The organism is Paenibacillus sp. CECT 9249 (genome assembly GCF_918697855.1).
GTDB lineage: Bacteria > Bacillota > Bacilli > Paenibacillales > Paenibacillaceae > MSJ-34.
The window spans coordinates 1-57,671 of the sequence record NZ_CAKKLI010000015.1 but is presented as its reverse complement, the minus strand read 5'-3'; the positions used below and the strand labels follow the sequence as shown (position 1 = coordinate 57,671).

At 51.6% G+C, this 57,671-nt stretch carries 40 protein-coding genes (1 of these 40 running past the window's edge); 9 read left to right on the top strand and 31 right to left on the bottom strand.

Annotation, left to right across the window (positions count from 1 at the left end; genetic code table 11):
• The 14 genes from LQ229_RS13235 to LQ229_RS13170 form a co-directional block, all read right to left on the bottom strand.
• Positions 1-215, bottom strand: the 5' end (the start) of a protein-coding gene (locus tag LQ229_RS13235; RefSeq protein WP_216540155.1) for an SIS domain-containing protein. Its footprint begins 544 nt before the window's first position; 215 of the gene's 759 nt are visible here — the first part of the coding sequence; its start codon is at positions 213-215; its stop codon lies off the left edge, out of view.
• A 16-nt stretch (positions 216-231) separates the two neighbouring features.
• Complete coding sequence (locus LQ229_RS13230) at positions 232-1,446, bottom strand: neutral/alkaline non-lysosomal ceramidase N-terminal domain-containing protein (protein WP_216540156.1); 1,215 nt, start codon at positions 1,444-1,446, stop codon at positions 232-234.
• A 17-nt stretch (positions 1,447-1,463) separates the two neighbouring features.
• Complete coding sequence (locus LQ229_RS13225; protein ID WP_230191973.1) at positions 1,464-2,753, bottom strand: AGE family epimerase/isomerase; 1,290 nt, start codon at positions 2,751-2,753, stop codon at positions 1,464-1,466.
• A gap of 19 nt (positions 2,754-2,772) precedes the next feature.
• Positions 2,773-3,600 (bottom strand): carbohydrate ABC transporter permease, encoded by an 828-nt coding sequence (locus LQ229_RS13220; RefSeq protein ID WP_216540158.1) that lies wholly within the window; start codon positions 3,598-3,600, stop codon positions 2,773-2,775.
• Positions 3,575-4,519, bottom strand: coding sequence for a sugar ABC transporter permease (locus LQ229_RS13215; RefSeq protein ID WP_216540159.1), 945 nt, complete (start codon positions 4,517-4,519; stop codon positions 3,575-3,577). The genes LQ229_RS13220 and LQ229_RS13215 overlap by 26 nt, the downstream gene beginning before the upstream one ends.
• Positions 4,520-4,599: 80 nt before the next feature.
• Positions 4,600-5,946, bottom strand: a complete 1,347-nt coding sequence (locus LQ229_RS13210) for an extracellular solute-binding protein (protein ID WP_230191972.1) — start codon at positions 5,944-5,946, stop codon at positions 4,600-4,602.
• A 70-nt stretch (positions 5,947-6,016) separates the two neighbouring features.
• Positions 6,017-7,015 carry a LacI family DNA-binding transcriptional regulator gene (locus LQ229_RS13205; protein ID WP_216540161.1) on the bottom strand — a complete coding sequence of 333 codons (999 nt, stop codon included), beginning with the start codon at positions 7,013-7,015 and terminating at the stop codon, positions 6,017-6,019.
• Between the two features lie 1,250 nt (positions 7,016-8,265).
• Entirely contained in the window at positions 8,266-8,571 is a 306-nt protein-coding gene (locus tag LQ229_RS13200) for a hypothetical protein (RefSeq protein ID WP_230191971.1), read from the bottom strand.
• Between the two features lie 7 nt (positions 8,572-8,578).
• Complete coding sequence (locus LQ229_RS13195; RefSeq protein WP_216540163.1) at positions 8,579-9,892, bottom strand: MFS transporter; 1,314 nt, start codon at positions 9,890-9,892, stop codon at positions 8,579-8,581.
• Between the two features lie 213 nt (positions 9,893-10,105).
• A complete protein-coding gene (gene rbsK, locus LQ229_RS13190) occupies positions 10,106-11,005 on the bottom strand; it encodes a ribokinase (protein WP_216540164.1) in 900 nt (299 codons plus the stop codon).
• A 628-nt stretch (positions 11,006-11,633) separates the two neighbouring features.
• A complete protein-coding gene (locus tag LQ229_RS13185) occupies positions 11,634-12,866 on the bottom strand; it encodes an aminopeptidase (RefSeq protein ID WP_230191970.1) in 1,233 nt (410 codons plus the stop codon).
• A gap of 138 nt (positions 12,867-13,004) precedes the next feature.
• Positions 13,005-14,618, bottom strand: a complete 1,614-nt coding sequence (locus tag LQ229_RS13180; protein ID WP_230191969.1) for an ATP-binding protein — start codon at positions 14,616-14,618, stop codon at positions 13,005-13,007.
• A gap of 21 nt (positions 14,619-14,639) precedes the next feature.
• Positions 14,640-15,479: a protein-glutamate O-methyltransferase CheR gene (locus LQ229_RS13175; protein ID WP_216540167.1), complete on the bottom strand. Its 840-nt coding sequence runs from the start codon at positions 15,477-15,479 to the stop codon at positions 14,640-14,642.
• 13 nt (positions 15,480-15,492) lie between these two features.
• Positions 15,493-18,216: a response regulator gene (locus LQ229_RS13170; protein ID WP_230191968.1), complete on the bottom strand. Its 2,724-nt coding sequence runs from the start codon at positions 18,214-18,216 to the stop codon at positions 15,493-15,495.
• 215 nt (positions 18,217-18,431) lie between these two features.
• Between LQ229_RS13170 and LQ229_RS13165 the strand changes: the two genes are divergently transcribed.
• Entirely contained in the window at positions 18,432-19,205 is a 774-nt protein-coding gene (locus LQ229_RS13165) for a DUF2087 domain-containing protein (protein ID WP_216540169.1), read from the top strand.
• Between the two features lie 11 nt (positions 19,206-19,216).
• The gene (locus tag LQ229_RS13160) at positions 19,217-19,576 is read left to right on the top strand and encodes a GIY-YIG nuclease family protein (RefSeq protein WP_216540170.1); all 360 of its coding nucleotides are present in this window, start codon (positions 19,217-19,219) and stop codon (positions 19,574-19,576) included.
• Positions 19,577-19,627: 51 nt separating this feature from the next.
• Here the strand turns inward: LQ229_RS13160 and LQ229_RS13155 are convergent, their stop codons facing one another.
• From LQ229_RS13155 to LQ229_RS13145, 3 genes are all read right to left on the bottom strand, one after another.
• Positions 19,628-25,132: a glycerophosphodiester phosphodiesterase family protein gene (locus tag LQ229_RS13155; RefSeq protein WP_230191967.1), complete on the bottom strand. Its 5,505-nt coding sequence runs from the start codon at positions 25,130-25,132 to the stop codon at positions 19,628-19,630.
• 268 nt (positions 25,133-25,400) lie between these two features.
• Positions 25,401-26,396 (bottom strand): Gfo/Idh/MocA family oxidoreductase, encoded by a 996-nt coding sequence (locus LQ229_RS13150; protein ID WP_230191966.1) that lies wholly within the window; start codon positions 26,394-26,396, stop codon positions 25,401-25,403.
• Between the two features lie 697 nt (positions 26,397-27,093).
• Positions 27,094-27,246 carry a hypothetical protein gene (locus tag LQ229_RS13145; RefSeq protein WP_230191965.1) on the bottom strand — a complete coding sequence of 51 codons (153 nt, stop codon included), beginning with the start codon at positions 27,244-27,246 and terminating at the stop codon, positions 27,094-27,096.
• 480 nt (positions 27,247-27,726) lie between these two features.
• Here LQ229_RS13145 and LQ229_RS13140 point away from each other — a divergent pair, with 480 nt between their 5' ends.
• The 4 genes from LQ229_RS13140 to LQ229_RS13125 all read left to right on the top strand — a co-directional run bounded on the left by LQ229_RS13140 (position 27,727) and on the right by LQ229_RS13125 (position 32,998).
• Positions 27,727-30,435 carry an S-layer homology domain-containing protein gene (locus tag LQ229_RS13140; protein WP_230191964.1) on the top strand — a complete coding sequence of 903 codons (2,709 nt, stop codon included), beginning with the start codon at positions 27,727-27,729 and terminating at the stop codon, positions 30,433-30,435.
• Between the two features lie 127 nt (positions 30,436-30,562).
• Positions 30,563-31,279 (top strand): futalosine hydrolase, encoded by a 717-nt coding sequence (locus LQ229_RS13135; protein ID WP_230191963.1) that lies wholly within the window; start codon positions 30,563-30,565, stop codon positions 31,277-31,279.
• Positions 31,276-32,115: a 1,4-dihydroxy-6-naphthoate synthase gene (locus tag LQ229_RS13130; protein WP_230191962.1), complete on the top strand. Its 840-nt coding sequence runs from the start codon at positions 31,276-31,278 to the stop codon at positions 32,113-32,115. The genes LQ229_RS13135 and LQ229_RS13130 overlap by 4 nt, the downstream gene beginning before the upstream one ends.
• Before the next feature lie 190 nt (positions 32,116-32,305).
• Positions 32,306-32,998, top strand: a complete 693-nt coding sequence (locus LQ229_RS13125) for a VOC family protein (RefSeq protein ID WP_230191961.1) — start codon at positions 32,306-32,308, stop codon at positions 32,996-32,998.
• Positions 32,999-33,118: 120 nt separating this feature from the next.
• Here LQ229_RS13125 and LQ229_RS13120 read toward each other — a convergent pair whose 3' ends face one another.
• Complete coding sequence (locus tag LQ229_RS13120; protein WP_230191996.1) at positions 33,119-33,586, bottom strand: DinB family protein; 468 nt, start codon at positions 33,584-33,586, stop codon at positions 33,119-33,121.
• Between the two features lie 173 nt (positions 33,587-33,759).
• On the opposite strand from LQ229_RS13120, the gene LQ229_RS13115 reads away from it, so the two are divergent.
• Positions 33,760-34,320: a DUF1273 domain-containing protein gene (locus LQ229_RS13115; RefSeq protein ID WP_230191960.1), complete on the top strand. Its 561-nt coding sequence runs from the start codon at positions 33,760-33,762 to the stop codon at positions 34,318-34,320.
• A 9-nt stretch (positions 34,321-34,329) separates the two neighbouring features.
• Here LQ229_RS13115 and LQ229_RS13110 read toward each other — a convergent pair whose 3' ends face one another.
• A complete protein-coding gene (locus LQ229_RS13110) occupies positions 34,330-35,865 on the bottom strand; it encodes an ABC-F family ATP-binding cassette domain-containing protein (RefSeq protein WP_230191959.1) in 1,536 nt (511 codons plus the stop codon).
• A gap of 617 nt (positions 35,866-36,482) precedes the next feature.
• Between LQ229_RS13110 and LQ229_RS13105 the strand changes: the two genes are divergently transcribed.
• Together LQ229_RS13105 and LQ229_RS13100 are read left to right on the top strand one after the other, a co-directional pair.
• The gene (locus LQ229_RS13105; RefSeq protein WP_230191958.1) at positions 36,483-37,061 is read left to right on the top strand and encodes a TetR/AcrR family transcriptional regulator; all 579 of its coding nucleotides are present in this window, start codon (positions 36,483-36,485) and stop codon (positions 37,059-37,061) included.
• Positions 37,058-38,140: a serine hydrolase gene (locus tag LQ229_RS13100; RefSeq protein ID WP_230191957.1), complete on the top strand. Its 1,083-nt coding sequence runs from the start codon at positions 37,058-37,060 to the stop codon at positions 38,138-38,140. The genes LQ229_RS13105 and LQ229_RS13100 overlap by 4 nt, the downstream gene beginning before the upstream one ends.
• Positions 38,141-38,210: 70 nt before the next feature.
• Here LQ229_RS13100 and LQ229_RS13095 read toward each other — a convergent pair whose 3' ends face one another.
• The 12 genes from LQ229_RS13095 to LQ229_RS13040 all read right to left on the bottom strand — a co-directional run bounded on the left by LQ229_RS13095 (position 38,211) and on the right by LQ229_RS13040 (position 57,629).
• Entirely contained in the window at positions 38,211-39,371 is a 1,161-nt protein-coding gene (locus tag LQ229_RS13095) for an SEC-C metal-binding domain-containing protein (RefSeq protein WP_230191956.1), read from the bottom strand.
• Positions 39,372-39,640: 269 nt separating this feature from the next.
• Positions 39,641-41,521, bottom strand: coding sequence for a molecular chaperone HtpG (gene htpG, locus LQ229_RS13090; RefSeq protein WP_216540181.1), 1,881 nt, complete (start codon positions 41,519-41,521; stop codon positions 39,641-39,643).
• 206 nt (positions 41,522-41,727) lie between these two features.
• Positions 41,728-42,666 carry a carbohydrate kinase family protein gene (locus LQ229_RS13085; RefSeq protein WP_216540182.1) on the bottom strand — a complete coding sequence of 313 codons (939 nt, stop codon included), beginning with the start codon at positions 42,664-42,666 and terminating at the stop codon, positions 41,728-41,730.
• A gap of 25 nt (positions 42,667-42,691) precedes the next feature.
• On the bottom strand, positions 42,692-43,996 hold the full coding sequence (melA, locus tag LQ229_RS13080) for an alpha-galactosidase (RefSeq protein WP_230191955.1): 1,305 nt from the start codon (positions 43,994-43,996) through the stop codon (positions 42,692-42,694).
• A 229-nt stretch (positions 43,997-44,225) separates the two neighbouring features.
• Positions 44,226-45,272 (bottom strand): LacI family DNA-binding transcriptional regulator, encoded by a 1,047-nt coding sequence (locus LQ229_RS13075; RefSeq protein ID WP_216540184.1) that lies wholly within the window; start codon positions 45,270-45,272, stop codon positions 44,226-44,228.
• Positions 45,273-46,075: 803 nt separating this feature from the next.
• A complete protein-coding gene (locus LQ229_RS13070; RefSeq protein ID WP_230191954.1) occupies positions 46,076-47,002 on the bottom strand; it encodes a macrolide 2'-phosphotransferase in 927 nt (308 codons plus the stop codon).
• A 368-nt stretch (positions 47,003-47,370) separates the two neighbouring features.
• The gene (locus LQ229_RS13065; RefSeq protein WP_230191953.1) at positions 47,371-51,141 is read right to left on the bottom strand and encodes an S-layer homology domain-containing protein; all 3,771 of its coding nucleotides are present in this window, start codon (positions 51,139-51,141) and stop codon (positions 47,371-47,373) included.
• A gap of 143 nt (positions 51,142-51,284) precedes the next feature.
• Positions 51,285-52,118: a carbohydrate ABC transporter permease gene (locus tag LQ229_RS13060; RefSeq protein ID WP_230191952.1), complete on the bottom strand. Its 834-nt coding sequence runs from the start codon at positions 52,116-52,118 to the stop codon at positions 51,285-51,287.
• Entirely contained in the window at positions 52,115-52,996 is an 882-nt protein-coding gene (locus LQ229_RS13055; protein WP_216540188.1) for a sugar ABC transporter permease, read from the bottom strand. Before LQ229_RS13055 ends, LQ229_RS13060 begins: the two co-directional genes overlap by 4 nt.
• Before the next feature lie 89 nt (positions 52,997-53,085).
• Positions 53,086-54,381, bottom strand: coding sequence for an extracellular solute-binding protein (locus tag LQ229_RS13050; RefSeq protein ID WP_230191951.1), 1,296 nt, complete (start codon positions 54,379-54,381; stop codon positions 53,086-53,088).
• Between the two features lie 166 nt (positions 54,382-54,547).
• Complete coding sequence (locus tag LQ229_RS13045; protein WP_216540190.1) at positions 54,548-56,152, bottom strand: response regulator; 1,605 nt, start codon at positions 56,150-56,152, stop codon at positions 54,548-54,550.
• On the bottom strand, positions 56,127-57,629 hold the full coding sequence (locus tag LQ229_RS13040; RefSeq protein ID WP_230191995.1) for a histidine kinase: 1,503 nt from the start codon (positions 57,627-57,629) through the stop codon (positions 56,127-56,129). The genes LQ229_RS13045 and LQ229_RS13040 overlap by 26 nt, the downstream gene beginning before the upstream one ends.
• Positions 57,630-57,671 lie beyond the last annotated feature (42 nt).

The window sequence follows — 57,671 nt, the reverse complement described above, 5'->3', positions numbered from 1 at the left end:
CTAATATGCATCAGCCCTCCCGCGCGGAAGAAAATCTCCTGCGAAGCGAGGTTGGAATGTCCGCCGGGGCCGAACGCATACACAATTTTATCCTGTTTGATCCGGTCCGCCACCATCCGGGCAGCCTTGCCGATCGCTTCCTGCTCTTCGTCGTGGAGCAGCCGGATATGTTCGGTCACTTTCTCCAAATATTGCGTCATAAGTTTTCCGGTCATTGCTTCTTCCTCCCGTCTATCCTTGAATCAATGCGCGAATCCCGTTTTTTACGGTCTCCTCCACCGATGGAGAAAACCTGGAAGGCAAACGAAAGTAACGATGCGACTCGTCCGCCTCATACCCGCCTTCCGCAATTTGCGCGGCCGTGGGAACATACCCGATCATCCCGTTGCTGTACGCGACCGGCAGCACGTCTGTGCATAGCCGTTTCGCGTAAAATCCGTACTCCGTCACAACTTCCCCGTTCATCGCCAACAAAGACAAGCCTTCGGCAATGCGAACCAAATTCATCTGAAACGGGACCGTGTGAGGCTCGGTGCCGGATTCGGTCCCGGCTTCCAGCGGCAGATCGAGTGCCGCGCTTCTGCCGGAAACCGGTCTTGGGCGCAACGCACGCATCGGACGTTCCAGCACGCGGAACGCCGCTTCCGCCAATTCGCTCCCGAACCGGACGACATCGGCCCCGTCTCCGCGGTAAAACCTTCCTTCCCGTACCAAGCGCGGCCTGACATCCCCGCAGCATCCTTGCATGAAAAACGCCGTACAGCCGCTCCCAAGCTTCGCCTCCAACAACTCCATCGCTACGCCCGGAAACTCCGAAGAAATCATGTTGAGGTCGGTCGTTGTCGGATGGCAAGCCAGATGAACGATGATCGCCTTCTCCAGGCCGTCTTCCGTTCGAAACCGTATGACGCTCACCTCGGAATCGGCGGGGCCGTCTTCGTTAGGAGCCATGACGATATGGCCGTTTTCGAGTTTGCGGCGGTTGACGCCGATCCGGCATTCGCCGCTCCCCCGCTCGATCGCGACCGGCTCAAGATTGCGCAGCGCCTCCTCAATGCCGTCAAGCAGCGCAGCTTCCAACCCGTCCACGTACGCCCGGTCCGCTTCCCCGATCTCGCTTGCAAACCGGTCGCTCGTCTGCGGCCCCGAGTGCGTATGCGTCGCATTCAAGATCACCGCCGAACGTTTAATGCCCCAACGTTCCTGGAACGCTTCGTATAAACGCTCCATCCGCTCAGGCCCCCACCAGATGATATCGGCCGAGACGATGAGCGCGAGCGGGGCCGGGCCCGAAACCGGCTGCGATTGCAAAACCATCGCCTTGACGCAGAGCGGATGCGACACTCCTTCCGAAACGCCCTGCCGGTGGCCGAACCCAGCTAATGGAACGGGATATGGCGGAGTAATATTTCTTACGGCGGTGCCTAGCTTCAGCGTAAACGACATGTCCTCATTCCCCTCCCCTAATCCGATGCGTTCGTCGACGTTGCCGACGCTTTCTCATCAAGCAGTTCGATCGTCAGCAGCACGTTGCGCATAATGTGATAAGGATCTTTCACAGGCAAAGCGACCGTTTTCTGTATCGGAACGCCCTGCCGGTCGCGGATTTGGATCCATTCGCCGATCGCCGGATCCGGGTGCGGGAAGGTACGGAACGCATAGTCATGCATCCGGCTGTACAAGTCCAGGAACTGCGAATCTTGCGTCAAGTCGTAAGACAGCAAAAACGTATACAACGCTTCCGAATGCGGCCACCATATTTTCATATCCCATGTATCGCAGATTAACGCCTCATACCTGTCGCCGATCATCCGGCCTTGCGGTTCGCCGCCGCCGCGGTCGACATAGCGGTATAACCCTCCATAGATCGGGTCCCAGCCGATATCGAACGCCTTCTTCGCCACCCGGGCGGCCTTCCCGGCCGTTTCGGAAAGACCGAGCTTCCGAGCTTCCTTCATGACGAACCACATGCATTCGATCGAATGGCCGGGCGCAATCTGCCTTGCCAATAGCGTATCGCCGTCCCTGCCGTCAATAGGGAGCAGCTCGGCGAGCAGGTCGTCGCCGTCTACGAATTTGTCCATAATCTCGTTCATATAATAGAGACTTCTGCTGCGGATGCCAGCGCCATTCGGATGTCCCGCGCGTTCGAGAGCCTCCGCCAATTCTTGCGATACGTTGAGCATAATCATCGCGAACGATTGCGAAACATAACCGTCAGGCACCGGATAAGGCTCGCTCCGAATCTTGCCCGCTTGCAGCCTGCGCTCGATGCTCCCGTATAATTGCAGCGCCCGTTCCAGCACGTCCCGGTCCCCCGCAACCCGGGCAAATTCTGTCAATCCCAATACGACGAAGCAATCCGCATAAAAGCTAAGGTCATACCCTTGCCCGGGAATGAGCTCCTTCTTCTCTCCCGTTTCCGTCAACACATACGCGCAATTTCCGTTCTTCAGGAAAACATGCTCCATCAAGAAACGCACCGTTTTCCCGGCATGCTCCAAATACATCGCCGCCTGTCCGCCTGGCGACCGCTCGTCCAGTACGCCTCGTTCGCATAAATCGGCCAGCCGCGACAAAATCCAAACGAATCTCCCTTGCGACCATGTAAATTTATCCGTGCTCAGCAATTCCGTTCCTTCATTGTTATAACAGGTGTACACCCCGCCGCGGGTCCGGTCGAGCGCCCGCAGCCAGAAGGGCAATAAATTGCGCTGCAACTGATCCCGATAAAACGAAAGCAAGTTATTCATCGTTTCACCCCGCTTGTCCTTATTTGCTTCCCGTCATACTAATGCTTTCAATAATGTGGCGCCTCAATAACACAAACACGATGAGAATCGGCAGGACCGACATGACCGAACCGGCCGACATGACCGTCATATCGATGGAGAACGCCGATTGGAACATCGCCAAACCGAGCTCCATCGTATACAGCTTCGTATCCCCGACAACGAGGAGCGGCCATATAAATGCGTTCCACGCTTCAATAAAAGCGAATATGCCGAGCGCGCTGATCGGCGCTTTGCATAGCGGCGCCACGATGCGGAGGAAGATGCGCCATTCCGACGCCCCTTCCACTCTGGCCGCTTCCAGCATTTCGTCGGGAATTTGCTGGATGATATTTTGCCGCATAAAGAAAATGCCGAAGCTCATCACCAAATACGGCGCGACGAGACCGCGAAAGCTGTTCAGCATATCGAGCTTTTGCATCTGCAAATATAAAGGGATCATATAGATTTCAAAAGGCACGATGGCTGTCGCGAGCAAAATCGTAAACAGCGCCGTCGCCCCGACGAAACGAAATTTTGCGAAAATATATCCTGCCAGGAGCGACGTAAAAACGATCGCCAGAGAGGAAGTGACGGCCATCCGCAAACTGTTCCAGAAATACAGATGGAACGGCGCAGCCTCGAATACGGCCTGGAAATTGGTCAGCTTGAACGATTCCGGGATAAACGAGGGCGGCCACACATTCAGCTCGACCGGCGTTTTGAAGGCGGTGGACACCATCCAGAGAAAAGGGATCACCATGACGATGGCACCGATGGCTAAAACAATCGTACGAATAACGCTATGAATCCGTTTTTGCGCGATCACGCTTTAACCCCCTCTTCGAAGTATTCTTCTCTCTGGCCAATCCCATTTGAATGCCCGTCAAAATCAAGACGATCAGGAACAAGACGACGGCCGAAGCGGACGCATAACCCATATTGAAAAAGCGGAACGCGTTCTCGATCATGTCGTATACGAGCACGCGCACGACATAACCCGGAGAGCCCTGAATATCCGAAGCCAAAATGTAAATTTGGCTGAAAACGTTATACCCGTGAATCAGGGTAATCACCGAGACGAACACGGTAATCGGCTTTAACAAAGGAATCGTAATATATCGAAAAGCTTTGATTCCGGTCGCTCCGTCAATCGAGGCCGCTTCGTAGTATTCTTTGGAGATGCCCGTCAAGCCTACCGTGAAAATGATCATATTGTAGCCGATCGTTTTCCAGACGGTAAGAATAATGACCGAGACGATCGCCAGCGCGGGATCCAGCAGCCACGGCTTCGGGCTCACGCCGAAAAAAGACAGGAAATAATTAAACAACCCGTATTGAGAATCGAGAATCCATTTCCACGTGACGGCCACGGGCACCATCGGCGTAATGTAAGGCAAGAAATAAAAAGCCTCGAACCACGACTTGAAACGGATCGCCTTTGACAACAGGTAGGCGATAACGAGCGCGCTCGGCACGCTGAAGATCAAGATGCCAAAAGCGATGACGGTCGTATTTTTGAGCGATGTCATAAATGCTTCGCTTTGGAACAATGTCACGAAATTTTCCATGCCGACGAAAGGTTTCTCGACAGACACCATATCCCATTGAAATAAACTGATATAGAAGGTTTTCACAATAGGAATGAATCGAAGATACGCGTAAATCGCCATAATCGGAGCCAGCCCAATGAGTACAAACCAGTGGTGCGGTTTGAGCCGGAACTTTCTTCTAGCCAAAGTTGCCATGGTTCATTCCCCTTTCCGCGTTATCCGCCGCAGTAACGTAAGGAACCCTTCCCGCGCTTGGGCCGGGTTCCTTACGCAGCTTACTCCGCCAAATGTCCCGCCTTTTTCAGAATCGCGTTGGTTTCTTTGGCCAAATCCGCCAGGAACGCTTCCATCTTGGCCGGATCATCCACGAACGAAGCGTCGGTAAAACCTTTCTCGGACAAACGGTCCGCGAACTTCGTCAATATTTCGTCGAATTCCGGAATCGTCGGGTACGCGTGCAATTCTTGCTTGGTAAAGAAGGCTTTGAACTGCGGATTTTCCTGGAAGAAGTCTTCCATATCCAAATCTTCGCGCGCAGGGAGCCATCCGGTCATCGCGACCATTTGCTTGTGGTTTTCCGGTTTCATCAAGAAGCGGATGAAATCCCAAGCCGTCTCTTCTTTCTCTTTCGCCGCATTCGTTACATAGAAATCGGACATCCCGATCACGTTCGCTTTCGGCAGCGGCGCGGTGGCATATTCGAGATTCGGCGCTTTCTCTTTAATATCGCCTATGACCCATGATTCGCGGACGAAGAAGGCGGCCAATTCCATCTCGAACGCTTCCGCGTCATGCTTAATCGTCGGATCGTCGGTTTTATACTTATGAACCATGTCGATGTACATTTGCAGCGTTTTGAGGCCGGCTTCGTTATCGTAGTTCGCTCTATATTTGCCGGGTGATACTTCCTTCACGATGCTGCCGCCATGCTGGGCCAACAACGTCCAGAACTTCTCGCCCAAACCGCTGCCGCCCCCCGTAAGGCGCAAGCTCATTCCCGCCCGCTCCAGATTGCCCGATCCGTCCTTCTTGGCCAGCTTTTGCGCGTATTCGAGAAATTGGTCGATACTGGTCGGCGGTTCGGTCAAACCCGCTTCCGCGAACATTTTCGTATTGTAATAAATGACTCCTTTGCCAAGCTGATGCGGAATGCCGTAAACGGTATTGTTCACTTGAGCCCGGTCGCTCACAATATCCGGATAAATGCCGCTCGTCACCATCTGCGCCAAATCGTCCGGAGCCTGCTTCAGCATATTGCCTTGCACATAGCGCAGAGCGATCACCGGATTAAGCGACACGATATCGGCCGCGCTGCCGGACGGAAGGCCTGCGGCTGCTTTCTTCTCGAAATCCCGGAGCGGAAAAGACGCAATGTTGATCGTGACGTTCGGATGCTCTTTCTTATACTCTTCCGCCATTTTTTTATACCACGGGTCCAATTCCGGATAACCGCCCCAAATCGTCAGCTCTACCGGCTTGCTATCCGTGGGGGATTGCTGATTATTCGAGTTCGGAGAATCGGACGAGTCCTTCACGTTGCTCCCGCCCGAGCAACCGGCCAAGGCCAGCGACAACATTACAACTAGTGAAATTACCGTAAGTACGCTCTTTTTACTTTTCACTTTCGTTCCTCCCTAAACGGATTTTGTTAATGAAGCGCTTTCAATTTGTGCTTGGGGCAACGGAGCGCCGTTACATCCGCTTGACGGAAGAACGGACGACCAATTGCTCGGACAGCGTAATCTGTTTGTATTCGGAAACGTTTTCTTCAAAAATGCGTTCGAATAATATTTTCGCCAGCAGTTTCCCGGCCTCGTAGGTCGGGATGGATACGGAAGTAAGCGGGAAGGTCATTAGCTCGATATCGTCGAAGCCGATTAAGGACAAATCGCCGGGAATGCTCAAGCCTGCCGCTTCAAACGCTTTGATGACGCCCATCGCGATCACGTCGTCGAAACAGATCAAGGCGGTGGGGCGATCCTCCATGGCGATCAGCCGGTTCCCAACATCCACTCCGTCCGCCAAATGCTTGGCTTCATGAAATACATGTCTTTCGGACAAGGTCAGGCCCCGCTCGAACAAAGTATCTTTAAATCCTTGAAACCGCTGTTTGGACGCTCTCGACGTGCGTTGGCCCGTCACGAATCCGATTTTTGCATGCCCGTATTCGATCAGGTGGTTCGTCACCTGAACGCTGCCTTGATAATCGTCAAACTCGACGTAATCGCAGGTCAACCCCGGAATTTCCCCTAACGTCGCGAACGGGATTTCCTTTCTTTTCAATTCGTAAATATGATCGAAAGTGACCCCTTCCAGCAACGGGGCGATGATCAGGCCGTCCACCCGCTTGCCGACCATTGCATTCATTTGCGCGACTTCGACCATATGGTTCTCGCCGCTGCTGCACAAGAAGACGGTATATCCATGTTCGTTGGCTACATCCTGCACCCCTTTCGTAATTCGGTTGTAAAAAGGATTGGTAATGTCTTTAATGACAAGGCCGATTGTCTTTGTAAATTTGGAAGTTAGACCCCTTGCAATTTCATTGGGAACGTATCCGTGCTTTTCCGCCGCTTCCAGCACCTTCGCTCTCGTCTTCTCGGAAAATCCGGCTTTATTGTTGAGAACGCCCGACACGGTACTTTTGGCTAAGCCTGTAATTCTGGCCAAATCGGCAATTGTAATATTCATAACCACCGCCCCTTCATATTTTGTACCGGTTCAAATTTGGTATATATTTCATTATTTAATCAGAATAGAGTGATATTTTTAATTGATATTTTCGATTTGAACCGTTTCAAATAACTTTTTTTCGATTATAAAGCGTTTTCATTTCTGTTGTCAATCTTTTTTTATCGCAGCCTAACGGAATATTGCGGTGGGATCGAAAAGCGGGGCTTGGAATCCGGTAGGCGGCTTGTGGTGGGCAGCTTGAGGTCGGCGGATTGCGAGGAGCGGATTGCGGTCGGCGGCTTGCGATGGGCAGCTTGCGAGGGTGAAGATGCACCTTTATTGCACTGGCGTTGCATCGAGCGTATCGCTGCTCTTCAAGCCCGAGGAAGCGTTTTGTCGGCCCTCTTCTGTGAAAATCCCCCTCGTTCAGATGCTAGAAAGCCAGGGTTTATTACATACGGGGCGGGATTGGATTGCTGCATGCAGTCCTGAACGATCATTTGCCGCAGAGGTTATCGAAGCTGTATAGCGTGCTGGCAAGCGATTCCCGTGGGGTAAAAAGGTAAAGCCTGCGATCAGAGTTCACTTCATCATACCTTGGCGGCTGACGATCCGCCCGAGCGGGCTAACGAAACTGATACACGCTAAAAGCCTGTAAATCATCATTTTGCAATGTCTAACGAAACTCAAACACGCTAATGAGGGGAAAAAGGCGGTACAATCGCCGATTTCCAATGAATAACGATGCGTACTTTCGCTAGAATGGGGACGTCTTCATTTTGAGTCGAATAAGAATTGCCAGTTTCGTTAGCGCCAAACAAGGAGCGTAGGTCCGCGCGAACGCCTTCGAAATGTAGGGAGATCCCCCCTTCTATATGCGCAATAAAGCCAGTTACATTAACGGTGGCGAATGATGAAGCAGACTCCATTGCGGGTTTTCGAAGCTATCAACTTCTCGATGCAACACTAGTGCGAAAATGCACCTTTATTGGTTGACTAACTGCAGAAATCCATCTATTTCGTGGCAAAACCGCCTTTTGGAGCGAATTAACTGCAAATATCCATCTATTGAAGCTCGGTTTTCTCCTTTTGCGGCCATTCGGACGGGAGCAACTGGAAAAATGCAGTTAATAGGGCAAAATTTCGCCAAATCGGGAGATGTAAATGGAAAATTGCAGTTACATCACGGGGCCAGATGGCACAGCGTTCGGAAGGGCGCATTCAAAAGCAGATTTAGGAGCACATTCAGGAGTACATTCAGGGGCACATCAATCGGGTTGACGCGATAAGGCCACGTTGACGGCGAATTTCGAACCGCCCGCATTCGTTGATCGACGATCTCGGCTTACCATCTGCCAATCCCCTTCATTAGATGCGGTACGCGCGGCCGGGTCATGCAAAAAAGCCGCTTCTTCCCCGGCATTGGAAAAGAAACCGGCTTTCTGAACGAAGGGGATTTCGACAAAAGGGGAGGAAATATGGTTATGGTAATGGTTAGGCGAAGTGTTCTTTATGCGCATCATCCCTAGCATCCATGCCGCCGGAAACAGAGTTCCGGCGGTCGAATCGCGCATCGGCGGCTTATATCGGCTTCCCGTCGCCGGAGTGCGGCGAATTGGCGGAAGCCGGGGCCGGCCGGTTTTTGACGAAGAACGTGATGCCAAAGGAGAGAACAAGCAAGCAGAACGGGATGACGCTAATTAAATATTTAAACGTCGCTTCCGGATTGGGGCCGGGATTCTCCCCGCTCACATAGCCGAAGATCATGCCGACAATCCAGAATGCCAATGCGGAGATTAGTCCGCTGGATCGGGTAATGAACCCGGACACGGCCGTATAGATCCCTTCCCTCCTCCGCCCGGTCGCTTCGGCGTCGCGGTCGATAATTTGCCCGCTCAGCACCGGCGGCGTGACGAGGAATCCCGCCAAGCCGAAACCGGCGATGACGCCGGCGATAATTCCTCCGCCGAGACCTTGGGCGAACCATAAAGGAATGACCGACAGGGCGTATACCGCCATGGACAATCTCCAGCTTCTCACCCCGCCCATCTTCTTGACGACGACATACCATACCGCCACCAGCGGGATAACCGAGACGAACACGGATGCAAGCAGAATCGATACTTGAGGCTCGGGAACTTTCAACACATATTTGGCGTAAAAAGGTATGATGGAACTAAGAAGGCCGTTAACGGTTTGTGCGAAAGAATTGGCGATATTGAAAATCCAAAATTCTTTGTTTTTCAGCGTTTCGCGGAACGCTTCTTTGAGCTTAAGCGGCGTCTCCTTGCGCGCCCGCTCGTCTTCCTTGACGGTCATGACGCATAGCGCCATGAAAACCGCGAAAGCAAGCGCAAACAGCAGCGCCATATTCGTAAAACCGTACGCGTGGAAGATGATCGGCGTGACGGCCGATCCGATCAATAAAGCCACAATTTGAAATCCTTGTTGAATGGCCGAAGCTTTGGCGCGCAGCCGGTCTCCCCGGAACAACTCGGGAAATAGGGCGCCATAGTTGACCCAAAGGATCGTGGACGCAGTCTCGAACAGGATGAGCGCAACGAGAAACCAGAGGAACAGGTCGAAGCCTTGCCATCCTTCCGGCGCGGCAAACACCATCACAAACGTTAAAACAAAAAACGGCATCGCGCCGACGATCCACGGCTTGCGTCTGCCCCACCGCGTTCTCGTACGGTCGGAGAAATAACCGAACAGCGGCTGGTCCACCGCATCCCAGATTAAATAGATCGTGCGGGCAAGCGTCGCCAATCCGACGCCGAGGCCAAGCTTTTCGACATAATAGTAACTGTAAAACGCACTGAACGCCTGTACCGGAATCATCATCGCGAGCATGCCCAGCGCAAAAGTAAAAGGGGAATTCGTAAGCCTTTTCATTCTTTTCCCTTCTTCCGTTCCGATTTTTCGCTTTATGCCGATGCTTCTCGTGATGTAAGCGCTTCTATAAAACACAATGCGTAATACACTTATTGTATGCTTGGAACGGTTCGTTGTAAAAGGTTTTATTTCGTTCCCCGTAAAAAAACCGTCCCCGGCAAACCTCGGTCTGCGTGGGGTACGGTTTTTCCTTGTCAACGCCTTACGTCTGTGCTATTGCGCGTCCGTTAATTCCGCCAACGCGGGAATCGCTTCCTGCGCTCCCATGCGGGTTACAGCGATGGAAGAGGCAAGCTGCGCGGTCGTCACGGCTTCGTCCATGCTTTTGCCCGCGACAATCATGGCCGCGAGGGTGCCGGAGAATGTGTCGCCGGCCGCCGTCGTGTCGACGGGCTTCACCTTGCGAGCCGGTTTGTACACATTCTCGGTTCCGTTGTAATACGCGACGCCCTTCTCGCCGAGCGTAATAAGCGGATAGCGTATCCCTTTGACGCGCAACCTGTCCAAGGCGGCAAACGCGTCATCCGCGCCGCGAATGTCCATATCGGCATACAGGCGGCACTCGATTTCGTTCGGCGTGAAATAATCCACTCCCCGCAAAATATCGTCGTCGATCGGAGCGGCCGGCGCCGGATTCAGGAAGACGGGCACTTTCCCTTTGAGCAGCCGCACCGTTTCGTATACCGTTTCCATAGGAATTTCCAATTGCAGCATGACCGCGTCCGCGGCAAGCAGCTCCCGTTTGAAGCTCAGCACATAATCGGGCGTTACACGGCTATTGGCGCCGCCGTCGAGAATAATGGAATTATTCCCTCGATACACGGTAATGGCGGCCACGCCAGTCGTTACGTTTGGCTCCCGCGCGATATAATCGGTGCGGACGCCATAGCCTGCGAGCCGGTCGAGCAGGGATTGCCCGAATATATCGTCCCCGACTTTGCCCATCAGCCAAGTCTGCGCCCCCATTTTGGCGCAAGCGACCGCCTGATTGGCGCCTTTCCCTCCGGGCGACAGGAAAAATCCTTCCCCTTGAATCGTTTCCCCGATTTCGGGAATGCGGCCGGTCCGCGTCACCATATCCATATTCGCGCTTCCGATAACAATGACGTTCATAGATTCCTCACCCATATTTTCATATCGCTAAAAGTTCAAAATCAAAGTATACTGCACCTGCTTCAGGGCTGTCAATTAACGGTTGCGGAACGGGCATTGCCCGCGATTGCTTTCCCGTCTTGCCGAGCCCGGACGCAACAGCGGATATCGGAGGAGAGCGATTCCCCGCCACTCTTTGCGAAATTCGGAGCACTCATAAGGCACATTCGTTCGATATTTTATAGTGAAAGTCGCTTGCCCCCTAATGTGGTTACAAAAAAGCGGCATTGCCGCCGCTTCTTTACGGAATGTAATGGGACCTGGGCCCACCTTATGTTGCAGAAAATACAACATAGCGGGCAAGAAATGCCGCCACCCTAGCGAATTGTTGTACAGAATACAACATATTCGCTAGAAATGAGCCGAAATCGCCGGATTGTCCCCGAAAATGTTGCACAAAGTACAACATAAGCAAGCAGACGGCGATAACGGGGCCTTCTATGTTGTACAACGTACAACATAGGCCTCGACCCGCGCGCACATCGCCAGGCGCTGCATGACTGACGCTGCATGACAGGCGCTGCACGACAGCCGCCCGGCCATCTGACGCAGCATGAGAGCGCCGGGCCGCAGATAACGCCTCCTTGCGTTAAATCGCCCAGCCGCCTTGGCGGAATACGGGCTCGACGGAGCCGTCGCGATGGATGCCGTCGATGTCCATCACCGCGGAGCCGATCATAAAATCGACATGCGCGATGCTGCTGTTGACGCCGCTTTGTTCCAATGCCTCGGGCGACATCGTCTCGCCGCCTTCCACGTTGAAGGCGTAACCGCTGCCGATCGCCAAATGGTTGGACGCATTCTCGTCAAACAACGTATTGTAGAACAGAATGTCCGACTGGGAGATCGGCGATTCATGCGGCACAAGCGCCACTTCGCCCAAATAGTGCGATCCCTCGTCCGTATCTACGAGCTGCTGCAATATTTCCCCGCCTTCTTCCGCCTCCACCTTCACGATCCGGCCGTTCTCGAACGTCAACTTGAAGTTGTTGATAACATTGCCGCCGTAGTTCAACGGCTTCGTGCTCGACACATAGCCATTGACGCCTTGCTTCAGAGGTACGGTAAACACTTCCTCGGTCGGCATATTGGCCATGAAGGGAACGCCCCGCTCGTCCTTGCTGCCTGCGCCCACCCATACATGCTTCTCCGGCAGCTCGATCGTCAGATCGGTGCCCGGCGCCGTATAGCGCAGCTTGTGGAAATGCTTGGCGTTCAAGATGTCCACTTTGCGGCGCAGCGTCTCGTCATGTTCCTGCCACGCTTGAACCGGATCGGGAACGTTCAGCCGCACCGCTTCGAATATCGCCGCCCACAACCGGTCGACCGCTTCCTCCGGGCTCGCTTGCGGAAATACTTTCGCCGCCCAATCCTGCGTTGCGGCCGCGACGACCGTCCAGCTCATTTTATTCGCTTGCACATAGCGCCGGAACGGATCGAGCGCTTTGCCGGACGCTTGCATCGCATTGCCGATTCGCTTCGGATCGATCCCTTTCAGCAGATCGGGGTTCGGCGACTTGATCGAGATGAAAGCCGCTCCTTGCTCCGCCAACGTAATCTTCTTCGCGGCTTCCCACTCCGGATACCGGGTAAATACGTCATCCGGCGCTTTCTCGTATTTCAACCGCGATAGCGCTTCGTCAACCCAATCCACGAACACTTCGCTTGCGCCCGCGTCGTACGCCTTGCCTGCCACAAGCCGGATAAGCGGGGCCGATTCGATTAACCCGGTAATCATCACTTGCTGTCCTTGTTGCACATTCACGCCGACCTTAACGATGAGCTCGGCATATTTCTCCAACTGTTGTTCCAATGCTTCCACGATCGTTCCTCCTGAACATGTAACGAAGCGCCGCTTCCGGTCATGCGGCCCGTAACAACCGCGGCGGAATCATGCGCTTCGCCTTCTTATTTGATGTCTTCTATTGTAACCTATTTCGCCCTGCATACAAAATGCCCGCTACAAACAAACGCTTTGGCTTACCGCTTCGCTCCCGATATCCGCGATGCCGAAACGTATCGTAAACGTCGTTCCCTTGTCGCTGCTCTGCACCTCCAGTTTGGCTTGATGCCTTGCCACGATGCTGTAGCACACGGCCAGCCCTAAGCCGGTCCCTCCTTCCTTCGTCGTGAAAAACGGCCTTCCCAGTTTCTCCAGCACTTCTTCGCTCATGCCGCAGCCTTGATCGGCGACCTTCAACACCGCCTCCCCGTTCTCGACATAGGTGGCGATCGTCAGCGTCCCCCCGGGTGACATCGCTTCCAAACCGTTGATCGACAAGTTCAAGATCAATTGGCGTATTTCATTCTCATCCAGCAGCAAGTCTCCGCACGAATCGCAGCGAAGGAACACATGCTTGCCCGACATCATCGCTTCCGCCTGAATGAGCGGATACAGCGATTCGACAATGCGATGCAGCTGCCGCGGCGCGGGATCCGTCTTCTTGTTTTTGGCCAATGATAAAAACTCGGTAATAATCCCGTTCGCCCGATCCAGTTCCCCCAGCATAATGCCCAAGTACTGTTTATCCATTCTGCCTTCCACAGCTTGGGACAATTGCAGAAACCCGCGGATCGTCGTCATCGGATTCCGAATCTCATGCGCGATTCCCGCCGCCATTTCGCCGATCAGGTTCAGTTCCGCCAATCTCGTCATCTCGTTCTCGTATAGCACATTTTCCGTAATATCGATCATGACCAACAGCAAGCATATTTCGTCGTCGATCTCGATAATTTCCGTCGATAAAAGCCCGTTGCGCGTTTCCTGCGATTTCGTGACATATTTGACCCTAACATTCCGCAACGGCCGCTCCCAACGCAGGGTTGCTTCCAGCGGCTCCGGGGCGAACTGCAATTGATGCACCGAGCCTTTCATCGCTTCGTCCCCATAACCCGTATATTTCTTCCAACTATCATTCGCGTCGATATATGTAAAATCCGACATTTTGCAAATCGACGTCAAGCAAGGGCTGGAAAGGAACATCTTTTGAAAACGCTGCTGCGATTTTTGCAATTTATCGTTCGCCTCAAGCAGCTCGCGCGTCCGTTCGTTAACCATCCACTCCAGTCTTTCGTTTTGATTTTTCAGCATCGCTTCCGCCGCGGCCAGCTTATGATTTGTCTCCTCCAATTCTAAAGCGCGTTTCTGCAGCATTTTCCGTTGGCTGTTGATTTTGTTATGGTATCGGTGAAGCTTAACGAACGCCTCAACCTTATATTTCAGCAATTCCGAATCGATCGGCTTGAACAGATAGTCGATCGAGCCCACGTAATATCCTTTCAAGACGTGATCCAGCGAAGTGCTGATCGCCGTCAAGAAAATAACGGGAACTTCCCGGCTGCGCTCCCTCTGCTTAATGAGTTCCACCGTTTCGAATCCGTTTAATCCAGGCATTTGAACGTCCATCAAAATGACGGCGAGATCGGAGATGTCTTCCGAGAGCAAATACCGGAGCGCGTCCTCCCCGGAGCGCTTCGTAATCACTTCGCGCTCCGGAGACGCTAGTATGCCCTCCAGCGCCAATAAATTTTCCGCACGGTCGTCAACCGCCAAAATTTTCACCTTACGATTCATGTTCAATCCCTCCATCCGGCGTTACATTTTTCGATAAATTTTCTCCTGCGGGTCGATCACTTCGAAGGCTTCGCGCTGCAAGTTGCGATGAATGCCTTCCTTGCGTCCCAGTCCGAGGAAGCCGGAAGCGACAAGACTGTCTTTAAACAGCTGAATAACTCTTTGATGCATAATTTCATTAAAATAGATCAACACATTCCGGCATATAATGATGTGAAATTCGTTAAACGAATGGTCTGTCGCCAAATTATGTTGCGAGAATACGATATTTTCGGATAAAAAAGGGTGAAACGCCACCTGATTTCCCTTCACCTTATAATATTCGGAAAACGCCTCCTCCCCCCCGGATTGCAAATAATTTTTCGTGTACAACTGCATCTTCTGCAGCGGAAACGAGCCGCTTTCCGCCTGTTCCAGCACTCTATGATTCATATCCGTCCCATAAATGGTGCACCGGTCGTAAAGCCCTTCCTCGTACAGCAAAATCGCCATCGAGTACACTTCTTCCCCTGTTGAGCAGCCGGCATGCCATATGCGTATCGCCGGCAAGTTTTGCAGCAACGGGACCACCTTCCGGCGTATCGCCAAGAAGAAGGAAGGGTCGCGGAACATCTCCGTTACATTGATGGAAAAATCGGAAAACAATCGCTCCATCGTCCCCGGATCATGCAAAACCGCCTCTTGCAAGGCGGAGATGCTTCGCAGCCTCTCCGCCCTAATTCTATGCCAAATTCGGCGGCGAATCGAGGAATACGAATAATTGCGAAAATCATGTCCGTAATGGCGATAAATTCCTTCAAGCAGCAAACAGATTTCGATTTCCTCCAATAAACCTTTCTCTTCTTCGTATTGATGCAGCATCTGATGTCAACTCCTAACGATGAAGCCAGACTCTTAGCAAGGATAGCAGCTGCTCGTATTGAACCGGCTTGCTGATATAATCGTTGGCCCCCGCTTCTATGCATTTTTCCCGATCGTTCTTCATCGCTTTGGCCGTCAAGGCGATAATCGGCAAATCGCGGTACGGGGCGTCGGATCCGCGAATCGCCTTCATGGCCTCGTACCCGTCCATCTTCGGCATCATAATATCCATCAGGACCAGGTCGATCTCGGGATAACGTTCCAACTGCTCCAGCCCTTCTTGCCCGTTCTCCGCGAAGAGAACCCGCACGCCCAAATTTTCCAAGGCGCCGGTTAATGCGAATATGTTCCGCATATCGTCATCCACCACGAGAACGGTTCGTCCTTGAAGCTCTTCCGCATACTCGTAAGCATCTTCTTCCATCCGCGGAAACCAGTCTGTCGACACTGCGCTTTCCGCATACGCTTGTTCCGGAAATTGCGCGCCGCCGATCGTCTTGATCGGCATAATCAGGGTGAACGTGCTTCCTTGTCCTTCCTCGCTGTCCAAATCGATTCTTCCCCCCAGCAGATTGGCAATCTCTTTGCAAATGGACAGCCCTAATCCGGTGCCTCCGTATTTGCGGCTCGTCGTACCGTCCGCCTGGCGGAACGCTTCGAATACCATTTCCTGCTGCTCTTTGGCTATGCCGATGCCCGTATCGGACACCGAAACCGCCAAATGGCTTCCGGATCTCTCCGGTTCGGCGTCCTGCGGCGCGCTTTCCGGTTGGGCAAGCCGGAAGGAGAGAACGACGCTCCCCGCTTCCGTAAATTTGAAGGCGTTGGCGAGCAAATTCGTAACGATTTGCTGCAGCTTTTGCCTGTCCGTGTATATGGACAGAGAACCGGTATTGTCATGCAGTTCGACTCGAAACTCCAGCCCTTTTTGCATCGCGGCAGGCATAAACTGGCTGCGCGCGATATCGCCGATTTCCTGCAACGAGACAATTTCCGGAACGAGCTCCATTTTGCCCGATTCGATCTTCGACAGATCTAGAATTTCGCTGATTAAATTCAGCAAATCGGTACCCGAAGCGTGAATGGTCCGCAAATATTCCAACTGCTTCGGAAACAGATTCCCTTCCTTATTGTCCTTCAACAATTGCGTCAGCAGTAGCAAGCTGTTTAACGGCGTCCTCAGTTCATGGGAGACATTCGCCAGAAATTCGGACTTATAGCGGGACCCGAGCAGAACTTGCCGGTTCTTCTCCTCCAATTCATGCTTGATCCCTTCCAATTCTTTGTTCTTGCGGTCGGTATCCTTATACTGTTCCTCCAACTGCTCGTTCAACGTCCTCAACTCTTCCTGCTGCAGCTGCAACTCTTCCGATTGCGCCTGCAGCTCTTCCGTAAACGTTTGCGATTCGCCCAGCAATTTTTGAATTTGCATATAGGAGAAAGCGCCGTTCATTGCCATGCCCAAAACCATCATCACTTCTTCGAGCGCTCTCAATTTCGCCTCGTCAAACGGTCGGAACGAAGCCATCTCCAAAACGCCGACCGCCTTGTCCTCGAACGGAATCGGGAGGAGAATCACATGGGAAGGCGCGGCCGTTCCGAGACCGGAGCGGATCGGAATGAAGTGCTGCGGCACCTCGTTCAATACAATCGGTTTGTTCTCCTTGGCGCATTGGCCGACAAGACTTTGCCCCGGGGCGAATTGCTTCTCTCCCGGAGGATCCCCGTCCACCGCATAGGACGCCGCCTTCCACAGCTTCTTCGGTCCGTCCAGCGGGCCTTCGTGCACATATACTACGCCGTATCCGGCATCCATCATCGCGGCAACCTTGTTGACAAACAGTTCCGCCAGTCTCTGCACATCCTGCACGCCTTGAAACAGAGCGGAGAATTCCCCTACCATGGATTGATGCCAATGCTGCTCTTCCAGCGTCTTCTGATATTGCCTCACATTCGCCGTATGCAGTTCCAAAGAGCTGGCCATTTGATTAAATGCGGCGGCGATGCTGCCGATTTCATCGTCGGAGGTCACTTCAATCCGCGGCAAACGGCTTGTATCGTTGAACGATACCAGATTCATTCCGGTACTGATCTTCCTTAAGCTCTTCGTTACGCTCCGCAGCACCCAGCCCGCAATCAATACGGCAACGAGGAAAATAAAGACGATCAACCCGATGAATGCGTTCCGCAACAGTTCATATTCCTTGTGCGAGGAAGCGAGCACGTCTCCCATATCCCTTTCGTACATTCCGTTAAATCCTCGAATGACATCGAACAGCTCCGCTCTTTTCGTTTCCGTTTCCATATAGAATAAGTCCAACGCGGCCTCGCGTTTCCCTTTTTCCATCAAATCAACAAGCTTGTCCAAACTTTTAAGATAGTCGGTATAAAGCGTATCGAATCGGGCTTGGAAATCGGTTCGTTCTTGCGAAGGTTTCAAAGTCTGCAGCGCGCTCCAATCTTCCGAGATTTTCTCCCGGCTGCTCGCGATCGCTTGCAAATGTTCTTTATATCTTTCTTCGTCCTGCTCCAATAATAAAGCGTTCATGACGCGACCGATGTTGTTGATTTCACCGCGGATCGAAGTCGCTCGTTTCACGCCCGCATAATTCTCGGTGACAATTTGCTGTATGCCGGATTGAAGCCGCTCCAACCCTTGAAGTCCTATGTAAGACATGACGAGAATAAGCGCCAGTACGGCTCCGTATCCTACATAGAGCTTCGTTTTGAATTTCATACGATTAACCCTCCAAACTTCACATGATTATCTGCCGGTCACCGGATCGAAGGCGTGCCTGTGGGCTGGTTTCCAAATTAGTTTTCGACAAACGCCCAGCATTTCCCTGCAATTTGAGGCAACAAAACGCTCTCGTCGCAAATGGAACTTGACAATCAATAGACAATATTAAATAATATCTATGATATAATAAACGTTTCAAGGATGTGTTTGTCTTGGATAATTCTGAACGTTTTTGGAACGCCTCTGTCGAACAATTGAAACGAGGCTACGTTCAAGAAGGGGAGTACTATATTTGCCTGCTATGCGGCCAATCGTTCGAGAAGGGAATCATATATCCGGATGGAGAGAGCGGCATTTTATACGAAGCGGAAAAATTCGCGCGCGTTCACATAGAACGGGTGCACGGTTCGGTATTCGAACACTTGATCGGACTGGATAAGAAAATGACCGGGCTGACGGAGCATCAAAACCGTCTGCTTCAACTATTCTACCAAGGAAAGAACGACGCAGAGATCCAGCGCGAGCTCGGTATCGGCAGCGCTTCAACGATCCGCAACCACCGGTTCGCGTTAAAGGAGAAGGAACGCCAGGCCAAAGTGCTGCTCACCGTCATGGAGCTGTTGAAGGAGAAGGACAGCCATGCGCCGTCTTTCGTCAACGTTCACGTTACCGCCAAATGGGTCGACGACCGTTATAATTTGACCCGGGCCGAGAACGAGAAAATATTGAATCAATATTTTCCGGACGGCAAAGACGGCCCCTTGAAGAAATTCCCGCTCAAGGAAAAACAGAGATTGGCGGTCGTCCGGCACATCGCCGCGCGTTTTCCCGGCGGACACATCTATACCGAGAAGGAAGTGAACGGCATATTGCAGGAAATTTACGACGATTACGCGATTTTGCGCAGATATTTGATTGAATACGGATTTATGGACCGCAAGCCGGACGGCAGCGAGTACTGGCTGAAAGCGGAATCTGCAAGATAGGAGCATGAACAATGGATCGCAAAAAAGAACTGCAGAGGCAGTACAAGGAAATGAAAACGGAAGCCGGCGTATACCAGATTCGCAATACGGCAAACCAAAAAATATGGGTCGAAAGCACGCCGAACTTGAGAACGCTGAACGGAAAATTATTTATGCTGAAAACAGGCGGATTTCCGAACAAAGCGTTGCAGGAAGACTGGAAACAATTCGGAGAAGAGTCTTTTGTCATAGAAATATTGGAAACGTTGAAGAAGAAGGAAGACGGCTATTTCGATTTGAAATACGAGTTGGAGAAATTGGAGCAGAAATGGTTGGATCAATTGCAGCCGTACGGCGAACGGGGGTATAACAAGCCGAAAGCCGAACGGTAGAATTCGCCCCCCTTGTCGTGAGAGCAAGGGGGGCGTTTCGCGTTCACGCGTTTAGTTGATAAAACCGGCTTTGCTCAAGAGACGCTTCAGCATAACGGCCGATTGCGCGCGCGTGGCGCTCTTGTCCGGGCCGAGCTCCGAATTCGCCATGCCTTGGATGAGCCCGGCTTCGATCGCTCCGGCGATCTCGGCTTTCGCCCATCCGATTCGGCCAGCGTCCTTATACCGGCCCAATAGATCGGCCTGCTGCGCCGCGGGTATTTCCGCAGCGACGCCGATGTAGGATAGCGCGCGGACCGTCATTGCGGCCAATTCTTCGCGCGTAATCGTTTGATCGGGCCGGAAAGTTCCGTCCGCATAGCCGTTGACGAGGCCCGCGGCGGCGGCCGCGCTCACGTCTTCGGCGTACCAGGCGGCCGCGGCCACGTCCCGGAAGTCCGTTGCGGCGGCGCCGTCCGGCTCCAGGCTCAGCGCGCGAACCAGCAGCGCCGCAAATTCGGCACGGGTAATGCTGCGATCCCCGTCGAAGCGGCTGCCGCCCCTGCCTTCCGCGACAAGCTTATTGGCCAGCATTTCCACATCTTGGCGCGCCCAATGCCGCGCCATGTCCGCGAAGCTCTTGTCATGTTCCACGATCATATAAATGCCGTTTCCTTGATGTTTCAGCGTTGCTATTGTTTGGCCGTTGCTCACGGCGAATACGGTCGGCACGAATCGGATTTGCTGCGTTGCCGGATCGTAGAGCGCTCCCGTCGCCTTGCCCGGATCTACGATGCCGTCGATGACGATCGTGCGGGATACGTAAGTGGAACCGAAAGCGACCGGCACCGCCTTCCCGGCTTTGTTGACCGCTTCTACTTGCAGCTTGTACGCATCCCCGATGCGCGTTCCGCCCGCTTTCTCCGCCGCGGCCCGGGCGGCGGCGTCTTCGCTTCCCGTCAACACGCCGAACGTAAGGCGGATTGTTAGTTGCTCCGCCTCTTCATTCAAGCGGCGCTCCAAGTCTTCCCATTTCAGAACGGAGAGCGGCAATACATACGAACCGTTGTCGCCTTTCATGAAGAGCGTGCGTCCGTCCTTGCGGCTTCCTTCCAGCAATCCCGCCGCAGGCAGTTCCAGGCGTTCTCCGGAGAACGTCACTTCGACGTTGGGGGAGGCTTGCAGCGATTCTTTTAGCTCTGAAGCATCCACCTTGCCGTCTTTGGCTGCGATCGCTCCCGCCGGTTGAGCTCCGGTATCGCCGGAACCGCCGTTCGTGCCGGAATCGGGAGCTTTATCGTTCCCGGATTGGGGATGGGAGCCCGTTCCGCCCGAATTGCCGTTGTTTCCGCCGTTATTACCGCCGTTTCCTCCCCCGTTATTGCCTCCGTCGCTTCCTTGGCCTTTCACTTGAATCGCAATCGGCTGGGTATAAATGTCGTACGGATGATCGCCATCGATATAAGCCGTATATCTTAGCAGCGCGTATGCCGTTCCCGGTTTCTTGGCGATCACTTCGCCGCCCTTTGTGTCAATCGCATTGTGGCCGTCCACGACAACGATTTCCGGTACGACCGTCGTTCGATCTCCTTTATAGGATTCGACGACAGCAGACAAGGCGACCTTATCGTTGACTTTCAGTTCCACTTTCTCTTGCTCCGGCCTGATCGCAATCGCCCAGTCCGACGCCCAATACGCATAATCGGTCGTAATGCCCCAAGCGCCCAACTCGAAGAAACGGATGAAATCGGCTTTATTATTGAACGTCCAAGGCGAGATCAAAATCCCGCGATGTTTCGCCGCTTCCATGAAGTTTTTGCCCAGCCCGCCGTAGCTTGTATTAAACGTCGCATTGAGCGGCTGAATCAGCTTCAACGTTTCCCGCAACGATTTGTTCACATTGGATTCGTTGGCGTATCCGCCGGCCAATATGCCTGACGGCATCTCCGGCATCAATTCGGCCAGCCGTCTCAGTTGGTTTGCGTCAAAGGACATCGCATTGATCGCATCCTCCGCGCCTTTCTCGCGAATGACTTTCACAAAAGCGTCGACCGCCTCGGGCGTGTTCGTTTTAATTTCCGCGAACACCATTTTTCCTTTTTCCAAAGCGAGATCGATCTGTTCGTCCAAGGTCGGAATCGGCTCGAACGGGTATCCTTCCGGAAACGGCTTATTGGCGTTCAGCTTCTTCAATTCCGCGAGCGTATAATCTTCCACTCTCCCCGTACCGTTGGTCGTGCCGTCCAACGTCGCATCGTGGACGATGACCAAATGGCCGTCTTTGGAGAGAAACATATCGTTCTCGATAAAATCGGCGCCCGCTTCCAACCCGAGCCTGTTGCTGACGATCGTATTCTCGGGCGCTACGGACGGCATTCCCCGATGGCCGATAATGTATGGCTTGCGAACGAGCGTCGTCTGATTCGCGTATACCCGCAATGCCGCGAAGGCCGTGTCGGGGGAGCCGGTGACGATGCCGTTCGCGCCGGCCGTAATGAGGCGGTGTTTGGACAGCTCGCTGTTCGCCTGACTCGTGTCTTCTTTCACCCATACGGCAATCAGGCGCTGCTGAAGATGGGCAACCTGATCGGCGGAGGCGGCGCTTTGCGGCAAGAGCGCGATTTTCGACAGGCTGGCATTCGTCTTTCTGCGAATATCAAGCAAGTCGTCCCGGCTCAGTTCGCCCCGGATGGAACCGGTGAAATCCACGATGCCGCGGATGATCGGGTAAGCGGTTCTCGCCCGATGGACGAGATCGCCGTCCGCAGACATCACAAACGCATCTTCCAAGCCGTTATCGTCGAGAAAGGCCGTCAACCGGTCGACGGTTTGCTCGTCTTTCACGTAGAAAGCCGGAATCATCCGCGCGGCAATAATGTCCAGCGCCTCTTCGAGGCTGCCGATTTCCTTCCGTCCGGCCGGATCGGTCACGTTCAAAGCTTCGTTCACATGCAGAACGACGGTTGCCGGCAGAACCGTGCCGTTCAAGTCCGACAATTCCTTCAAGCTGCCTATCTCCTTCACAACCGTGGGCGCCATCGAAATTTTCGTTTCCGGCTCCGTCACTTGCACGAACCGGTCGGCTTTCATCGGCGGCAAAGGATCTTGCCGCAGCGAGACGCGAATGTTATCCACCTTCATTTTGCTGCCGTCGGCCTGCAAACCGATTCTTCCCTTCGCGTAGGCGCTCGCCATATCCGTATCGACAATCAAGCGGCCGTCGATAAACTCCTGCACCCGGTTTTCGTAGGCAATGACCGTATAGCGGTACATTTTGCCGGCATCGATCCGCTCGGTGTGCGAGCCTCGATCCATTACGTTCCATTGGTTGGAAGGGGTGCGTTCCGCAAATTCCACGCCGTTGGCCGCGGTGGCGTTTTGGCGGACGGCCATTTGGTAATAGGGATAATTATCGTTCTGGACCCTATACATGATCGAATGCCATCTGGACGCGTCGTTCGCCGCCAGATGCGTTACATCCGCTTCGATTTGATAATTGCCGAATTGCCCTAAATAAGCCGGCAGCAGTACTCTTGACGGGTTGTCGGGAGCGGCGGCCGCGTTCATCTCGAATGCGCCGGATTTCACGCCGGCGGCTCCGGCCGTACTGCCCTGAATTCTGGTCCAGCCTTCCGGCAGCGTGCCTTCCTGCACTTGATCGAAGTTCTCTTCGTAGAGCACATACTCGGCATCTTCCGGATCTTTCGCAACGATCAGCAGATGGACGGAAGCATCGTCCTTACGCGCTTGAACCGGATACACGCCTTTGCGCATAACGAGGAGTTCGCCGTTCTCCACCCGCACGTCGGCACTGTCCGAAGCCCATTCGAAATCGCCTCCCAGCATGACGCCGGACGTAAAATCGCTCTTCTCCACCTCGAACGAGACGGCATTCAGATCGATCGCTTCCCCGGATTGGGCCAATACATACCCTTCTTCATGCTTGATCGCGATCACTTTCGCTCCGGACGCGGAAGGAGTGACGGCGATTTGGCGCGACGACGACGCATTGGAATAGACGGCCGTTACGGTCGCCGTTCCCGGTTTCAGCGGATAGATGCGGCCATCGACGATTTTGAAGACGCTCTCGTCCGAAGAATACAGCTTGATCCGGCCGGCATCCGCCGGTTCGGTAAGCCCGTCCGAATAATAGACGCTTCCCGTGACGCTGATCGGACCGGTCAAAGCCTCGACCGAATCAGGCATCGCGAGATCGAGCCGCTCGGCTGTAATTCTCGTCACTTTCAAATTGTCGAACGATACGGTGCTTTGATCCGCCTGAAATCCGATTTTCCCTCTTTCCAGCAAATCGGCGTTTAAGCTTCGATCCACCAACAGCGTAAATTCTTCATCGTCCCGTTTTTTAATATATTCCTTCACATTGTTGCCGACGACCCTTACTTTCATCGTGTAGTCCGAGCCCAAGGCAAGCGGCTGCGACCACGTTCCGCTGACAGGCACCGACCAAGCGCCGTCCGGTTTGCGGTACGCGATCTCGTAGGCCCCGTTCTGGCGTACGGCCATCTGATTGTAAGGAGGCTTGCCGTTCGAAGCGGCTCTGAAGATAAGCGATGCCCATCTTGCGCCGTTGAGCACCTTCTCGAACCTCACATCCGCTTCAATCGTATAATCGTCCCATTGCACGGGCGCGAATATTCTGCTCTGCTTGCCCGCCGCATTTCCGTCGAACGTCATCATGCCGTTGCCGTACGTATCCTGCACGACGGAGAAGGGAGGGCTGCCGGCAGCGGTATCCGACAACCAGCCGTAAGGGATTTCCCCCGGTTGAATCCCGTCGAAGTTGTCTTCCAGCAAGATAGGGTCGACTTGACCCGATACCGGATTCCCGTCGATTAAATGGATCATTCCATAGCCCGCCGTGTTGTTCCAGAAACTAGTCTCGTTATAAGCGCTCCAATAGCTCGACCTTTGCTCGGCGGAGGCCGTTCCGTACCGGTCCGTCGCGCCGATCTCCATACCGAACCGCTTGTCCGTTGCGGGATCGAACCGAAGCATATCCCAAGGCACGGCCGCCTCCAACGACCATCCGTCGCCGGTGGTGCGAATCGCACGCAAAATCTTCTTCTCGTCCTTGCCGCTATGATTGTTCAGCGCCGCGCCGAAATGAAATTCCGGCGTGGTCGTTCCCGGTTGATAGACGAACCCCAACTGCATGTCGTCTTCGGCGAACGGAGCGGACTGGTGCAGCGTCGGATCGAAGAACAGGTTGATGTTGTCTTGATCGAACCAGTACCCCGAGCCGTTATGGATGAGCGTATCGTCCTTCACTTCCACCCCGATATAAAGGTATTTGTAATCCCATAGCAGCCCGAATCGGGCGTCCTGGAAATTTCCCTCGCCCAATCTCGCGTTCAGCGGCTGGTCCATCGTCCAGAGCGATTCGTCCAAGCTTCCGTCAATGACAGGAGGGGTTGCCGTTTGGCGCACCTCCATCGTTTTTCGGTCCGTCTCCGCGGCATCAGCCTCCGCTTGCGAACCCAACCAGATTGACTCCAACGTTCCCCACAACAAAGATACGACGATCCAAACAGCCAAATACTTGGAACGGCTTTTCACTTGTCCTCAATCCCTTCCCTATTCATAGAGTTTGACAACCGCAGATTGCTACTGCCTCCTTTCTTTAACCCGATGAAGCTGCAGGCTATTTTCAGGGAAAATAAAAAACCCTTCATCCGCCGGATGAGGGCAGCGCTCGCACGCTCCGCATCCATTGCATAAAGGGCTTTCTCCTTGACTCACACCCGTCGATATTCGGCTGTCCATGCCAGGTCCTGCCATTCTACTCTATCAATCGTATGTTAAGGGTACATCAAACATGCGTAAATTATTTGTAAATTGCGCGATCCGCAGGGAAGACAAGACCGATTTGCCGTCTGGCCTCGTCCATAATGTCCATCGTCGCTAAGGAGTTGGCGTAACTGTTCGTTGCCGATTCCAGACGCCCGCTTTTCAGCACATCGATAAACTCTTGCAGTTCGTAATACATGCTTTCTTTCGTTTGGGGTTTCGTAACATCCTCAACGCTTCCGTCGCGGTAACGAATTTCGACTTTCCGGGATTGGTTGATGCGATCGACGATCATCGTTCCGTTTTCCCCTTGAATTTCGGTTGGAAGATAGGAGTTGGATATTTTCGAATGCATGATGGCCGCTTCCATTCCCTCGTAGGCCAGGAGAAGGCCGCCTTGCCCGTCCACGCCCGAATCGAGCATCGTCCCTTCCGCTTGAATCCGGTTCGGACTCCCGAACAGCACGACCAGCGGATAGATGCAGTACACGCCGAGATCCATTAAGGAGCCGTTCGAGAAGGCGGGATTAAAGGCATTCAGAATCGTGCCTTGCTTATAAGCGTCGTAGCGCGAAGAATATTGGCAATAGCTTGCAAAATAGCGGCGAACCGGCCCGATCTTGGGCAAGTGTTCGCGGATGCTTTGAAAATTCGGAAGCAGCGTCGATTTCAAAGCTTCCATTAATAATACACCATGATTTCTGGCGGCGTCTACCATTTTTTGCAACTCATGTCTATTTGATGCAGCCGGCTTCTCGCATAAAACATGCTTGCCATGACTCATGCAAAGAATCGCCTGCTCCGCATGCAAAGAATTCGGGCTGGCGATATAAACGGCATCCAGTTCGGAGCTTGCCGCCATGCTCTCCACATCGGTAAACCGATGCGGGATGTCGAATTTCGCCGCGAATTCCTTCGCTTTCTCTTCCGTCCGGGAGTAGACCGCCGTCAAAGCAAAGTCCTCCGACTGACGCGCCGCCTGAATGAAATTTTCCGTGATCCAGTTCGTTCCGATAATGCCAAATCGTATCATAGTGATCTCCCCTTTGTTCATGTGCCTACCTACTATATTAATTGATATGGCAAGTTTCGCAAGTAAGAGAACTGGGAGTAGCGGAATGATAGGGAGGTTGTTGGCGGCGGATTGGCGCCGATGCCGGCAAACGGATGGCGGGCGATGATTGTTAAGCCATTTGTTGGCGGGCGATCGGTTGGCGGACGATGATTGTTAAGCCATTTGTTGGCGGGCGATGATATTGTAACTCCGTTTCATTCGCGTTTCGCATCATACGTAACTTCAGCACGCTCTATGGCATCACATGGCGGTCTGACCGTTTTGGACGGTTCCGGCGGTCATGCCCATTGGATTTTATCCAATGTTTTTTCTATTGGAGGTGGATATGCGGCCGTTCATTGGATTTCATCCAATAGAATCAGGCGAAAACGCGTGAAACGGCGAAAAATGGGCGAATCTATTGGATGTTTTCCAATAGAACCCCGGTATGAGCTCCAAATCTGCCACTCTCGTTGTACATTTTCCAATGGATCTCTCCCAAGGCTTCAGATATGGCATCACATGGCGGTCTGACCGCTTTGGACGGTTCCGGCGGTCAGGTCCATTGGATTTTATCCAATGTTTTTTCTATTGGAGGTGGATATGCGGCCGTTCATTGGATTTCATCCAATAGAATCAGGCGAAAACGCGGCGAAACGGCGAAAAATGGGCGAATCTATTGGATGTTTTCCAATAGAACCCCGGTATGAGCTCCAAATCTACCACTCTCGTTGTACATTTTCCAATGGCGCATCATAATGACTTCGCGAGCGGTCGTTCCGTTCCAGAACGTTCCGGCCGGAATAATACGCGTTTCGACATATCTCAACGATTCGTAACGTCAGTTCCCCGGTTTTCGGCGGAACGGCATTGTCCGTTCTTGGTCGTCCTCACGCCTATTGCCTATCCCCAATTGATGAAGCAAGGCAAATGTGGTATAATCCTAAAGTATAAGCGGTTTAACTTTAATCCAATTCGCCGGAAAGGAGGAGATCTGCGGCTATAGTCAATGGGCTAAAATTTGAACCGCACTGCATACATATTGACCTCATTTTTATTGCCCTCATCCCTGTCAAGCCTGCGAGAATTCATCCTCAACATCTCGAATCTGCTAATCGTCTTTACGGTACTCACCATTCGAATCCGCTAATCGTCTTTACGATACTCACCATCTGGAATGTTCCGTTTCTTTCCCGCTTTATTTGATCGGCATCATGTTGTTATTGTGGCTGATCAGCGCTTTCACATTTCCGATTGTTAAGGAGTTGAACGCAGTATGAACGATTTCAGATTAATACGAGGATCTATCATGCGAAGATTTGCTGTTGCCATGGCAATGATTGTTTTTCTAACGACATGTTACGCAGGAACGGGCTTTGCCGAACAAGGCGATCAGGCGGTTGTTGCCAATACCTCGCTACAGGCGGAAGATCAACCGGAAAGCACCGAGAATCAATCTGCGGAGATAGAATTATCCCAAGAGGCTCTTAGGCCCGATCAGAAAGTCATGAACATGATCGACGCGCTGAACGTAACGACTCTCGCCGATCGCGAATCGGTTGTATTGGCGAGACAATACTACAATAAACTGAACACGCCGCAAAAAGAGCTAGTAACGAATTTGCACTTGCTGGAAAAAGCAGAAGCCCGGATTTTGAAATTGTGGATCGATAGCGCAGAGATCGCCTCCCCTGTCGACGAGGGCCTGCTAGGCGTGCTTACCGATACATACGACGGATTGAACGACAAGCAAAAAAGCGTTGTTGCCAACGTGTACAAACTTGACCAGCTTCAAACGAAGCTTGATGAGTTAAGGGTCGTCAAAGAAGATAACTATAAAAAAGCGAAGCAGGCGCAAGCGGTTATCGAGCGGATGCAAGTATTAAAGCTATCCGACAAGCCTGCGGCGATCAAAGCCAGAGCGGCCTACGACGCGCTGACCGACGACCAGAAAGCGGTCGTCACCAATTACGGCCTATTGAAGGAAGCGGAGAACAAGATTGCCGCCTGGGAAGGCAAACCGCTGCCGCATAAAGCGCCGGACAATATCGTCTATGCCGGCACGCGCTCCTCCGATTACGGCGTGAGCGGCCGGTGGCTGGGAACCGCCGACTGGCAGCATATTACCGATCAGATGGCCGGTTACTTCCCCGGCGCGCAGCCGACTTATATCTGGATTATCGGCAGATTGGACGAAGATGCGGGGATCGGCGGCACGAAACTCGAGTTTGAACAGCCCAATGACGGCGTCGATTACTCCGCCCTTAATATAAGCTTCGCTCCGCCTGCCAAGGAAGGCCATCTGTCTCACGAAGAGTATTTGAATTACTTCGACGAACACGGCATCAAGGTGTTCCTGCAAGTCGAATCCGGCTTTGCGGACATGAAAACGTTGATGGACTTGATTTTCGCCAAATATGGGCATCACGAGAGCGTCATTGGTTTTGGCGTTGACGTCGAGTGGTATTACGGCGTCTCCGAGGATGCAGGATTGCCGATTACCGACGCGTTAGCGAAGGATTGGGACGAACATTTGAAGTCGATTCATCCTACCTATCGTATGTTTTTGAAACATTACAACATACGCTGGCTGCCGCCGACATACCGCAGCGATATTCTGTTCGTCAACGACAGCCAGAGCATCGGCAGCATCGACGGAGAAGTGCCGGGGATGTATGACGATACGATGGGATTCATTCCCGAATTTAAGGTGTTTGCCGATTTTTTCTACCCCAATGATGTGTTGTACCAGATCGGTTACCGTAAGGACGCTATGTGGTACTATCCGCTGGACAAACCGGTTATCAAAAGTCTGAGCGAGCGATTGGCCGAAGCAACCCGGCAAAAAGCCGGCATTACTTGGGTAGACTTTACCGTCAAAGATCCGCTGACCTTCCCGGCATTGTTCAAGTCGGACCAAGAAGCCGCCGACGCGGTCAACACCTTGGTGGGATACCTGAGAAGCACGGGCAGCAATATGGTGGGCAAACGTTTTGCCGCCAATGGGGCGACCCTGACGGATGCCATGTATGTAGCGCGTCTGCGCGAAGTAGTGAACTCCCTTACCGAGGCACAGCGCGCATTATTGAATGAAAGCTATCTTGCAAATCTTATCAATCTCGAGCCAAAAGCGATCGACATCCGCATCGCTCATCTGGATACCGGCAACCTGCAAATCAAGGATAAAGGCAAAGCGGCCGGCATTCGAGCCGCCTACTCGGCACTTACTGCGGAACAAAAGGCGCAGGTAACCAATCTTCAGAAGCTCGTTGCTGCGGAGAACGTCTTGGCGTCGCTCAAAGAAGGTAACGGGAACTCCGGCGGGGGTTCGTCTAGCGGAGGTTCGTCCGGAGGCGGCAAAGCGGATGACGGCAAGTCAGGCGGAGATAACGGGGAAAATCCGGACAATCATGCAAATCAAGGCGGCAATCCCCGGGATCATGGCAGTACGGCCGGACAACAAAGCGGCTCATCCGACATAGAACTGACGGATATTGCCGGGCATTGGGCGCAAGCGTCGATCCGGGAAGCCGTAAACCTCGGAATTGTCAACGGATATGAAGACGGCAGGTTCCGGCCGAACGGTCTGGTGACGCGCAGCGAATTTACGGCGATGTTGGCACGCGCGCTGCAATGGAAGGTAGAAGACAGCGGCTTAACGTTCGCCGACCGCGACCGAATTCCCGCATGGGCGTTGCCTTTCGTACGGCAAGCGGTAGAAGCGGGCATCGTTATCGGGTATGAGGACAACACCTTCCGTCCGGCCCGCAAGATTGCCCGCACGGAAGCGGCCGTCATGATCGTGCGTTCGTTAGGCCTCAAGGCCGAATCGAAAACAGCGCTGCCCTATGCCGATGCCGATCTGATTCCGGCGTGGGCCGGTCCGTATGCGGCGGCGGCTCACGAAGCAGGTCTGATCCATGGCAGAGAAAACGGCCTTTTCGCGCCACAAGCGGACACCACCAGAGCGGAAGCCGTATCATTGATTCTAGCGATGTTGAGAAAGCATGAGAACTAGCAATCCGTGTATCGTCTGATGAAAGGCTCCTCCGCCGGGGAGTCTTCTTCTCTTTCGGGGGCCCTTGAATTTATGGTATTATTTTGGGTGAACACCGAGCTTCAAAACGATAAAGGAGTTTTCACTCATGAGTTCTAGTCCAAATATATCAACATCGTTCGCGCAGCGTGAAAAGGAAGGGCGCATCCTTATAATGACCTCGGTCGAAGCCGAGAGAGCAGCGGTAATGCGCGGACTCCAAGGCGACGGCAGGTTCGACGTCCTATTATCCGGCGTAGGGGCGGCCGTCGCCGCGGCAAGAACGGCGAAGGCGCTCGGCGCATCCGCCGGCGAGGACGGAAAGCCCGGTTACGGCTTGGTCGTCAACGCCGGGATCGCGGGCGGCTATGCCGGCCAAGCGAAGATCGGCGACATCGTGTTGGCCAGCCTCATCATTGCCGCCGATTTGGGCGCGGAGTCGCCGGAAAGATTCTTAAGCGTGGACGAGCTTGGATTCGGCTCGGCGCGCCTTCCCGTCGATGACGGCCTGGCGGGCCGCATCGTCGCCTCGTTGCAGCAAGCCGGGCTTCCCGTAAGAAGCGGACCGATTCTTACGGTCTCGACAACGACGGGTACCGCGGCAACGGCCGCGGAACTTGCGGCGCGCGTCCCCGGCGCGACAGCCGAAGCGATGGAGGGATATGGCGTAGCCGCCGCGGCCCTCGAATTCGGTCTCCCCATATTGGAGCTACGCGCCGTCTCCAATGCGGTCGGACCTCGCGACCGTTCGGCCTGGCGCATCAAAGAAGCGCTAAATGCGCTCGAAGCGGCAAGCTCTATTTTACCGGAGGTGTTATCATCATGAATATTGCTTTTTCCCCTTGTCCGAACGATACATTCGTATTTCACGCATGGGTGCACGGGCTCATCCCCGGCGCGCCCAATCTTGACGTTACTTACGCCGATATCGATATTACGAACGGCCTGGCCGCAAGCGGCAACGGGCCGGAAGCGCTGAAGATCTCCTATGCGGCTTTGCCGTGGGTGCTGTCCGAGTACGCGCTGCTGCCGTGCGGCGGAGCTTTGGGGCGGGGCTGCGGGCCGCTGGTGCTGACCAAGAACAGCGCCGCAGACGCCCAGGAACCCTCCGTATTGTCCGGCCGCAGCGTCGCCGTTCCGAGCGAACGGTCGACCGCTTACTTGCTGTTCCGCCTATGGGCGGCGCAGAACGTGCCCGGCGGAGTCGGCAACATTGTCGTCATGCCGTTCCACGAAATTATGCCGGCGGTTCGCGACGGCGCGATCGACGCCGGACTGGTCATCCATGAAGCGCGCTTCACCTATCCGACATATGGGCTTTCCATGCTGACCGACTTGGGCAATTGGTGGGAAAGCGACACCGGATTGCCGATTCCTCTCGGCGCGATCGTTGCCCGCCGCTCGCTCGATTTGCAAGCGATCGCCGGCTGGACCCGCGCTTCGGTCGAATACGCATGGGCGCATCCGGAAGCGTCGCGCGAATACGTATTAAGCCACGCTCAGGAGATGTCCCATGAGGTGGCGCAAGCTCATATCGGCCTGTATGTGAACGAATTTACGGCCGATTTGGGCGATGACGGCTATGCCGCGGTCGCCGCCTTGCTCGGCAGAGCCGCGCAAGAAGGGCTTGTGCCCGAAGTCGATTTGGCGTTATTGCGATAACGTCCGATACCGGCGCATCACATGCAACACTAGAGTATTAGGCTCGTGGTAATCCACGGGCCTTTGTTTATTCCGCCATTCGGTTGGTTAATCGTTTGAGTTTTTAAACATTTATGTATATAATGTATGTAAAATAACGAAGTGACGAATTCGCAAGTCGGTTCGCCAATTCAAGAATGGAGGAATGAGCATGAAATTAAAGGAAATTACGATTCAAACGTTTTGCCTGGATGCGATGAAAACCTTTTACTGCGAGCGCCTGGGGCTGCCTGCCAATGCAGATCGCCAAACTTCCTTTACGATCCGGATTGGAGAATCGGTTCTGACGTTTCAGGAGCATGCGGATGCCGATGCCGGTGCGGAGAACCCTTATTATCATCTTGCTTTTACCGTTCCGACCAATAAGCTTGCGGAGGCGAAGCAATGGCTCAGAGAGCGGGGAATCGATTTGCTGAAAGACGAGCAAGGCCATGACGAATTTCACTTCCAATCTTGGAATGCGACCTCCGTTTATTTCGACGATCCGAACGGCAACATCATCGAATTCATTGCTCATCATACGTTTCATAATGCCGCGGACGAACCTTTCGAAGCGAAACATCTGCTTCGAATTAGTGAAATCGGCCTGCCCGTCGACCAAGTCTCCGAGGCGCTCGGTACGATAACCGATACATTCGCCCTCGAGCTTTGGAAGGGCGACGGGAAACAATTCGCCGCGATCGGCGATGCCGAAGGACTATTCATCGTCGTCGATAAACAAAGGCCCTGGTTTCCGGAAGGAAAGATGCCGGTCGTTGCAGCCGCCAAAATCGCCGTGCAAAGCGGCAAGTCCGGTTCGCTTCAACTTCAGGAAGGCCGCTACGAACTGATCAACGAATCGTAGAGCGTACACCGCCCCGTCGAAGAATCCCAGAAGGCCCCTCTGCAAGCGAATTACACGCCTGTAAAGGGGCCTTAACGATGCAAAATATGTATAGGAAAGCACCTTACCGCATTATTGCAGCTACAACCCTTTCCCAATAAAGTTTGCCGAAACCGGCTTCTTCCCGATTTCCCGCGACCATACCGACAATTGCCCGATATGGTGGATTTCATGGGCAATGATATGGCGCATGACTTCCCCCCAACGGTAGGTTGCCTCGCTTCCGTCCGCTCTCCGATCGTGAAATAGCCTTTGCTCCATGCTCTCGTCCCAAGAGGCCAGGAATTGCTCCACTTCCGGCCGGAATGCCGTCTCCAATTGGCGGACCCGTTCCAGGCTCCGATATTCGTCGAAATTTTCCTGAAAATCGTCTTTCCCTTGCAAAACGCGAACCCAACTCCACTCCACATCGACGATATGGAAGAGGGTATGCAAAATGCCCCCTACCCCGCCTGTGCGGACGCGAAGCAGTTCATCCTCCGGGACGTCCTCGCACCACCGGTACCATTCTTCCCGAACTTGCCAATTATACCGAAAAAATAATAGAATAACGATCCCTCCGTTTTTTATTCCATCATAACGTCAAGTCACGCATTTTGTGAAGCGTCAATCCGCTCCATAAACCGGCGAGCGTAAGACGGCGACACAGTCTGTCAATGGACGTTCCACCGGCAAATTCGATATAATAACGACTACGATATTGAATATAAAGGAGCTTTAAGTTGAAAAATCTACTCGTCACCGGATACCGCGCTCATGAGCTCGGCATTTACGGACTTAAACATAAAGGCATCTCATATATTCGCCAAGCCATTGCGACCAGACTGATTCCGCTTCTGGAAGAAGGATTGGAATGGGTCATTACTCCGGGCCAATATGGGGTGGATTTATGGGCATGCGAGGCGGCGATTGCGCTTAAGAAGCAATATCCGCAATTGAAATGCTCGATCATTACGGCCTACAACCAGCCGGAAGAACGATGGAGCGAAGAGAAAAAGTCTTATTTCGAGCAAATCGTCCAACAGGTCGATTATTACGGATCGGTAAGCAACGGGCCATACAGCGGCAAATGGCAGTTTGCCGCCCGCGATGAATTGCTGTTTCGCAAGACGGACGGCATCCTGCTCGTTTATGACGAGGAGGCCGGCGAAGCCAGCCCCAAATTCGTCAAGGAACGCGCGCTGAAGAAACAGGCGCAGGACGGTTACATTTATCCCAGCATCGGTTCGGAAGAAATCCAGGCGATCGCGGACGAAGAGCAAAGCCGGGAATTCGGCGAATAAATCGAAGCTTTATTCCTTGCGCCAATCTTCTATTTTCCAAACTTGGGTCACCCAATCCGCATAGAACTCCGGCTCGTGGGAGACGAGCAGTATCGTACCCTCATAATCGATGAGCGCTTGCCGGAGCGCGGCTTTGGCGCGGACATCCAAATGATTCGTCGGCTCATCCAGCACCAGGACGTTGCTATCCGTCAGCATCAGCTCGCATAAGCGAACCTTCGCCTGTTCGCCGCCGCTTAGCGAATGCAGCGGTTGCCGAATATGCTTGTCGGTCAGCCCCGACATGGCCAGATTTTGCCGGATTTGCCGCTGCGTCAAATCGGGCCGCAAGGACCAGATCTGTTCAAGCGCCGTCGCCGAGGATGCCATATCCTCCTGAGCAAAATAAGCCGGCTTTACCCGTTCCCCCAATTGTACCGTCCCGCTCAAAGGCTCCATTAATCCAAGCAATGTTTTGAGCATTGTCGATTTCCCGATCCCGTTATAGCCGACGACGGCAATTTTGTCGCCGCGATTCACTTGAACGTCAATCGGCCCGAACAGCGGCTCGGTATAGCCGATTCGTATATTTCGCGCTTCGACGATCCGGCTGACGGGGGCGGCGTGAACGCGGAACGCAAACCGCGGCTGCGGCGCAGATGTCGGGCGATCGATGCGTTCGATTCTTTCCAGCGCTTTCTCCCGGCTTTTCGCTTGTTTCGCTTTGCGCACCTTGTTTTTTTGAATAAAACTTTCCAAGCGTACGATTTCTTTCTGCTGCCGTTCATACGCTTCCTGCAATTGCTGTCTACTCTGCTCGTAGTTACGGAGAAAGGACTTGTAATTCCCCGTATAACGCTTCAAGGATTGATGCTCCAAGTGATAGATCGCCGTTGTAATTTCATTCAAAAATCTTTCGTCATGCGACACGACCATATAGGCATGTTCATAGCTCTTCAAATACGTTGTCAGCCATTCGATATGCTTGTCGTCCAAATAGTTCGTCGGCTCGTCAAGCAGCAACACATGCGGTTCTTCCAACAAGAGCTTCCCCAGCAGCAGCTTCGTTCTCTGGCCGCCGCTCAATTCAGCCACATCGCGATCCAAGCCGATCTCGATCATGCCGAGTCCGGCCGCAACCTCTTCCATTTTCGCATCCAACCGGTAAAAATCCGCTTGTTCCAGCATGCTCTGCAGTTCTCCGAATTGCGCGATCCATCGCTCCGCATGCTCGCCCGCCGCCATCTTCTCCGCCGCCAGCAGCATGCTTTGTTCGATCTCATACAGATGCGCAAAGGCGCTCTGTAAATATTGCCTCATCGTCGTACCGGCTCGCAGCTCGATATGCTGTTGCAAATAGCCGACCTTCGAATGAGGGTGCCATTCGACGTTGCCGGCATCGGGCAACGTTTCTCCGGCCAAAATGCGCAGCAAAGTCGATTTGCCGGCGCCGTTGCTCCCGACGAGACCGGCATGCTCTCCGCGCAGCAGCCGAAAGCTAATATTTCGAAATATCGTTTTGTCCCCGAACATATGGGTCACATTGTCTACAGTTAACATACTCATATCGTTCTCTCCTTTTCGCTTTGCATTCAAGCCAAACGAGAGAACAGCCGAATAAAGAGATCCATATTCAATTCGCGTAAAGATTGTATATATAACAAAAAATGGGCAGTGCGAACAGACGCCCTACCCATTGAATATAACGGTTCATTACATGGAAGGAATCGCGTTCTTTATCTACTGTTCTTCGGTTGGCTTATCCCTGTAAATGGGCAGACTTCTCCCGTCTTAAGCCAAATCCCGTGTTAGAACAGTCGTTAAAAAGAACATTCCCTTTCCACCTCATTGAAAAATTTTGCGATACTTGTTAGAAGTATACCCAGATTCGGGGGACGTGTCAAGATTCCTCGTATCTCCCCTTTTTGTCGGTATCCCGCTCGTTAAGGAAAGATGGGGAAGCTACCCTTTTCACGTCAAAAAATCCTCTTCTTGGGAAGCGAGTGATCGCTTATCGACGAAAGCAAACGGACTTTCTGAACAAAAGGGATATCGACAAAAGGGAATGAAATAGAGTATATGCAACCACGGATTGTTTGGAAACTTCACCCTATACAATTTTCAATAAATATCATATGATATATATCAATTGGTATATATTAATGATCCAAGGAGGTCCGTCCATGCCGCCGAAAAAAAAGTTCGCTAGAGAACAAATTGTCGACGCCGCTTTCGAAATCGCCAAAACCGAAGGCATCGGCAGCATTACGATCCGCAAAATCGCCGAGAAGTTGGGCAGTTCCATCGCTCCGATCTATGTCAATTTCGAGGATGTCGACGAATTGGTCCGGGAAGTGATCCATAAAATTGCCGACATGAGCCGGGACATGTTAATGCGGCATGCTACGGGAGATCCGTTCCGCGATATCGGCTTGGCCAGCCTGCGCTTTGCGAAGGAGTATCCGGCGCTGTTCCGGGATTTGGTCATGAAGCCTAATCCGCATATGCAAGATTACGACAACGAAATGGGCATTTTGATCGAACAAATGAAGCGAGATCCTCAACTGGACGGATTTACCGGCGAGGAATTGAGAACGATTTTGCTGAAAATGAGAATTTTTCAACTGGGGCTGTCGGTCATGGCCGCAAACGGGCTTCTGCCGGAACATACGGATGAAGCATGGGAAATCGGCATGTTGGACAGCGCCGCGGCGGATGTGCTGACTGCCGCCCGTTTGCGCAAGAAAGGAGCGAGGGAATGAATCTGGATCTGGCTCAGGCGCGGATTGAGAATCATTTTAGAAACATGGTGCGGAAAGACCCTAACATTGTTAACGCCTATTTCCTGGTCCATTCGGATAAGCACGGCGTTCATTGGAATATGGCGGAAGGCGCTACCGGCAACTTGCCGGCGAACGCGCAGCAGCCTTACTATATCGCAAGCGTCACCAAATTGTTTACGTCCGTTCTCGTCGCGATGTTGGAAGAGGAAGGCAGAGTCTCCTACGAGGATCCGATCGACCGCTATATAGAGCCGGAACTGTTGCATCGGCTGCATGTATATAAGGGTAAAGAGTATACGCATGAGATCAAAATCAAACATTTATTAAATCATACTTCCGGGCTGCATGATTTTTTCCTGGATAAGCCCAAATCGGGGAGAGCGATGCTCGATCTCCTCGTCGACGAACCTTCGCGCTTTTGGTCTCCGCAAGAAGTTGTTTTATGGGCCAAAGAGCATTTACAGACCCGTTTTCCGCCGGGGAAAGGATTCCATTATTCGGATACCGGATATCATTTGCTAGGATTTATGATTGAGACAGTTACGGCGATGCCTTTGCATGAAGCATATCGACACTATATTTTTCAGCCGCTTGGAATGGTCCATTCTTATATGTCGCACCATTCCGAACCGATCGGGAGAAACGAATACCCGACCGCCGGCGTCTATTCGGGTACGGTAAATGTGGCGCACTACCCAAGCGCCAGCATCGAATATGCGGGAGGGGCCATCGTTTCTACATCCGAAGATTTGCTGAAATTTATGAAATCGTTGGCGAAGCATGAGATCATCCGGAAAGACAGCTTCGAGAAAATGAAGGATTGGTCGAAGTTTATGCTCGGCATCGATTACGGATACGGATTGGTGGCGTTTCGAACCGTTCCCGTTCTTATGCCCCAAAAATATAATGTATGGGGTAATTTCGGCTACTCCGGATCGTTCAGTTTCTACCACCCGGCGCTCGACAGCTATTTCATCGGCAGTTTAAACCAGTTTCGCTATACGCGCAAAGGAATTCGCTTGATGGGCAAAGCGATCGATACGCTATTGAAAATGTAACGGGCATCATTCGCAAGCAAATAAGCCTGCTCCTCTATGAACGGAAGGAACAGGCTTTTTGGCCGATCGTTTATTTCCCGCAGCACTTCTTATACTTCAATCCGCTGCCGCAAGGACAAGGCTCGTTGCGGCCGATCTTCTTCGAGGCAATCTGCCCATTGACCAACACCTGAAAAGGTGCCTTCGTTGGCCGTTGACCGGAGGGTACGGATATCTCCCGCAATTCCATCGCAGTATGTCCGGCGTTCCTCCACAATCTCGTATGATTATGGATATCCGTGATCAGAGAGACGACTTTCTCCGCTTGCTTCATCGTATCGAATATAATATCTCTTCTCTCAAACTCGTAAATAATGTCCTGCAACGGGGCTTCCATCGAGCAAGCGAGTTGGACATCGTCAATTAAATATTCCACCATCTGTTGATCTTTGCACAAATGTTCGGAAACATATTTTTTCAAAGCCGTTAGTTGCGGGGTCATTTCGAAATATTGGTCGTCCGCATATTTAAGAAACTCGCTCTTGGGCGGAATGTAGAAAGGCTTCCCTTCTCTGTTGTGCAGAAACGTTTCAAGATCCCCTTTCTCTTCGACGCTCATTTCCACAATATGCCCGTTCTCATAGTAGAAGACCTGCTCTCTGGCGAGAAACTCGTCAAGATAACGGTCGAGTTCTTGCCTGGTCAGATGTTCGCTATTTTGTTCATTGAAAATGTCGATCAGCTTGTCCGGTTGAATAGCGCCATATAGATGGCTGGCCGCTAGTATATATTGATACACGAGTTGACGTCTCTCGCGCGATTTCGCGAATGTCTCGGTATTTAGCGCGGCGTACGCGGCTTTCACTTCGTCAGGCATAACCAAGTAAAACTTATGATCGGTAAAATAGCTGAACACCAGGCCCCTGTCTAAAAAATGACAATAATCTCCGTACGGGATGGTATTGTTTTGGATCGGACCATTCACCAGAGATTCAAACAGCTTCCACTCTTTGGGACTCGCAATATACAAAAAAGATTCTAAAAGATCAGGGGCGGTAATATATTGCACGAGCGCATCGACCAGATCTTCTTTGTTCATCTTGGAACGTCCGGCTGCGCCGTATTCGGATGCAAGCGCGGCCAGTCTCGCCTTCGTCAGGCTGCGAAGAGCTTCCGGCAAACGGGTCATTATATCGCCAATAATGGCATGTTGAATGTTTTTTTGTTCATATAAACTATTGTAATCTATCATTTGGCACCTCTCTACTTTTAAATCCGTTAACACTACCTTGTCTACATTATACATGAAAATAACCCGCTGTGCTGTGTTTGGAAACGGAGACGTTTGCTTGAGAAGGCCGGGTTTTCACTCTTCCGAAGGCAAATAAGGGATCGTAGGTCCGCTCGACTCATCTTTTCGCCCTTTTTCCCGAAACTAAAGGCTCTACGGTCCGCCAAACCCACGACAACGACGCGGCGCCTCCAATATAAAAAGGGATCGGAAAATCGATCCCTCCATGGTTACACCATAACTTTGCAAATATTGTTCGTAAATTCAAGCGGATCGTTGATCGGCAATCCTTCAATCAAGAGCGCTTGATTGTACAGCAGATTCGTGTACAAAGCGAACTTCTCTTTATCTTTCTCATAGGCGTCTTTTAACGATTGGAACACCTCATGATTAATGTTGATCTCAAGCACTTTGTCCGCTTTGACGTCTTGCCCGTTCGGCATCGCCTTCAGCACTTTTTCCATCTCGATCGATAACTCGCCTTCCGTAGAAAGGCATACGGGATGGGATTTGAGACGTTTGGACGCTTTTACGTTCTTCACTTGCTCCGACAGGATGCTCTTCATCGATTCGAAGAGATCCTTATTGCTTTCTTCTTCCGCACCGGCCTGCTTGTCGTCCGCCTCCGTCTCGATGCCGAGATCGCCGCTCGAAACCGACTTAAACTCTTTCTCTTTGTAGGTCATAATCATCTTGACGGCAAACTCGTCGATATCGTCCGTGAAATACAAGATTTCATAGCCTTTATCGGACACGAGCTCGGTTTGCGGAAGCTTCTCGATCCGTTCGATCGATTCTCCGGAAGCGTAGTAGATGAACTTCTGGTCTTCCGGCATTCTCGATACGTATTCGTCCAGCGTAACGAGCTTCTTCTCTTTGGAAGAATAGAACAGCAGCAAATCTTGCAATTCTTCCTTATGCGTTCCGTAATCGCTGTATACGCCGAATTTCAGTTGTCTGCCGAAAGCATTGTAGAACTTCTCGTATTTCTCACGGTCGTCTTTCAACAAGCTGAGCAATTGGCTTTTGATTTTGCTCTTAATATTTTTGGCGATTAGCGTCAATTGGCGGTCATGCTGCAACATTTCCCGAGAAATGTTGAGCGACAAATCTTCGGAATCGACCATCCCTTTGACGAAGCTATAATAATCGGGGAGCAAGTCCGCGCATTTGTTCATGATCAATACGCCGTTGGAATAGAGCTCCAGCCCTTTCTCATACTCTTTCGTGTAATAATCGAAAGGCGTATGCTCGGGAATAAACAAAATCGCGTTATATACGACCGCTCCGTCCGCTTTTATGTGAACATGCGTAAGCGGATTGTCGAAGCCGTAGCGTTTTTCATGGTAAAAGTTTTCGTAATCCTCTTGCTTCAGCTCGTTCTTGTTTTTGCGCCAGATCGGCACCATGCTGTTGATCGTTTGTTCTTCTTCGTATTCCTCGAATTCGTTCTCGCTGCCTTCTTTCGGGCGCTGCCCTTTCACATCCATCTTGATCGGATAACGGATAAAGTCCGAATATTTTTTGATGATTGATCTCAAACGGTATTCTTCCAAATATTCGTCGTACTGGTCGTCTTCCGTATTTTCTTTAATATGCAGCACGATTTCCGTTCCGACCGAATCCTTCTCGCTTGGCACGATCGTATAACCGTCTGCGCCCTCGGATTCCCATTTGAACGCTTCTTCGCTGCCTATAGCTTTGCTGACTACCGTCACTTTGTCCGCAACCATGAACGCGGAGTAGAAGCCGACGCCGAATTGGCCAATAATATTATGGCCGTCTTTGGCTTCGTTCTCGTTCTTGAACGCCAAGGAGCCGCTCTTTGCGATGACCCCCAAGTTGTTCTCCAGTTCTTCTTTCGTCATCCCGATCCCTGTGTCGGTAATGGTCAACGTTCTGCTCGCCTTGTCGGCAGCTACCTTAATATAATAATTCTCCTGATTAAACTCCAGATTCTCATCGGTCAACGCTTTGTAATAGATTTTATCGATCGCGTCGCTCGCATTCGAAATGAGCTCTCTTAAAAAGATTTCCTTCTGCGTATAAATCGAATTGATCATCATTTCCAGCAATCGTTTCGATTCCGCTTTGAATTGCTTTTTTGCCATGTGTGCAAGTCTCCTTTCCATACATTTAGCACTCCCACATCCAGAGTGCTAATTCTTCTTTTTATATAACATATATTGATGGGCAATGCAAGACGAGGCGGGGAATTTAACTTTGGCACTTTCCTTTTTCCGGACCGTTTGTCCGCTTGTATTCCATAACAAAAGCCGCACCCTTGGCTTCTCCTCCTAGGTACGGCCTTCGCATATTACAATGATTGCTGGCGTTGAATGAATTGCTCCACATCCGCTACGCTGGGCACGCTGCTTGCTCCGCCGATTCGTTGCGTCGCGAGCGCCCCGCAGGCGGAAGCAAACTGCAGACATCGCTCGGGCGAGTCCCCGTTTAGATAACTATAGATGAAACCGGCATTGAACGAATCGCCCGCTCCCGTCGTATCGATCGGAACGACGTTAAAGGCAGGCATCTGTATACATTCGCCTGACGGCGCTCGATAAAGCGCTCCTGCGGCGCCTCGTTTGACCGCTGCCGCTCCGTTTCCTTCGGGCAATTGTTCCAAGGCTTGCTCCGGCCGCTCCGCACCGTAAATCCGGTTCAATTCCACTTCGCTCGGTATGAATAACGTCGTCCACGGAAGCAGCTCGTTAATTTGGTCCCGGTGCCATTGTTCGTCGATATCCCATCCGGTATCGAACGAGGTGCTGATTCCGCGCTGTACGGCTTCCCGGAAGACGTCGCTCCAATGGTCCCTCATCGTTCGCTGCAAATAATAGGAACCGAAATGGATGTGGTCCGCCTGCTCGTACATTTCCTGCGGAAGATGTTCGGGCGACAGTTCGGAAATCGCCCCCATATACGTCAGCAAGGCGCGATCTTGCTCGGTGGAGAGCGACAACGTCACGCCGGTTTGCCTATTCGGATCGACCACGACATACCTCGTATCCACCTTCATCTTTTCCAACGCTTCCAAACAAAATCGCCCGTAATGATCGTCGCCGACGACGCTGACGAAGTAAACCTGTTGCCCGAGCCCGGCCAAGCCGCACGCCGTTATGGCGGAGGAGGAGCCGAGAACCATGCTGAAGCCGGAAAGGAGCTTCTCCTTATTCCATTCCGGCATGACGTCCTCCCCGGTCATAATCAAATCCACGTTCAATTCTCCAAGCACGAAAATATTGTTGGCCATCGCTATCCCTCTTTTTTGCACGATTCTATTTCAATTCCGGAATATAGTCTTTCTCCGCTTCGTACATTTCTTCGAACATCTCCTTGATTTCGTCCAAAGAGCATACGGCCGCCGTGAGCGGATCGATCATCAGCGCATGAATCGCCATCTCTTTATCCTTGTTGAGGACGGCGGATACGGCGAGTTCGAAGTAAGACATGTTGCTCTTGCACAATGCCGCCAAATGCTCCGGCAGCCTGCCGAAATGCGTCGGATGGACGCCGTTGCGGTCGACCATGCACGCCACTTCGACGATGCCGTCGCTTGGCAAATTGTCGATCAGCCCCGTATTCGGCACATTGCCGTAAATGACGCGCGGCGTGTTGTTGACTACCGCATCGATAATGACAGCAGCATATTCATTCGATGACGTCAAATCGAGTTCCTGCTCTCCCGATACTTTCTCCATAATGTTGCGGTCGTTCTCCGCTCTCCAGGTCGGCCAGTTGTTCGCATAGAAGCCTGTGCCTCCATTATAACCGACACCGCAATGACGGTCGATCAAATCTTGGCGCTTGCGGTAATACGGAATATATTCCGAGAAGTGGCCGCTCGATTCCGAGACGAACATGCCCAAGTGCGCCATCGCGTCCAAACGGACCGGGTCCTTTTTCAACAATTCCGGATCCTTCATCTTTTCTTTTAAGACGGGGTACATGTCTTTCCCTTGATGAGTCAGTTCGACAAACCACGACATATGATTGATGCCTCCCGCTCTCCACTTCAACTCCTCATACGGCACGCCCAAATATTCCGCAAGCTGCGAAGAAGTATTTTGAATCGAGTGACATAATCCGACGACAGGCACGGAAGTCGATTTGACGGTCGCCAGCGTTACCGCCGACATCGGATTCGTATAATTCAATATGATCGATTGCGGGCAATAACGCTCGATATCTCTCACGATTTCAAGCCATGCCGGAACCGTACGCAATGTTTTGAACAGGCCGCCCGGCCCGAGCGTGTCGCCGATGCATTGCTTGACGCCGTATTTCAAAGGAATCTCGTATTCATACTTGACCGTCTGCAGACCGGCCACTTCGATTTGGTTAATGACAAAATCCGAACCCGGCAGCACTTCCTTGCGATCGAGAGATGCGACGACCTTCCATCCGTTGTTCTTGACGGAGATCACTTTTTCGACAAGTTGCTTGGCAATTTCAAGCCGTTTCGCATCGATGTCGATCAAACCGATCGTCACATCTTCCCCCAACCCCGGAATGTTCGCAATATCGACAACGATGTACTGCGTAAAGGCGCTGCCCGCGCCTACAATGCTAATTTTCGTCATGTCCATCCTCCTCATCCTTGAACCCTTCTTTTTTTGGGCACAAATTTGATTTGTTTTGCGTCATTTTTGCCCCAAACTTTATACTTAGATTCTATCGCTTCGCCTTTTTTCTGTCAATGAGAAAAATTGCGTAATGGTCGTGTTTTTCAACATTTTAGAAACTCAAGGTTTATTGATTTGTTAGGAAAACGTTTGGGTAAAAGAAAAAAACTCCTTGCGGAGTTTCGATTTAATCGTTGCCATCAAAGTTTGTGGAAGATTGCCTTATTTTCAATTCATAGGGAAGAAGCACTTTGACGGGGATGTTGCTTCGTTCTTCCAAATAATCCGCAAGCAGGCGGGCGGCGGTCAGGCCGATTTCGTACTTCGGCACATGAATCGTCGATAAGGGAGGGGAGGTATACTGCGATAAGTCGATATTGTCTACGCCGACGAAAGCCATGTCCTGCGGAATGCGAAGCCCGTGTTCGGATGCGGCGCGCATCGCGGCGATAGCCATCACGTCGCTGGCCACGAAAAAGGCGGTCGGGATCGGCCCTCCCTGTTCCAACAGCCGTTTCATCGATTCATAACTGTTCTCGATTTGCCAGTGGGCGTCGATAATCCATGCTTCGTTCAGCTCCAGGCCGGCCTCCATTAAGGCGTAATAATAACCGCGAAATCTTTTTTCCCGACGAATGTTCTTCGACAGGCCGAGGCCGCCGATAAAGCCGATTTTGCAATGCCCTTGCGATATGAGATGGTCGACCGCGGTCTTGGCGGCGGAGATGCGGTCGTAAGAGACGGTTGGAATCGTCGGATCGTTCAGATCGACGCCGACGATGACATTCACGTTCTTTTTGAAATATTCATACAGTTTGCTGTCAATGCCTTCAACGATGATCAAGCCGTCGACGCGGATGTCTTTCATCACTTTCTGTTTGACGGCAGGGTTCTGCAGCTCGTCGATCGTATGAAGATACGACAATTCATAGCCTCTTTCCGCCAGTCCCTGCTGAATGCCCTTGACGACAAGCGAAAAATAAGGATTCGAGAAGTTCCCCTGCGGCACGGAAAGGATGGCGCCTGCTTTTTTGCCGGAGGATGGAGGCAAATCCTCGCCTTTGACGAGCTTCCTGGCCCAAACGTTCGGTTTATATCCCAGCTCTTCGACCGCTTTCCAAATTTTGTCCCGGGTCGCCGCGCTGACAACTTTGCTGTTGTCGTTATTGATGACTCTGGACACGGTGGAAATGGATACGCCTACCCGTTCCGCGATATCCTTTAATGTCGCCATAATACCAGCTCCTTCGGACACATCGATTGCCCAAACGTTTTACTGATGTTCATCATATCCATTTTTCTTCTTTCTTGTCAAATGGGGCGGGCGGTCAATTTGATAGATGGTTTGTAATGCGGTTTTATTCATTTCGATCGAATGTTTTCTAGACTCGGAGACCGATCATTGGAATATGTCCAATGACATTGGCAATTTCATGGTAAAAAACGGGGCTTCGTTGGAAATGATCCGACAGATTCAAGCCGTTTTTTCGTTTTTTAGCCGATTTGAGAAGTTTTTATTGGACAGATTCCAATGAAACGACGCATGATGCAATGTATAAGGATGAGTCGTTGGATCAATTCCAATGAACGGACGGAAAGCAGGTCATTACCGGGGGCGTTGTCAGGAACTTAAACTCCGTAAGTTTAAAAAAGACCGCTGAAGACGCATCTCCAGCGGTTGAATCGGAAGCTCAAAGAAAGGTTACATGTCACCTCCCCAATCTGCGTAATTGGTACAGTCTTGGAGATTAGATCAGTTGTACGTATCGGATGCAAGTTTCAAGCCTGCGTGCGAACGCTGGGGGGCCACCTTGTACAAAATACAACATTTCGTACCTTCTTCTTACGACCATGATGGCCATGTTGTAGTTTATACAACTTTTTGGGGTCAAAACGGGCCATCTTGCCGCTTCACTTGAGATTATGCTGCACAATGTGCAACATAGCGGCCCATGCTGCCTTTTCATCCCTCAGTATGTTGTATTTCTTACAACTTGTGCGTGCAGCCCCGAGTCGAACTTCACTGAATGAAACGCACTAACCCGCATTCCAGTTCGCAATCATGCCTCTGGCCATCTCCATATCGGCTTCTTTCCCGGTGACTAGCGCGAATTTGGCTGCCAGCGCCGGGTAAGCAGCCCATTGTTCGGCAATATGTTTATGCATGCGCGGCCGTACCTTGCCGCCCGCCTTCTCGTACCGCCGGAGCAAATCCCGAAGCCCTTCTTCGCCGAAGAGAGCATAGTAGATGACAAAATCTTTACCCGGATCGGCAACTTCCGCCTCCGTCCAATCAATGAATCCCGTCACGCGCTGCGTCTCGTCGACGAGAATGTGAGGCGGATGCAAGTCGCCATGGTTCAAGGTGGAATGTTCGGGCCAATAAGAATCCGTCGCCAGCCAGTCCGACCATCGTTCATGCAGTTGATCTGGGATCGTGAAGCTGCGCTTAATCTCCTCGATATTGTCGGCGAACGCCTTGCGGGCTTCTTGCGGCGCTTTGACGCGAATGCCCGCCTGGGCTGCCGCATCATGATCGGTATGATGCAGCGCGGCCAAAGCTTCGGCGAGCGAATCGAAGAAAACATCGGTGAGCGACTGCTGCTCATATCGCCAAACGTATCCGCTGCCCGCCGGATCTACCGTCGCGATCGGCTGCCCTTCAAGCAATGGGTACGCAATCAGCTCCGGCGTAACAATGCGCCAATCCGGCACATCGACCGGAAGCCTTTCTCCTACCAGCTTAAGCGCTTTATGCTCATTGTCCGCCCGCTCCCATACATCGGAACGCCTCGGCTTGCGGAGCACCCATGGCTTGCCGGCTTCATCCGCCGCGAACGCGACGAGGAAATCCATCCCCGACTCGTTGATTTCGACTCCTTCGGCTTTCAACCTTAGCCCATGTTGCGCTGCGGCGAGCAGCAATTCATTTATCGTCGATTGATTGGAATGTAATCTTGTCATTCGAACATGCACTCCTTTTATTCAGAAAAATAAAAAACACAGACGCATCGCCGCCTGTGCTTTTCGTAATCGAAAAAAGGAATATCCTCAACCGAAGGTTCATTCATACGCAAACCAAGAAGACGACTTTCCCCGTATTGTTTACAGAGACAGAGAAAGTCTTCTCCCGCACATATAAATTAACAAAAGTTCCCGTGGATAGGCATACCAATCTCGATTACTCCGCGCACAAGCAGAGTGACATAGCAAATTTGCAATGATTTGCATTAGTTGCTTATTCGAGAATGATCTATCACACGCGACCCTCCATTCGGTAAATTACAAGTACTATAACATGAGTGACATTTTATTCGCAAGCATTGATATGATTAAGGCTGATTCATAGTCAATTCCCATTGTAAATAAGGATAGGTTTGGTTCTCCTTCATCCCCCATATGCCGGGGAAAAGCCAACCGGCAAATGTCCCGCCTTTCTTCATCTCTGCGGTCGTCTTAGGCGTCCCTTTGCCCGTATCTGATTGTTTCGACACCTCTTGATCATAATAGGAGTCTGTCACGGACCCCGAATTTGTGCCGATCAACCCGCCTCTGTCGACAGCGCTGCTGCTAATCAATCCGGCGGCATACGAGTTGATGACGCGTCCTCCACTCTCATTATTACCCGCCAAACCTCCAACGGAAACCGTTCCTCCTACCACTTCTACGGTAGAATAAGAGTTTTCAATGGTGCCATAATTGCTTCCGACAAGGCCGCCGAATTCTCTATGGTTGGCTTCCGCCCTCCCAATCGCAAACGATTGGGAAATCGTTCCGCTATTCACACCCGCTAACCCGCCGGCAGCCAAAACGTTCATTGAATCAAGACGAATATCGGCCGACGATTGTTGCACAACGGCGCCCGATTCTATGATCCCTATCAATCCGCCGGTATAAAAGACATCTCCCTTTACAACGCCTTGCACATGAACGTTCTTTACCGTGCCGCCCCCCATAACGCTGATCAAGGAAGATGAGTTTATGCCCCCCTTCACGTTGACGCCGACTAATCTAAGGTTTTGAATGCGCGCTTGCCCGGCTGTCACCCCGAACAGCCCAATGTTACTAATACCTCCGGGATTATCGATGAACAGATTGCGAATCGCATGATTACGGCCGTCGAACGATCCGGTAAACGGACGATCGGCGCTTCCGATCCCCGACCATCCCGTTCCGGTATAATAATCCGTGCCCGCAAAGTCGATATCCGCTCCAAGAACAAAACTTGCGTTCAAATGATCGCGGACACGATCTAGCTGCGCGGCCGTCTTGATGACATACGGATCGGTTTCCGTACCGCTTCCGCTGTCGAAAGATTTGACTGGGATGGGATTGCTGCGCACGCTCACATTGCCAGCAGTAAACGAAAGAACGACCTCCGAGGCATCGCCCGTCAAGCCAAGATCCGCGAAAGCAGCGATACCTTCCATCGCTATGGCTGTCGTCATCCCAATCAATGCAGCGTTCCCTTCAGAGACCTGAGCCTGAACGATAAAAGGGAAGAATTTGGTCAGATTGCCGTAAGCGTCTGTTAAGCGGATTACCGGCTGCACATCGAACGCCTTGCCTTGGACCGCGCCGCTGGGTTGTGTGGCGATTTGCAGCTGTGCGAAATCGGAAACCGTTGGAGTTATAACGATCATTGCAGACAGAGAGACTCCTTCTACTGTAAATGACAATATTTGCGGCATCGCATGATGCAGCGCAAGTTGGGCCTCCGCAACGCCGTTCGTGAATTCAACGTCCACCGATGGAGACGCGCTTGCGATCGGCGCGCCGTTCCAAGCACCGAAACTGCCGTCCGGAGCGGCGGACATTCCCGACAGCTTCACAGTTTTGCGTCCGTTGAGATGGGAAACGATTTGACCGTCCTTATCTCTGACTGCAAAGCGCAACGTACTTGCCGCGCCCGCCTGCGGCGAAACGTTATCGACGCTTACCTGAAGCATGTACTCTCCCGGACTCGTAACCGTAACCGGAATCCTTGCGTTGAAATCGCCATAGGTGACCGCGATCTCGGTCATGCCGTCGCCAACGGAGGTTACGAGTCCGGCGCCCACCATAGCTATACTCTCATCTCCGCTCGACCAGAACGCCTCGGCTGTGACATCCCGGCTCGTTCCGTCGCTCCATTGCTCCGTCAACGTAATCTGGAGTTGCAGGCCAAGAGCGGCAAACGCGATAGAATTCGGGATATATTCATAACCCGTCACCGTTGGCTCCTCGATCACATCGACCGAAACCGGGATGCTCGCTGTAAATTCGCCGTATTCAACCGTAATATAAGTCGCTCCGTTACCGATAGGGGCAACCCGGCCCGCTTCCACCGTCGCTACATTCTCGTCCCCGCTCGACCAAGAAGCATCTGCCGTAACATCCCGGCTCGTTCCGTCACTCCATTGCTCCGTCAACGTAATTTGGCGTTGCCAGCCAAGATCGTCAAAAGCGATGGATTCCGGGGCGTACACATATCCCGTAACCGTCGGCTGCCGGCCGGCCTCGACCGAAACCGGAATGCTCGCTGTGAAATCGCCGTATTTCACAGCGATACGAGTCGTTCCGCTGCCGGACGAAGTCACGAGTCCCGCGTCGACCTTTGCAATGCTCTCATCACCGCTCGACCAAGAAGCATCAGCCGTCACGTCACGGCTCGTACCATCGCTCCATCGCTCCGTCAACGCAATCCGGATTTGCTCGTCAAGACCCGTAAACACGATCGATTCCGGGGTATACACATACCCCGTAACGCTAGGCTTCGGTTTTCCCGGTCCGGGAGACGAATCCGGCGCGGAAGAGGATGAGCTTGGACTCCCCGAAGAGGGACCGGGTCTGCCCTGTTTGATGATCCCTTCGCCAATGATCGTCACGCCCGCGTGAAGAATCGCTTGCTCAACCGTCGTTCCTTTGGCCAAATAGACGATTACCCCTGTAACTCCCTTTGCAGCCTCCAGTTTCATAATGTTCCCCGTCAACAATTCAATTCCAAGATTGCTGCCGTTAATGAATACGTTGTCGAAGTTTCCCCTCAACAGCACTTTGCCCTCTTTTGGCATATCTTCGGAAATGCGGAGGGAAACGAAACCTTGACCGGTAAGACCGTTTTCTTCCAAAATGGCGTCAGAATGTACAATCGTTTCGGCAATCGACGTTTCTCCGATAGCTGCGATCCGTACGGCTGCTCCCTGCTTCCGCACGGTCAGTTTCTCCAGTTTCGAATCTTTCACTTCGACGCTGTTCCGTCCTCCGCCGCGAACGACGGTCTCTCCCTCCGCCGTAACGCATTGCAGCGCAACGCTGCCCTCGCCAACGGACTCCGCAATCGTCAAGCTCCCTTTGATCCTCGTATTTTGCAGCGTAACGCCGGCCGCCGCAATGACGACATCGCCTTCAACCGTTCTCTCTCCTGAAGACGGCCCGTATGTACCTGCTTGATCAAATCGGAGTTGCGCTTCATCTTGATCTTTGGCCGCCACCGCCTTCGCCAGCCGATCCAATGAAACGACCGCTTCCGCGCGAGTCAATTGTTTCTGCGGGCCGAAGGTGCCGTCGGGATATCCTTGCATCCAGCCCATCGCCACCACGTCCTGTATTCGACCCGCACTCCAGGCGGGGATTTCGTCGCGAAACGCCATGCCCGCCTTTCCGTCCTCATGATCCTTCTCAAGCCGATCCGCTCCCACTCTGCTCAGAATGACCGCCGCCTCTTGCCTGCTGATCGGATCGCCAGGCTTCAGCGTCCCGTCCTCGTAACCGGTAATATATCCCGCCGCCACGGCCGCGGATACGGCCGGTACATACCATGCGTCGGAAGACATGTCTGTGAAGCGAGCATCCGCCTGCTCCCGGTATGGAGCAATATGGTGAATCAGCGCAATCCATTCCGCCCTAGTAATCGGTCGATCAGGTCGAACTGAGCCGTCGGGATATCCTGAAATCCACCCTTTTTCCATCCATTCGCGCAAAGCGGTTTCCGCCCAGTGGCCGTCAATATCCGACGAGCCTTTCGCCAAAGCCCCGTACACAGGGAAAATAGAAAATAGAAGCGTACAAATGACGACCAAAGCGACCGTGCGACGAATTCGTCCTGTATACCGCATAAGCATGAAGTTTCCCCCTCAATAAATTCAACAAAATTCGCAATGATCCCTCAATTATTATAAATCAAATCGTCATATAAAAAATCTACCCCCCGGTATAGAAAGGCAGATTTTTTTTACTTATCGATAGTTTTCTGAAACAGCCCCATTCATCCTTTGACAGAGCCGGCCACTACACCGTCAATAATATTTTTCTGCATAATCAAATAGAAAACGACCAAAGGCAGCGTCGCCAACACGAGCATCGGGAAGAACGAAGTCCAGTTGGTAGAGAAAGGGCCAACGTTCTTGTATACTTCCTGCAGCAGCACGGCCTTTTTAGGATCCTGCAAGAACAACAACGGTGTCATAAAATCATTCCAGACCGCAAGCGCATCGAGAATGGCCACCGTGGCTACAATCGGTTTCAATAACGGAAAGACGATGTTCCAAAACGTACGAAAAGTTCCATAACCGTCAATGGCGGCAGCTTCTTCCAACTCTACCGGCACCGTACCGATAAATCCTTTGAACAAATAGATCGAAAGAGGGAGATTGATACAGAATACGCTGATCAAAATGACGCCCGGCAAAGTGTTCATCAGTTGCAGTCCGGCAATGATTTTATATAACGGGATAATGGCGATCTGAAACGGGATAATGAGACCGACCATGAATATGGTAAACATCCACTTGTATATTTTTTTGTTGCTTCGAGCGATCACATAAGCCGCCATGGAGGAAACAACGATCAGTAGAATAACCGCGAAACCGGTAATGATCAGGTTGTTCATCAACGCTCGCGGGAAATTCATCGCGGCAAGGGCGTTGCTATAGTTGTCGAACGTCAAGCTCCTCGGCAACCCTAGCGGACTGGCAGCAGCTTCATCGGGAGTTTTGAAGGTCGTCACGATCAAATAATAGATGGGGACCAGCATGACAGCTCCAATTAGGGCAAAGAGAAGGTTTACGGATACATTCCCGATTTGTCGTTTGTTTATCATGATAGCCGCTCCTCCCATTTATTCAACAAGAAGGTAATGATCTTCGTCATGACAAATACGATGACAAAAAACACGACGGCAATGGCGCAGGCATAAGCGTTCCGCCCGGTATTGAATCCTTCTCGAATCATCGTTGTCATAATCGTTTCCGTCGCATAGCCGGGGCCGCCTTTGGTCATGGCAAAAATGACGTCGAACACTTTCAAGCCTCCGATCAAGCTCATCAGAATATTAAAGGAAGCTGCAGGATAAAGCAGCGGCAAGGTTATGCGCCGAAACGTCTGCATTTTGCCGGCGCCGTCGATCTCGGCGGCTTCATACAGCGATGCGTCAATGCTTTTCAAATTAGCGATATAAATGACCATGCTCCACCCTGTCCATTGCCAGACCTGTGTCGACAAAACGGAATATAATGCAATCCTGTCGTCGCCCAACCAATTGACCGGATCGCCTCCGAAAAACTGCACGATATTGTTCAAGAGCCCATAATCCGCCGAAGTCATAATGTACTGGAATAAATAACCGACAACCAGAACGCTCAGGACGGCAGGGAAAAAGAAGATGGATTTCACGATGCCGGACATCAACCGGTTTCGATTCAGCAGCACCGCAAATACAATCGACAGCGCGTTTTGCACGATGGTGATGACCAGTGCATAGATGATGGAATGTTTAATGGCTGCCATGTTCTTCATATCCGCAAATAATTGCGTATAGTTATCGAGGCCGACAAATTGAAAGTTCGGTTTGTAAACCGACCAGTTCGTCACGCTATAGGCAAAACTCATCATCGTAGGCAAAATAAAGAGCATTACGAAACCGATAAAAGCCGGGAGTATCATCAACAGAAAAGTTCGATCTCTTCGCTTGGCAATCACTTCTGTTACTCCACCCTTTCCAATGAAGTGCTAGAACAAACCGGAGTGCGGAGATTCGCAATCCGGTTTGTTTTTTTGTTTATTTCGGCTTATTCCAACGTTTTCCGCATCGTATCATTGATGTTGTCGGCATCTTCCAAAGCCTGTTTCACCGTTTTCATACCTGCAAGCACTTCTTGCAGCGATTTGCCGTATCCTTCGACAATCGGATTGCCGGAAATCCAGACGGCGGTCCAAGGCGCGTATACGTTGCCTGCTTTGAACGCTTCCTCGCAATCGGCGTAGACTTCGCCCAAATCAATGTCCACGCCTTTAAGAAACGAACTTCCGGCGTTATCTTTAACCAGTGCTTGCTGCGCCTCCGGCGTCGCGGTAAGCTCCAAAATTTGCAACGCTTCAGCCTTATGGGCTGTCTTGGCATTGATCGCCAAGGCGGAACCCGGCCCGCCTACCAACCAGCCCGGGCCTTCCGTCAGACCCGGAAACGGGAACATGCCGAGTTCGAGGTCGGGATTCTTCTTCATGATCGTGACCTCGTCCCAAGGCCCGCTTTCAAACATTGCGGCTTTGCCGGTAGCAAATTCATCAAGCGCCTGGTCGTTGCTCAGACCCAGCATGTCTTTGGTCAGGATTCCTTCGGTAATAACGCGCGACCATTGTTCCACATAGGGCAGCCAGGCTTCCGCAAGCTTAACCTCTCCCCTATTAAATCGCTCGTCGAAATCTTGGTTCTCCGGATTCGAATAAAATTCGTTATTCACCAGCCCGATGCTCTGTTTCATCATAGGCTCCCAGGATTGCGCACCCATCGTTTGAGGCTTAATGCCTTTGGCGGATAAATCCTTATGAATCTGGATAAATTCATCGAACGTTCTCGGAATCTTGATATCGTTCTCACGGAAGATTGCTTTATTATAGTAAATCCCCTCGTGCCAACTCTGCAACGGCGCAGCGTAAACTTTCCCGTTCACGGAAAATGGAGTTAGACCGGACTGAACATACTTGGAAGTAAAACTCTCGTCGGTAAGCTCCATTAAATGGCCCGCACTGGCAAGCAGTCTGGTCTCACCGCCAACCTCGATGATGTCCGGGCCCTGCCCGGCCTGCAGTTGGGAATTCAGCACATTGTTGAAATTGTCCAGCGAAACAAATTCGAATACAACTTTAATATTCGGCAACTTCTCCTCCAGCATCTTCAAATAAGTGGCGCGCGTAGATTCCGGATTATAGCCCATAATGCGAATTTCCACTTGCTCCTCCTTATCCGCCTTGCCGGAAGGCGATGATCCGGAAGAATTACCGGCAGATTGGCCGTTTCCGCATCCGGCGACAATGGAAGTTGCCAATACCGCGCTAAGAAGCATGGGTAACCATCTCTTCTTCATTCATTTTTCCCCCTGTCTCGTAACTTGATCTTACCTTCAGCATCATCATATCAACTGCCCCGGCACCTATGAAGGAACTCTATTCTCGTTTTATAGCATTAAATTAATGAACTGTTCACCCGATTCCATGCACACGAAATCGATTTTGAAATCGGTTACAACAATATTACGATTGCTTTCGAATTTCTTGCATATTATTACGCTGCGCTTCGGCCGCACGGAATTCATTCGGCGTAAGCCCGGTGCTTTTCTTGAATAGTTTGGAGAAATAACTCGGATTATCATATCCCACCATATAGGCGATCTCGTAGCTCTTCAGGTCGGTCGCGCTTAACAATTCTTTCGATTTATTTAGGCGAACATCCGTTAAATACGCCCATAAGTTTTGCCCGGTTTCCCGTTTGAACAAATAACTGAAATAATTTTTACTGACTGCGAGACGGTTGCATATTTCCTCCAAAGACAAATTTCGATCGTAATGGTCATGTAAATATTGAATCCCCGCTTCCACTAAAGCGCTGTATTTAGGTCTGTCCGCATTCGGATTTTCCGAGATCGCAAACAGCAATCGCTTCATAAATCCGCTCATCTCTTCTGCTTTCGTGATTTGAGATATATCTTTATAGCTTATATTGAGAATATACCGCGTATCCGGCGTGAGCTTATTCTCGGCAATAAGTTTGTCGCGAACCGCAGAGACGGCGTTGTAGCAAAATTCAAAGAAAAGATGGAGCGAAGCGGGATCCGCTTTGCAAGACATAAGCAGCACTTCGTCCACAATCTGCGCCGCTTGCCGGATATCGTTACGTTGTAAAGCAGCCATCATATTTTGGGTAAACGGCAATAATTCCATCTGTTCAAATCGGGTTTCCTCGCAGTTATACCCGTATCCCAATATTCGTTCCTCCCCAATATAAAAACTGTAGCGGCTCAAATGACGCAAGCGATCGAATAGACGCGGCAATTCGTTGATCCCGCTTCCGAGTTGGCTGAAACAAACATAAACCTCCATCCGAATCTCTTCGGCGAAGAAAGAAACCATCTGTTCGGCGCAAAGCGGCAGCCGGCTGGAATCGCATCCGGAGAGTATGGCGGTCCAGACGTATTCCTCATAATCGAAAAGCGTGCTTATGCCGAATCGATTCATAACGGCAGCCATGCGTTCCATGATAAAACCCATCTGCGCATCCAATTGAACACTGTTTTCGATGTAATCATTGATGGAATGATCGCTAAGAACAAAGCTGAACAGGGCATAGGAATTAAGATCGATGTCCAGATTGACGGCGCTTTTGGCAGCTGCCAGAGGGTTGGTTCCTGTGCTCATATAACGGTACAATACTTGTTTTTCGTGCTGAATCCGATTTTTTGCCGCATTTTTTTCCGCCGCTTTTTTATCGCTGATTTTCGTTGCAATTTTTTGCAATGTACGTTCCAATTCGAACTCGTCTACAGGCTTTAAAATATAGTTCGAGCAACCAAGCTCAATCGCTTTTTTAACATAATCGAAATCGGCATAGGCGCTAATTAAGATAAACTCGGTCTCGGGATTCACTTCTCTTATTTTTCTTATAAAATCCAGGCCATTCAATTGAGGCATCTTAATATCCGTAATAATAATATTGGGGGTTTGTTTATAACATTGATTCAACGCTTCCAGTCCATTGTGCGCAGTGCCGATGATGCGAATCCCCAAGCTTTCCCAGTCCAAAATATGTTCCAACATTTTAACCGATAATATTTCATCATCCACGATGAGGGCCGATAACATACTGATTCTCCTTCCTTTTAGGAATCGTAATGACAATACTGGTATTCATGCCTTCCCTGGAAAACACTTTTAAGCCCGCATGCGGGCCAAAGCAGCTTTTTAACCGCTGATTCAAGTTCAACAGGCCAATACTCTTCTTTTGTTTGTAGGAATCTTGACTCGAGAGCATCTCATTAAGACGAGCCACTTCGTATGCATCGACAACCGAACCGTTATTGGCAACCGCGATATAAAATTCGTTCTCCGTATCTTCCGTCACGATAGCAATATGCCCTTCCCATTGCTGCTGAAAGCCATGTTCAATGGCGTTCTCCACAAGCGGCTGAATCATCAGTTTAGGAACCAAGAAACTTCGGAGCCGCTCGTCGCAATCGATCTGGTACGTGATCCGATTATTAAAACGAATGTTCTGGAGCAATATATAATTTTCCGTATAGGCCAATTCCTGTTCCAACTCCACTTGTTCGTATGGATTATAGACAGAGTAGGAGAGGATTTTCCCTAATAACGTAGTCGCTCTGGAAATGGATTCCACATCGCCGCATACCGCCATTGCCTTAATCGATTGCAGCACATTGTTCAGAAAATGCGGATTAATCTGATGCTGCAACACTTTAAACTGTTCCGTGGCCAGCTTTTTTTGTTCTTCTACGATTTCATTGGTCAATTGATTCATATTCGTTAACATATGTTCCGCGGTGGCGGCGATGGTATTAATTTCAACGCTTTTGGATTCCTGAAAGACAACATCCCGATTCCCCGCGGCGATCTCGTTGAATTTCGCAATCAGACCGTGCATCGGAACCAGAATCGATCTGGAGATCCATCCGGAGAAAAGAAGGACGAGGATGCAAGCGATTACAATGACCGTCATCACAAAAGTCGTATTGGTGTGGCGCATTTGTTCGATTTCGGTAAGCGGCATAATGCCCAGAATAGACCATCCGGAAATAGGCGATGTTTCATTGACGACAAGATAAGATACAGGGTTGTCCTTGCTCTTGGGCAGAACGAAAGATTTGGTCTGTTCCGTTAACGCTCTGGTTATTTCTTCTTTCTGGCTTTGCGAAAGCCGGCTGTTGTCGGCAAAATGGACGGGATGGATGCCGTCAAAGATCGCAATTTGAGTACTTCCCTTTCCGCTTCTGTCCGAAATGATCGGATCGAGGTTGAAATCGCACATTAAATACGCGCGTTTGGATAGATTGTATGGATTTGCATCGAAAATAGGCGTAATGATCGACACCGTCTCATCGCTCCAATGGTTGAGCAGATAGTCGGTAGAATGGAAGTTGGTGAAGCGGACAAATTGATCCTCGCTGACCGCGGCCTTCGCAAACCATTCCTGTTCGCCGAAATTATAGCCTTTAACCGGGGTACTGCCGTAATAATATAAACCTAAATTTCGAAAGTACCGTTCATTGAAAACATAAAAAAGTGCCCAAATCTTTGGTAGAATGGTGTTTGTCGAGAACACTACACCCAAAGAGAGGAGCACCTTTTAGGTGAAGTCTACCAC

Coding starts and splice junctions, on each gene's coding strand:
- LQ229_RS13230 (WP_216540156.1), bottom strand. CDS start 1,446: ATGTCGTTTACGCTGAAGCTAGGCACCGCCGTAAGAAATATTACTCCG.
- LQ229_RS13225 (WP_230191973.1), bottom strand. CDS start 2,753: ATGAATAACTTGCTTTCGTTTTATCGGGATCAGTTGCAGCGCAATTTA.
- LQ229_RS13215 (WP_216540159.1), bottom strand. CDS start 4,519: ATGGCAACTTTGGCTAGAAGAAAGTTCCGGCTCAAACCGCACCACTGG.
- LQ229_RS13205 (WP_216540161.1), bottom strand. CDS start 7,015: ATGAATATTACAATTGCCGATTTGGCCAGAATTACAGGCTTAGCCAAA.
- LQ229_RS13200 (WP_230191971.1), bottom strand. CDS start 8,571: ATGCGCGATTCGACCGCCGGAACTCTGTTTCCGGCGGCATGGATGCTA.
- LQ229_RS13195 (WP_216540163.1), bottom strand. CDS start 9,892: ATGAAAAGGCTTACGAATTCCCCTTTTACTTTTGCGCTGGGCATGCTC.
- rbsK (WP_216540164.1), bottom strand. CDS start 11,005: ATGAACGTCATTGTTATCGGAAGCGCGAATATGGATATGGTGACGCGG.
- LQ229_RS13180 (WP_230191969.1), bottom strand. CDS start 14,618: ATGAATCGTAAGGTGAAAATTTTGGCGGTTGACGACCGTGCGGAAAAT.
- LQ229_RS13175 (WP_216540167.1), bottom strand. CDS start 15,479: ATGCTGCATCAATACGAAGAAGAGAAAGGTTTATTGGAGGAAATCGAA.
- LQ229_RS13170 (WP_230191968.1), bottom strand. CDS start 18,216: ATGAAATTCAAAACGAAGCTCTATGTAGGATACGGAGCCGTACTGGCG.
- LQ229_RS13160 (WP_216540170.1), top strand. CDS start 19,217: ATGGATCGCAAAAAAGAACTGCAGAGGCAGTACAAGGAAATGAAAACG.
- LQ229_RS13150 (WP_230191966.1), bottom strand. CDS start 26,396: ATGATACGATTTGGCATTATCGGAACGAACTGGATCACGGAAAATTTC.
- LQ229_RS13140 (WP_230191964.1), top strand. CDS start 27,727: ATGCGAAGATTTGCTGTTGCCATGGCAATGATTGTTTTTCTAACGACA.
- LQ229_RS13135 (WP_230191963.1), top strand. CDS start 30,563: ATGAGTTCTAGTCCAAATATATCAACATCGTTCGCGCAGCGTGAAAAG.
- LQ229_RS13130 (WP_230191962.1), top strand. CDS start 31,276: ATGAATATTGCTTTTTCCCCTTGTCCGAACGATACATTCGTATTTCAC.
- LQ229_RS13125 (WP_230191961.1), top strand. CDS start 32,306: ATGAAATTAAAGGAAATTACGATTCAAACGTTTTGCCTGGATGCGATG.
- LQ229_RS13110 (WP_230191959.1), bottom strand. CDS start 35,865: ATGAGTATGTTAACTGTAGACAATGTGACCCATATGTTCGGGGACAAA.
- LQ229_RS13105 (WP_230191958.1), top strand. CDS start 36,483: ATGCCGCCGAAAAAAAAGTTCGCTAGAGAACAAATTGTCGACGCCGCT.
- LQ229_RS13100 (WP_230191957.1), top strand. CDS start 37,058: ATGAATCTGGATCTGGCTCAGGCGCGGATTGAGAATCATTTTAGAAAC.
- LQ229_RS13095 (WP_230191956.1), bottom strand. CDS start 39,371: ATGATAGATTACAATAGTTTATATGAACAAAAAAACATTCAACATGCC.
- htpG (WP_216540181.1), bottom strand. CDS start 41,521: ATGGCAAAAAAGCAATTCAAAGCGGAATCGAAACGATTGCTGGAAATG.
- LQ229_RS13085 (WP_216540182.1), bottom strand. CDS start 42,666: ATGGCCAACAATATTTTCGTGCTTGGAGAATTGAACGTGGATTTGATT.
- melA (WP_230191955.1), bottom strand. CDS start 43,996: ATGACGAAAATTAGCATTGTAGGCGCGGGCAGCGCCTTTACGCAGTAC.
- LQ229_RS13075 (WP_216540184.1), bottom strand. CDS start 45,272: ATGGCGACATTAAAGGATATCGCGGAACGGGTAGGCGTATCCATTTCC.
- LQ229_RS13070 (WP_230191954.1), bottom strand. CDS start 47,002: ATGACAAGATTACATTCCAATCAATCGACGATAAATGAATTGCTGCTC.
- LQ229_RS13065 (WP_230191953.1), bottom strand. CDS start 51,141: ATGCTTATGCGGTATACAGGACGAATTCGTCGCACGGTCGCTTTGGTC.
- LQ229_RS13060 (WP_230191952.1), bottom strand. CDS start 52,118: ATGATAAACAAACGACAAATCGGGAATGTATCCGTAAACCTTCTCTTT.
- LQ229_RS13050 (WP_230191951.1), bottom strand. CDS start 54,381: ATGAAGAAGAGATGGTTACCCATGCTTCTTAGCGCGGTATTGGCAACT.
- LQ229_RS13045 (WP_216540190.1), bottom strand. CDS start 56,152: ATGTTATCGGCCCTCATCGTGGATGATGAAATATTATCGGTTAAAATG.